This is a genomic window from Pseudomonas sp. YQ_5 (genome assembly GCF_043103305.1).
GTDB lineage: Bacteria > Pseudomonadota > Gammaproteobacteria > Pseudomonadales > Pseudomonadaceae > Aquipseudomonas > Aquipseudomonas putida_Y.
The window spans coordinates 55,451-111,451 of sequence record NZ_JBICJS010000120.1 but is presented as its reverse complement, the minus strand read 5'-3'; the positions used below and the strand labels follow the sequence as shown (position 1 = coordinate 111,451).

General features: G+C 61.8%; 49 protein-coding genes (1 of these 49 running past the window's edge). 18 read left to right on the top strand and 31 right to left on the bottom strand.

The annotated features are described in order from the left end of the window. The 6 genes in view from gspH to gspN are tightly spaced (each overlapping or abutting the next) and all read left to right on the top strand, a layout consistent with a single transcriptional unit that may run on beyond the window. A protein-coding gene (gspH, locus tag ACF8EA_RS25765; protein ID WP_392523699.1) for a type II secretion system minor pseudopilin GspH crosses the window boundary here: on the top strand, window positions 1-296 show its 3' portion. It extends 136 nt beyond the left edge of the window; only the last 296 of its 432 coding nucleotides appear in the window; its start codon lies beyond the left edge, outside the window; it ends in the stop codon at window positions 294-296. Then, the gene (locus ACF8EA_RS25760) at window positions 293-661 is read left to right on the top strand and encodes a type II secretion system protein GspI (protein ID WP_392523697.1); all 369 of its coding nucleotides are present in this window, start codon (window positions 293-295) and stop codon (window positions 659-661) included. The genes gspH and ACF8EA_RS25760 overlap by 4 nt, the downstream gene beginning before the upstream one ends. Next, complete coding sequence (locus tag ACF8EA_RS25755; RefSeq protein ID WP_392523695.1) at window positions 658-1,248, top strand: type II secretion system protein J; 591 nt, start codon at window positions 658-660, stop codon at window positions 1,246-1,248. The genes ACF8EA_RS25760 and ACF8EA_RS25755 overlap by 4 nt, the downstream gene beginning before the upstream one ends. After that, the gene (locus tag ACF8EA_RS25750) at window positions 1,245-2,321 is read left to right on the top strand and encodes a type II secretion system protein GspL (protein WP_392523694.1); all 1,077 of its coding nucleotides are present in this window, start codon (window positions 1,245-1,247) and stop codon (window positions 2,319-2,321) included. Before ACF8EA_RS25755 ends, ACF8EA_RS25750 begins: the two co-directional genes overlap by 4 nt. Continuing rightward, the gene (gspM, locus tag ACF8EA_RS25745; protein WP_392523693.1) at window positions 2,318-2,704 is read left to right on the top strand and encodes a type II secretion system protein GspM; all 387 of its coding nucleotides are present in this window, start codon (window positions 2,318-2,320) and stop codon (window positions 2,702-2,704) included. Before ACF8EA_RS25750 ends, gspM begins: the two co-directional genes overlap by 4 nt. Further along, window positions 2,701-3,363, top strand: a complete 663-nt coding sequence (gspN, locus tag ACF8EA_RS25740; protein WP_392523692.1) for a type II secretion system protein N — start codon at window positions 2,701-2,703, stop codon at window positions 3,361-3,363. The genes gspM and gspN overlap by 4 nt, the downstream gene beginning before the upstream one ends. A gap of 68 nt (window positions 3,364-3,431) precedes the next feature. On the opposite strand, the gene ACF8EA_RS25735 is transcribed toward gspN, so the two are convergent. The 3 genes from ACF8EA_RS25735 to ACF8EA_RS25725 form a co-directional block, all read right to left on the bottom strand. Then, on the bottom strand, window positions 3,432-4,193 hold the full coding sequence (locus tag ACF8EA_RS25735) for a siderophore-interacting protein (protein WP_392523691.1): 762 nt from the start codon (window positions 4,191-4,193) through the stop codon (window positions 3,432-3,434). After that, window positions 4,186-4,731, bottom strand: a complete 546-nt coding sequence (locus ACF8EA_RS25730; RefSeq protein ID WP_135192305.1) for a PadR family transcriptional regulator — start codon at window positions 4,729-4,731, stop codon at window positions 4,186-4,188. Before ACF8EA_RS25730 ends, ACF8EA_RS25735 begins: the two co-directional genes overlap by 8 nt. A gap of 89 nt (window positions 4,732-4,820) precedes the next feature. Further along, window positions 4,821-7,970 carry a transglycosylase domain-containing protein gene (locus tag ACF8EA_RS25725; RefSeq protein ID WP_392523689.1) on the bottom strand — a complete coding sequence of 1,050 codons (3,150 nt, stop codon included), beginning with the start codon at window positions 7,968-7,970 and terminating at the stop codon, window positions 4,821-4,823. A gap of 392 nt (window positions 7,971-8,362) precedes the next feature. Between ACF8EA_RS25725 and ACF8EA_RS25720 the strand changes: the two genes are divergently transcribed. Next, window positions 8,363-9,781 carry an amino acid permease gene (locus tag ACF8EA_RS25720; protein WP_103443562.1) on the top strand — a complete coding sequence of 473 codons (1,419 nt, stop codon included), beginning with the start codon at window positions 8,363-8,365 and terminating at the stop codon, window positions 9,779-9,781. Window positions 9,782-9,817: 36 nt separating this feature from the next. Here the strand turns inward: ACF8EA_RS25720 and ACF8EA_RS25715 are convergent, their stop codons facing one another. Beyond that, window positions 9,818-11,437 (bottom strand): FMN-binding glutamate synthase family protein, encoded by a 1,620-nt coding sequence (locus tag ACF8EA_RS25715; protein WP_392523687.1) that lies wholly within the window; start codon window positions 11,435-11,437, stop codon window positions 9,818-9,820. 247 nt (window positions 11,438-11,684) lie between these two features. Beyond that, window positions 11,685-15,965, bottom strand: a complete 4,281-nt coding sequence (locus tag ACF8EA_RS25710; protein WP_392523686.1) for a DEAD/DEAH box helicase — start codon at window positions 15,963-15,965, stop codon at window positions 11,685-11,687. A gap of 135 nt (window positions 15,966-16,100) precedes the next feature. Between ACF8EA_RS25710 and ACF8EA_RS25705 the strand changes: the two genes are divergently transcribed. Further along, window positions 16,101-16,514, top strand: coding sequence for an NUDIX domain-containing protein (locus ACF8EA_RS25705; protein ID WP_021781952.1), 414 nt, complete (start codon window positions 16,101-16,103; stop codon window positions 16,512-16,514). Here ACF8EA_RS25705 and metR read toward each other — a convergent pair. After that, complete coding sequence (metR, locus tag ACF8EA_RS25700) at window positions 16,498-17,415, bottom strand: transcriptional regulator MetR (RefSeq protein WP_021781953.1); 918 nt, start codon at window positions 17,413-17,415, stop codon at window positions 16,498-16,500. The genes ACF8EA_RS25705 and metR overlap by 17 nt on opposite strands. Before the next feature lie 195 nt (window positions 17,416-17,610). On the opposite strand from metR, the gene ACF8EA_RS25695 reads away from it, so the two are divergent. Continuing rightward, a complete protein-coding gene (locus tag ACF8EA_RS25695; protein WP_103470097.1) occupies window positions 17,611-18,606 on the top strand; it encodes an alpha/beta fold hydrolase in 996 nt (331 codons plus the stop codon). Between the two features lie 79 nt (window positions 18,607-18,685). Here the strand turns inward: ACF8EA_RS25695 and ACF8EA_RS25690 are convergent, their stop codons facing one another. The 6 genes from ACF8EA_RS25690 to ACF8EA_RS25665 all read right to left on the bottom strand — a co-directional run bounded on the left by ACF8EA_RS25690 (window position 18,686) and on the right by ACF8EA_RS25665 (window position 25,196). Beyond that, window positions 18,686-20,014 (bottom strand): sigma-54 dependent transcriptional regulator, encoded by a 1,329-nt coding sequence (locus tag ACF8EA_RS25690; RefSeq protein ID WP_003254975.1) that lies wholly within the window; start codon window positions 20,012-20,014, stop codon window positions 18,686-18,688. Next, entirely contained in the window at window positions 20,011-21,915 is a 1,905-nt protein-coding gene (locus tag ACF8EA_RS25685) for an ATP-binding protein (protein WP_021781955.1), read from the bottom strand. Before ACF8EA_RS25685 ends, ACF8EA_RS25690 begins: the two co-directional genes overlap by 4 nt. A 68-nt stretch (window positions 21,916-21,983) precedes the next feature. Beyond that, window positions 21,984-22,718 (bottom strand): amino acid ABC transporter ATP-binding protein, encoded by a 735-nt coding sequence (locus ACF8EA_RS25680; protein ID WP_012273899.1) that lies wholly within the window; start codon window positions 22,716-22,718, stop codon window positions 21,984-21,986. Beyond that, window positions 22,715-23,386 (bottom strand): amino acid ABC transporter permease, encoded by a 672-nt coding sequence (locus ACF8EA_RS25675; protein ID WP_021781957.1) that lies wholly within the window; start codon window positions 23,384-23,386, stop codon window positions 22,715-22,717. Before ACF8EA_RS25675 ends, ACF8EA_RS25680 begins: the two co-directional genes overlap by 4 nt. Next, complete coding sequence (locus tag ACF8EA_RS25670) at window positions 23,387-24,133, bottom strand: amino acid ABC transporter permease (RefSeq protein WP_021781958.1); 747 nt, start codon at window positions 24,131-24,133, stop codon at window positions 23,387-23,389. A gap of 145 nt (window positions 24,134-24,278) precedes the next feature. Beyond that, window positions 24,279-25,196, bottom strand: coding sequence for a glutamate/aspartate ABC transporter substrate-binding protein (locus ACF8EA_RS25665; protein ID WP_003254967.1), 918 nt, complete (start codon window positions 25,194-25,196; stop codon window positions 24,279-24,281). Between the two features lie 332 nt (window positions 25,197-25,528). On the opposite strand from ACF8EA_RS25665, the gene ACF8EA_RS25660 reads away from it, so the two are divergent. After that, a complete protein-coding gene (locus ACF8EA_RS25660) occupies window positions 25,529-29,851 on the top strand; it encodes an NEL-type E3 ubiquitin ligase domain-containing protein (RefSeq protein ID WP_392523683.1) in 4,323 nt (1,440 codons plus the stop codon). A gap of 27 nt (window positions 29,852-29,878) precedes the next feature. On the opposite strand, the gene glpD is transcribed toward ACF8EA_RS25660, so the two are convergent. The 4 genes from glpD to ACF8EA_RS25640 form a co-directional block, all read right to left on the bottom strand. Beyond that, window positions 29,879-31,417, bottom strand: coding sequence for a glycerol-3-phosphate dehydrogenase (glpD, locus tag ACF8EA_RS25655; protein WP_021781961.1), 1,539 nt, complete (start codon window positions 31,415-31,417; stop codon window positions 29,879-29,881). Window positions 31,418-31,714: 297 nt separating this feature from the next. Next, entirely contained in the window at window positions 31,715-32,470 is a 756-nt protein-coding gene (gene glpR, locus ACF8EA_RS25650; protein ID WP_021781962.1) for a DNA-binding transcriptional repressor GlpR, read from the bottom strand. A gap of 101 nt (window positions 32,471-32,571) precedes the next feature. Further along, the gene (glpK, locus tag ACF8EA_RS25645) at window positions 32,572-34,071 is read right to left on the bottom strand and encodes a glycerol kinase GlpK (protein WP_021781963.1); all 1,500 of its coding nucleotides are present in this window, start codon (window positions 34,069-34,071) and stop codon (window positions 32,572-32,574) included. 51 nt (window positions 34,072-34,122) lie between these two features. Beyond that, window positions 34,123-34,974 carry an MIP/aquaporin family protein gene (locus tag ACF8EA_RS25640; RefSeq protein ID WP_084850135.1) on the bottom strand — a complete coding sequence of 284 codons (852 nt, stop codon included), beginning with the start codon at window positions 34,972-34,974 and terminating at the stop codon, window positions 34,123-34,125. Window positions 34,975-35,275: 301 nt separating this feature from the next. Between ACF8EA_RS25640 and ybaK the strand changes: the two genes are divergently transcribed. Further along, window positions 35,276-35,746, top strand: coding sequence for a Cys-tRNA(Pro) deacylase (gene ybaK / locus ACF8EA_RS25635; protein ID WP_021781965.1), 471 nt, complete (start codon window positions 35,276-35,278; stop codon window positions 35,744-35,746). Window positions 35,747-35,783: 37 nt separating this feature from the next. Here ybaK and ACF8EA_RS25630 read toward each other — a convergent pair whose 3' ends face one another. Both ACF8EA_RS25630 and argF read right to left on the bottom strand, forming a co-directional pair. Next, the gene (locus ACF8EA_RS25630) at window positions 35,784-36,893 is read right to left on the bottom strand and encodes an ABC transporter ATP-binding protein (RefSeq protein ID WP_021781966.1); all 1,110 of its coding nucleotides are present in this window, start codon (window positions 36,891-36,893) and stop codon (window positions 35,784-35,786) included. After that, window positions 36,890-37,810: an ornithine carbamoyltransferase gene (argF, locus tag ACF8EA_RS25625; RefSeq protein WP_021781967.1), complete on the bottom strand. Its 921-nt coding sequence runs from the start codon at window positions 37,808-37,810 to the stop codon at window positions 36,890-36,892. Before argF ends, ACF8EA_RS25630 begins: the two co-directional genes overlap by 4 nt. 372 nt (window positions 37,811-38,182) lie before the next feature. On the opposite strand from argF, the gene ACF8EA_RS25620 reads away from it, so the two are divergent. Together ACF8EA_RS25620 and grxD are read left to right on the top strand one after the other, a co-directional pair. Then, window positions 38,183-40,291, top strand: a complete 2,109-nt coding sequence (locus ACF8EA_RS25620; RefSeq protein WP_392523681.1) for a molybdopterin-dependent oxidoreductase — start codon at window positions 38,183-38,185, stop codon at window positions 40,289-40,291. Window positions 40,292-40,382: 91 nt separating this feature from the next. After that, window positions 40,383-40,718, top strand: coding sequence for a Grx4 family monothiol glutaredoxin (gene grxD / locus ACF8EA_RS25615; RefSeq protein ID WP_021781969.1), 336 nt, complete (start codon window positions 40,383-40,385; stop codon window positions 40,716-40,718). A 57-nt stretch (window positions 40,719-40,775) separates the two neighbouring features. On the opposite strand, the gene bfr is transcribed toward grxD, so the two are convergent. Further along, window positions 40,776-41,249, bottom strand: a complete 474-nt coding sequence (gene bfr, locus ACF8EA_RS25610) for a bacterioferritin (RefSeq protein ID WP_003254948.1) — start codon at window positions 41,247-41,249, stop codon at window positions 40,776-40,778. Window positions 41,250-41,449: 200 nt separating this feature from the next. Then, on the bottom strand, window positions 41,450-41,668 hold the full coding sequence (locus ACF8EA_RS25605; RefSeq protein WP_003254947.1) for a bacterioferritin-associated ferredoxin: 219 nt from the start codon (window positions 41,666-41,668) through the stop codon (window positions 41,450-41,452). 224 nt (window positions 41,669-41,892) lie between these two features. Between ACF8EA_RS25605 and ACF8EA_RS25600 the strand changes: the two genes are divergently transcribed. Further along, window positions 41,893-42,495: a peroxiredoxin gene (locus ACF8EA_RS25600; protein WP_003254945.1), complete on the top strand. Its 603-nt coding sequence runs from the start codon at window positions 41,893-41,895 to the stop codon at window positions 42,493-42,495. A gap of 158 nt (window positions 42,496-42,653) precedes the next feature. Here the strand turns inward: ACF8EA_RS25600 and rnt are convergent, their stop codons facing one another. Further along, window positions 42,654-43,265, bottom strand: a complete 612-nt coding sequence (gene rnt / locus ACF8EA_RS25595) for a ribonuclease T (protein WP_010952252.1) — start codon at window positions 43,263-43,265, stop codon at window positions 42,654-42,656. Window positions 43,266-43,324: 59 nt separating this feature from the next. Further along, window positions 43,325-44,371 carry a dihydroorotase gene (gene pyrC / locus ACF8EA_RS25590; protein ID WP_392523679.1) on the bottom strand — a complete coding sequence of 349 codons (1,047 nt, stop codon included), beginning with the start codon at window positions 44,369-44,371 and terminating at the stop codon, window positions 43,325-43,327. A 130-nt stretch (window positions 44,372-44,501) separates the two neighbouring features. On the opposite strand from pyrC, the gene ACF8EA_RS25585 reads away from it, so the two are divergent. Both ACF8EA_RS25585 and ACF8EA_RS25580 read left to right on the top strand, forming a co-directional pair. Beyond that, window positions 44,502-45,455, top strand: coding sequence for an OmpA family protein (locus tag ACF8EA_RS25585; protein WP_392523677.1), 954 nt, complete (start codon window positions 44,502-44,504; stop codon window positions 45,453-45,455). A 167-nt stretch (window positions 45,456-45,622) separates the two neighbouring features. Continuing rightward, window positions 45,623-46,840 (top strand): argininosuccinate synthase, encoded by a 1,218-nt coding sequence (locus ACF8EA_RS25580; RefSeq protein WP_021781974.1) that lies wholly within the window; start codon window positions 45,623-45,625, stop codon window positions 46,838-46,840. Window positions 46,841-46,907: 67 nt separating this feature from the next. Here the strand turns inward: ACF8EA_RS25580 and ACF8EA_RS25575 are convergent, their stop codons facing one another. Next, window positions 46,908-47,390: a hypothetical protein gene (locus ACF8EA_RS25575; protein WP_325950445.1), complete on the bottom strand. Its 483-nt coding sequence runs from the start codon at window positions 47,388-47,390 to the stop codon at window positions 46,908-46,910. A 368-nt stretch (window positions 47,391-47,758) separates the two neighbouring features. Here ACF8EA_RS25575 and ACF8EA_RS25570 point away from each other — a divergent pair, with 368 nt between their 5' ends. After that, window positions 47,759-48,382 carry a response regulator transcription factor gene (locus tag ACF8EA_RS25570; RefSeq protein WP_021781976.1) on the top strand — a complete coding sequence of 208 codons (624 nt, stop codon included), beginning with the start codon at window positions 47,759-47,761 and terminating at the stop codon, window positions 48,380-48,382. Between the two features lie 70 nt (window positions 48,383-48,452). Here the strand turns inward: ACF8EA_RS25570 and ACF8EA_RS25565 are convergent, their stop codons facing one another. From ACF8EA_RS25565 to metG, 7 genes are all read right to left on the bottom strand, one after another. Next, a complete protein-coding gene (locus ACF8EA_RS25565; RefSeq protein ID WP_003254937.1) occupies window positions 48,453-48,629 on the bottom strand; it encodes a PA3496 family putative envelope integrity protein in 177 nt (58 codons plus the stop codon). Window positions 48,630-48,733: 104 nt separating this feature from the next. Then, entirely contained in the window at window positions 48,734-49,372 is a 639-nt protein-coding gene (gene nth, locus ACF8EA_RS25560) for an endonuclease III (RefSeq protein WP_010952257.1), read from the bottom strand. A gap of 4 nt (window positions 49,373-49,376) precedes the next feature. Further along, a complete protein-coding gene (locus ACF8EA_RS25555; protein WP_021781977.1) occupies window positions 49,377-49,901 on the bottom strand; it encodes an Rnf-Nqr domain containing protein in 525 nt (174 codons plus the stop codon). Further along, window positions 49,894-50,496: an RnfABCDGE type electron transport complex subunit G gene (locus tag ACF8EA_RS25550; protein ID WP_021781978.1), complete on the bottom strand. Its 603-nt coding sequence runs from the start codon at window positions 50,494-50,496 to the stop codon at window positions 49,894-49,896. Before ACF8EA_RS25550 ends, ACF8EA_RS25555 begins: the two co-directional genes overlap by 8 nt. Beyond that, complete coding sequence (locus ACF8EA_RS25545; RefSeq protein WP_392523675.1) at window positions 50,493-51,464, bottom strand: RnfABCDGE type electron transport complex subunit D; 972 nt, start codon at window positions 51,462-51,464, stop codon at window positions 50,493-50,495. Before ACF8EA_RS25545 ends, ACF8EA_RS25550 begins: the two co-directional genes overlap by 4 nt. Further along, window positions 51,461-52,009, bottom strand: coding sequence for an Rnf-Nqr domain containing protein (locus tag ACF8EA_RS25540; RefSeq protein WP_021781980.1), 549 nt, complete (start codon window positions 52,007-52,009; stop codon window positions 51,461-51,463). Before ACF8EA_RS25540 ends, ACF8EA_RS25545 begins: the two co-directional genes overlap by 4 nt. Window positions 52,010-52,114: 105 nt before the next feature. Further along, complete coding sequence (gene metG, locus ACF8EA_RS25535; protein ID WP_392523673.1) at window positions 52,115-54,154, bottom strand: methionine--tRNA ligase; 2,040 nt, start codon at window positions 54,152-54,154, stop codon at window positions 52,115-52,117. A 158-nt stretch (window positions 54,155-54,312) separates the two neighbouring features. On the opposite strand from metG, the gene apbC reads away from it, so the two are divergent. Beyond that, complete coding sequence (gene apbC, locus ACF8EA_RS25530) at window positions 54,313-55,407, top strand: iron-sulfur cluster carrier protein ApbC (RefSeq protein WP_084850138.1); 1,095 nt, start codon at window positions 54,313-54,315, stop codon at window positions 55,405-55,407. A 166-nt stretch (window positions 55,408-55,573) separates the two neighbouring features. Here apbC and ACF8EA_RS25525 read toward each other — a convergent pair whose 3' ends face one another. Further along, entirely contained in the window at window positions 55,574-55,783 is a 210-nt protein-coding gene (locus ACF8EA_RS25525) for a cold-shock protein (protein ID WP_003254922.1), read from the bottom strand. Window positions 55,784-56,001 lie beyond the last annotated feature (218 nt).

The window sequence follows — 56,001 nt, the reverse complement described above, 5'->3', positions numbered from 1 at the left end:
CCGAGACTCGCGGCCAGGCCGCGCTGGCCCGGCATGCGGGGCAACTGCGCGGGCTGCGCTGGAATGGCCAGCGCCCGGAGTTCGTGCGCCGCGAGGCCAATGCCTGGGTGGTCGAAGCGGTCCCGCTCGGCGACTGGCCCAAGGGCCTGCACCCGGACTGGCCGGCCAGCCCGCAACCGCGCGTGCTGTTCACGCCGCATGGCTGGGCGCAGGCCGGTAGCGTGCGCTGGCGCTGGGCCGATGGCAGTCAGCAATGGGCCTGGAGCCGCACCGATGGCATGTGGGTAGTGCCATGAAGCAAGCACAGCGTGGTTTCACTCTGCTGGAGGTGACCGTAGCCCTGGCAATCGCTGCCGTGCTGGCGGTGATCACCAGCCAGGTACTGCGCCAGCGGCTGGCAGTGCAGGACAACTTGCAACAGCACCGCCTTGGCTTGTTGTGCGCGCGTGAGCTGCAAGCACGCTTTGTCGTCGAGCAGTACTGGCCTGCCGAAAACCAGGTAGCCGGCGAGCTTGGCCAAGGTGGCCAACTGTGTCACTGGCAACTGCAACTGCGCCGCACCGGCGTGCGCGACCTGCGCCGTGGCGAGCTACAGCTGTTCGCCGACCGCGAGCAGCGCCTGCCACTGGGCCAGTACACCGTGTTTCTGGAGCGCCCATGAAACGCCACCAGGCAGGCCTGACCCTGATCGAACTGATGGTCGCTCTGGCCCTGACTGCCGTGCTTGGCATCATGCTGGCTGCCTTGGTCAACGGCTGGCTGAAGGTGCGCGAGCGCCTGCAGCACACCAATCAGCAAACCTCGGTGCTGGACTTTTGCCTGGCGCTGGAGCGGCGCTTCGACAGCCCGGTGCTGCGCCGTGTCTACGACCAGCGTCTGCCGTTGGCCAGTCGTTGGCTGGACTGGCAGCCCGCCAGCAACCAGTTGCTGTGGCTTGCCAGCACCGGCCTGCCGGCAGCCGAAGGTGGCTCGCGCCTGCAACGCCAGCGCCTGCGCTTCGAGGCCCGTGAGCAGCGCCTGCTGCTGGAAAGCTCGGCGGATTTGTACGCCGCCGTCGCCCCACGCTGGGTACAGCGCGAACGACTCGACCAGGTCAGCGCCATGAACGTTCTGTACTACCAGGGCGGCCGCTGGCTGGCCTGGCCTTCTGACCAACCGGTGCACCCAGGCCGTGGCGTGCGTCTGGAACTGCTGCGTGATGGAGCCCCCTATGTCTGCACCTTCGCCCTTCCATGGGGGCGCTCATGAAATTTGAATGGCGGCGGCGTACGCCGGCCCAGGCGTGGCTATTGCTGCGCCCGGGTGCTGTCTGGCACTGGGCGCTGGTCCAGGAGGGTATTTTGCAAAGCCAGGGGCAGGGTGAGCCACCGGCCAACCCGCAGGCCCATGTTGCGCTGGTTCTGCCTGCCGAAGCCTGCAGCCATTTTCGCGTGCCGGCCCCGCCCGGGCTCAAGCGCGAAGAATGGCCTTTGTTGCTTGAGGATCGCTTGCTGCAGGCCCCGCATGAGGTGGCTTGTGCCTGCCTGGCCCGTGAACCCGGGTACCTTCGCCTGCTGGTAGTGGCGCGTCAGCAGCTGGATGACTGGCGTGGCCAATGTGCCGAATGGGGCTTGCAGACGGTACGTTGCTGGACGGAGCTACAGCTGCTGCCATCACCTGAGCCAGGATGCGCCTGGCAATGGCAACGTACCCCCGGCATGTCGCTCTACAAAGGCTTGGCCGAAGATGGACAGGAGCACTGGCTGGCCTGGCCTGATGCCTTGGGTGGGGTGCCGCAGCCTCCGTGGGCAGGGCTGCACAAGACGTCGCTGAGCGGCAACTGGCCCACCGTATTTGCGCCGCTCGACACATTACCCGGTCTGTTCGAACGCACCCGCAAAGTCCGCTCGTTGCCGGTGGCGTCCCGCCAGCAGCAGCGGCTGCTGGCGGCTTGCCTGGTGCTGGCCACCGTTTGGGGGGGCCTGTGGTTGAGCCAGCAATGGCGTCAGGCACAACTCTGGCGCAGCCAGGTCATTGCCGTGACCGGCGAGCAGGCCAGCCCTCGGCACGCGGCGCAGGCCCTCAAGCGCCTGCGCGAGAGCGTACTGCAGCAGCAACTGCGTACACGTCAGCTCGACGACCTGCAGGCTCGCTTGCAGGCCTGGCTGCGTTCCAACCCGGATTGGCGCCTGCAAGCGGTGCGCTTCGATGGTCAGCGTTGGCACCTGCGCCTGGAGGGCGAGGGCAATGCGCCGCCATGGCGTGATATGGCGGCTGCCGCTGGCGCCACAGTGCAGGTTCAAGAAGGCCGGGTGATCTTCGACTTGGGAGCCGCCTCATGAACCGGGACTGGTTACAGCGTCATCGCTTCAAGTTCGCCTGGGGACTGATCGCCCTGCTGCTGGCCGTCCTGGCCCTGCGTGAAGGCGTTGCGCAATGGCGCGAGCTTGGCCAGTGGCGCGCGCTGGCCGAACAGGCGGCCAGCCTGCAAGGCGGGCCCGGTGTGAACCTGGAGCGGCTACGTCAGTCGGCCCAGGCCCGTGGGATCGAACTGACCGAAGTCGATACACAAGGCAAGGCCTGGCAACTGCGCGGGCAAGTGGCCGATGAGCGCATGCTGCAAGGCTGGGTGCAGAGCCTGCGTGCAGAAGGCGCATTGCCGTTGCAATGGGGGCTGGAGCAGCAGGGCAAGGCTTTGCGATTCGACCTGGTGGTGCAGCCATGAGCCGCAGTGCAGCAATGGCCTGGGTGCTATTGGTATTCGTGCTCACGCTGTTTATCGAGCTTCCGGCCAAGTGGGTGGTGCGTGCGTCCGGCCTGCCGGTACGTGATGTCAGTGGAAGCCTTTGGCAAGGGCAGGCACAACAATGGGGGCCGGTCGGGCCTTTGCGCTGGACGCTGCAGCCCTGGCGCTTGCAGGCGAATGCGCAAGTGGGGTTCCAGGGCCAGGCCTGGCAGTTGCGCGCAGAAGGCTGGCCCTGGCATTGGCGGCTGGAGGCAGCAGCCAAAGGGGCCCTGGCGACAGTCTCGACGGCTTACCGTCTGGCCGGCCAGTGGCAGGGTGTGTTGAAGATGCAAGGGGCAGGGCGCCAATGCCAAGCCAGTGAAGGCCGCGTGATCGTAACCGACCTTGCGCTGAGCGACCCTTGGTCACTAGGCCTTGGGCACGGCTGGCTGGAAATGGACTGCCGCAGTGGCTGGCACCTGCGCGGGCAGTTGGCGCAGCAAGGGCAACATCAACTGGCCGTGGATGCCGACCTGCCAGGGCGCCGGGCGCAGGTGGTGTTCCAGCTGCAGCCTGAAGCGCAGTTGATGCCATTGTTGCGTGGGGCCCAATGGCTCGGGCCGCAGGCCCTGGCGGGGCAGCGAGACCTTCGTTGGTAAGCAACAACGTGGCGCGGTCCCTGTCGGAGCGGGTTTGCCCGCGAAGACGGCAGATCAGGCAATCACGATCACTCGTCGTCCGCAGTCCCGTTGGCCCGCCAGTAGGCTGCGGCCTTTAGCGCATCATCCGGCACCCCTTTCTCCAGCAACAATGCCTTGGCCTGGCGAGTCAGGGCTTTTTCCAGCGCGACCCAGGTATATAGCCGGCCTTGCGGCAAGCTCAGGTTTCGCACCAGTGCCAACAAGTCTTCCTCTTGGCGACGTACCCAGATCACTTCCACCTGGGCCTTGCTTGGCAGCGGCTGGCGCTCCTGCTCGTCTTCGATCTGGATCACTGCCAGCACCTGGCGGCCGGCTGGCAACTCCTCCAGCCGACGGCCAATTGCCGGGATGGCAGTCTCATCGCCGATCAGCAGGTAGTTGTCGAAAATATCCGGTACCACCAGCGAGGCCCTTGGCCCGGCGATGTCCAGGGTTTGCCCAGGCGTGGCCTGTGCGGCCCAGGTAGAGGCAGGGCCGTCGCCGTGCAGCACGAAGTCGATGTCCAGCTCATTTACCACCAGGTCGATGCGCCGTGGCGTGTACTCGCGCATGGTAGGCCGCGCGCCACCCTCCTTACCCAGATTACGGGCCTCGATGGCCTGTTGTTGCTCCGGCGTTTCGGCGAACAGCAGCTTGATATGGTCGTCGCTGCCCATGCTGGTAAAGCCTTGCAGCTCGGCACCCCCCAAGGTGATGCGGCGCATGCGCGGGGTCAGCTCGGTGATCCGAAGTACCTGCAGACGGCGCTGGCGGATCTCATGGTTTACGCGGTGAACGGTGTCACTCATTGGGCGTCTCCCTGAAAGGTTCAGTTGGCCCGGAGGCAATGGCCTTGGCGGCATGGTTGAGCAGGTCACGGACCCGTTCGATTTCTTCCGCGGTCCAGCGGCCGCTGTGCATGTGCAGTGCATGGCGCAGGTTGCCGACCGCTTCATGAATCTCTGGTGGGCGGTCGTGGCCGCGCAGGGCGCGTTTGCTGACCTCGATGCGCATGCGCACGCCATCCAGGGCTACCGCCTGATCCGCCAAGGCGCTGCGGCCGGCATCGGTGATGGCATACAGGCGTTTGCTGCCCTGCACCTGGCCGCTGATCAGTTCGGCTTCTTCAAGAAAGTTCAGCGTGGGGTAGATCACCCCGGGGCTTGGGCTGTAGCTGCCTTCGAACAGGTTTTCGATCTGGCGGATCAGGTCGTAACCGTGGCCGGGTTGCTCGGCCAGCAAGTCCAGCATCAGCAGCTTGAGGTCACCAGGGGCGAAGACCCGCGGGCCGCGTTCGCCACGGCCGGGGCGCCGCTCGAAGGGGTCATGAGGGTGATGTTCGCGCATAAGGATAGGGCTCTGTCGTTTGCGATATATCGTAAGATATTACTCAAGATATATCTAAAGACAAGCCGTTAAATGCTGATGATTATCATCTACTCAGTCGATGTGTTACCTGTCGGCGGCGGTGTGTGCAGGGCAACCTGTGGCGGTTTGCACTCATTCGGGTTGCCCGGCTGCAGATATGGCATGAGGATCGGTGCCATGCCCTTGAGCACCTGCACCGGCAGCGCCGAGGTAAATTTGAACGCTTCTGCCGTGCGACCCGGCACGAAGGCGGTCAGCGTGCCGAAGTGGTTGTCGCCGAGGAAGAACACGAAGGTAGCGGTGCGGTTCAGCGAGCGCGAACCGATCAGCCGGCCGCCGGCGCCGAAGCTTTCGATTCGGTTGTCACCGGTACCGGTCTTGCCGCCCATCACCAGTGGCGTACCGTCCTGTAGCTTGAAGCTGCCGGAAATACGCCGCGCGGTACCTGCATCGACCACTTGCGACATGGCGCCTTTGAGCGCTCGCGCCACTTCGACCGGCAGAATTCGCACGCCCCGGTCCGGGTCTGAGATCAACTTGGTCTCGTAGGGTGTATTGGCTGCAAAGTGCAGGGTATCGATACGCAGGGTTGGCAGGCGAATGCCGTCGTTCTGGATGATCCCGACCAGTTCCGAGAGGGCAGCGGGGCGATCGCCGGAACTGCCGATGGCGGTGGCCAATGAGGGCACCAGGTGGTCGAATGGATAGCCCACGCGTTTCCAGCGCTGGTGAATATCGAGGAAGGCTTCGATTTCGACCATGGTGCGGATACGGCTGTCGCGGGCGCTCTGGTGGCGGCTCTTGAACAGCCAGCCATATACCTCCTGGCGCTCGAAACGGCTGGCATTGACCATTTCGGTCAGTGTCGAGCTTGGGTGCTTCAGCAGGTAGCCAAGCAGCCAAAGGTCCAGCGGGTGAACCTTGGCGATGTAACCTTGGTCGGGCAGGTCGTACTTGCCTGGGCCGTAAGCAGCGTACATCTCTGACAGACGGCCATCGGTCAGTTTGCCCAACACCTTCTTGTTACCGTTGAGGTGGGCACGCACGAATGCGTTGAACGTTTCCTGGCCTGCTTCGGGGAACAGGTAGCGGTGTACTGCCGCTAACCGCTGTGGGGTCACGCGCATGCTGTCGAGGAACGTGTCCAGGCGTTGTTGCGAGGTTTTACGCTGATACTTCTTCCAGAAGCGCATCAGGTACTTGGTGCCCTCCTTGTCGGCGAAGCGGGCAAGGTACTCCTGACGGCGCGGGTCGGTGTCGTCCTTGAGCAGCGCCACACGGTTGTATGGCTGCTGGTAAGTCACGTAGCGCACAAGGTCGCGCATCAGGCGGATGAACGGCAGGTTGATCGACTCGCGCAGTGCGTCTTTGAGTGTCGGGTTGCGGTTGTTGTCTTCCTTGCGGAAGTTGTTGAACACATGCATCCCGCCGCCAGTGAAGAACGCTTCGCCGGTGTTGGCCGAGTACTTGCGTTCCAGCGCGGCGTCGAGCATGGCGTCCAGGCTCTGGTTCTTGCTGTTCTGTGCCAGCCATTCCAGCGACCATTGCGTGATGCGGTCGAGTTCGGCCACTTCGACCTTCTTCAGATCGGCGGCAGGTTTGCCGGCATACTTGTCGTGCAGCTCGGCGATAATTTCCAGGTAAGTGGTCAGTACCCGCAGCTTGGCGGTTGAGCCCAGTTCCAGCTTGCTGCCTTCATTGATGTCGAAGGGCTGGTTGGTGCTGTCGGTCTGCACCCGTACCCGCGAGCCATCGGCGGTGCGCTCGAACAAGGTGAAGCTGTAGCTCACCTGGTCGGTGGTCTTGGCAGTGAGCAGCCGCTCGCCGATCAGGCCGATCTGTGCGGCAAACTCTGGGTCGGCAAGGTTTTTCAGGTACTGGCTGACCTGCAGTTGCAGGTCGGCCTGCAAGGTACTGGTGGCTGACAGGTCAAGGCGGTCAAGGTCGTACAGCGGGCGGTTGAGCATGGCCGACAGGCGGTTGCGCGCCAGGCTGATGCCCTTGTTGGTGATGATCGGTACGATGGTTGGCTGCGCTACCCAGTCGCGGTACACCGCCTTGCTGGCCAGCGCGGCATCGGCCAGCGGCTGATTGATGACCTTGTTGGCGGCAAGCACGCGAATGTGCGAGTCGGTGAGTTCGGCCAACTCGACCCGGCCCTTGGACAAGTAATACGAGGGGCGGCGCTGGGCAATCATCAGCGACAGTACCTGGCGCAGGGCCAAGCCGCGCGCGGCCATGCTCTCGGGGTCGGTGGCGGTGGCGTTCAGGGCCTGGTTGACCTGGTCGAAGTCGGCGCCGTACCACACCCGCAGGCCCTCGGCCATGCCATGTACCTCACCATGCCCAGGCACGGCCGACAGCGGTACGCTGTTGAGGTAGTCGCGCACGATGCGCTGGCGTGCCTCTGTGGTGTCGGGGCCGCCCTGGTAGGCACGTACGCTGGCAGAAATCATCTGCCGGATCTTCTCCGCGCCCGACACCGTCAGGCCATCGGGTGAGTGGCGATATTTCTCCAGCTGTGTGGCCAGGGTGCTGCCGCCGGCAGACTGGCCGGGCAGGGCCAGGTACTTGGCGACCTGGCTGTAGGCGGCCTTGGCAAAGCGTGGCCAGTCCACGGCCGGGTTGTTACGTGGTTCGTTGGTATCCAACAAGTCGCGGTTCTCGATGAACAGCAAGCTGTTGACCATCACGGGAGGAATCGCCGCAAAGTCCGGGTACAGGTGCTGGGGGTAGTTGTACTGGTACAGCGTGTCGCCGCGGCAGTCGGTGATCGAAAGGCCGGCCTGGATCTTCTCGATATAGGGAGCGAACAGCCCATGTTCGACGTAGTTCATCAGTGCGGGAGAGAACTTCACCTGTTCGCTGATGAGGTAGTCGCGCTTGAGCAGGCGTGGCAGGAATTCACCCAGGGCGCTATAGCCCAGGCGTTTGTCGAACGGCCCATCGCCGGGGTAGATGATGGCGTCGCTGGGACCAGGTTGCAGCGAGTAGGTCAGTGTACCGGCCAGTTTGCTGAACTCGCGCGATTGTAGTTCGGAGGTGCGGAACTCGTCGTACGCGGCAACGGCGATAGCTACCAGTGCCACCAGCAGGGTGAGGAGGATCAGCCACCACCATAGCCGACGCTGACGGGGGGATTCAGGTTGTGGCGTCTCGGCCGGAGGTATCTCGGGTGCTTCCGTTCTGCTGGGTTCCGATTGCCACAGTGCGCCCATAGTCTTCTATCCGGCCAGGTGTTTTCGTCTTGCTTGTCTGAAGCTTAGACGTTGAGTGGATAGGGTGAAAAATTTGTAAGAAGAAGGGAAAAGTGGCGTAGGGCTATGCGGCTTTGGTGTGGGTTTCCTCAACGGACGATGTTGCTATGGTGCCTTGGCGATTTTTTGGGGGGCGCAGCGGCCCCAGAGTTCTAGCCAAATTTCTGCATATATACAGTGAAAACTCCTACAACGGTCTTCCTATACTGCTGGCCCCCTTCGCCCTGCCGGGCGCTCTAGTCCGGCACATGGGCCGGCTCACAAGGCCGGCCTGGCAAGCCAACGCCACGCCTATCGGCATGGTCGCGGCTGCACGGAGGTCAAATCCAATAACAAAATGAGGTTGTATTGCTATGCCAGTCGGCAACCACTCTGCCCACGGCCAGGCCACTGAAGGCGGCCCGCTCAAGCGTGAACTGGGCGAACGGCACATCCGCCTGATGGCGCTGGGCGCCTGTATCGGTGTCGGTCTTTTCCTCGGTTCGGCCAAGGCGATCGAAATGGCCGGCCCGGCCATCATGTTGTCCTACATCATCGGTGGCCTGGCCATCCTGGTGATCATGCGCGCGCTTGGTGAAATGGCCGTGCACAACCCTGTCGCCGGCTCTTTCAGCCGTTATGCCCAGGATTACCTCGGCCCATTGGCGGGCTTCCTGACCGGCTGGAACTACTGGTTCCTGTGGCTGGTGACCTGTGTTGCCGAAATTACTGCAGTGGCCATCTACATGGGCATCTGGTTCCCCGACGTACCGCGCTGGATCTGGGCCCTGGCGGCGCTGGGCAGCATGGGCGCGGTCAACCTGGTGGCGGTGAAGGCTTTTGGTGAGTTCGAGTTCTGGTTCGCGCTGATCAAGATCGTCACCATCATCGCCATGGTTCTTGGCGGCATCGGCATCATTGCCTTCGGCTTTGGCAATGACGGTGTCGCAGTCGGTATCTCCAACCTGTGGAGCAACGGCGGGTTCATGCCCAATGGTGTGACTGGCGTGCTGATGTCGCTGCAGATGGTGATGTTCGCCTACCTGGGCGTGGAAATGATCGGCCTCACCGCAGGTGAAGCACGCAACCCGCAAAAGACCATTCCGCAGGCCATCGGCTCGGTGTTCTGGCGCATCCTGCTGTTCTACGTCGGCGCGTTGTTCGTGATCCTGTCGATTTATCCGTGGAGCGAAATCGGCAGTCAGGGCAGCCCGTTCGTCATGACCTTCGAGCGTCTCGGCATCAAGACCGCCGCCGGCATCATCAACTTCGTGGTCATCACAGCGGCGCTTTCGTCGTGCAACGGCGGCATCTTCAGCACCGGGCGCATGCTCTATAGCCTGGCGCAGAATGGCCAGGCCCCGGCGGCCTTCGCCCGTACCTCGAAGAACGGCGTGCCACGCAATGCGCTGCTGCTGTCGATCGGCGCGTTGCTGTTGGGCGTGCTGGCCAACTACCTGGTGCCTGAAAAGGTCTTCGTCTGGGTAACCTCGATCGCCACCTTCGGTGCGATCTGGACCTGGGTGATGATCTTGCTGGCACAGCTGAAGTTCCGCGCCGGCCTTACCACTGCCGAGCGCAAGGCATTGAAGTACCGCATGTGGCTGTGGCCGCTGAGCTCGTATCTGGCGCTGGCCTTCCTGGTGCTGGTGGTCGGGCTGATGGCGTACTTCGAGGATACGCGTGTGGCCCTGTACATCGGCCCGGCGTTCCTGGTGCTGCTGACGGTGCTGTATTACACGCTCCGCCTGGCGCCGAAAGACGCACAAGGTGCGACGAGTACCGCCTCCTGATCTGACGTGGGGCCGCTTTGCGGCCCCTGCGTTCCGTCAGGCCGCCACTTCGCTGTTCGGCTCGAAACTGTCCGCCCGGGCCAGTTGCCACATCCGCGAATAGAACTGCCCGTTCACCTCGCCGGTCAGCAACTCACCTGGCTTCAAGAACACATGCATCTGCGAGAACAGCTTGATCTCGGTGGCCGAAATGCGCCGCACCAGGTGCTTGGCCTCCAGTTGAGCCGGGTGCTCCAGGCCTGCCGCCGCGAGCATTTCCGCCAAGGCACGCAACGTGTTGTGATGGAAGTTCAGCACCCGCTGGGCTTTGTCGGGCACCACCAGCGCACGCTGGCGCAGCGGATCTTGCGTGGCCACGCCGGTCGGGCACTTGTTGGTGTGGCAGCTTTGCGACTGGATGCAGCCGATGGCGAACATGAAGCCGCGTGCCGAGTTGGCCCAGTCGGCGCCAATGGCCAGCACGCTGGCGATGTCGAAGGCGCTGACAATCTTGCCGCTGGCGCCCAGCTTGATTTTGTCGCGCAGGTTCAGGCCGACCAGGGTGTTGTGCACGAACAGCAGGCCTTCACGTAGTGGCACCCCGATATGGTCGGTGAACTCCACAGGCGCTGCGCCGGTGCCGCCTTCCTTGCCATCGACGACGATGAAGTCGGGCAGGATGCCGGTTTCCAGCATGGCCTTGGCGATGCCCATGAATTCCCACGGGTGACCCAGGCAGAACTTGAAACCCACCGGCTTGCCGCCGGACAGTTCACGCAACTGGGCGATGAACTGCATCATTTCGATCGGTGTCGAGAAGGCGCTGTGGCGCGACGGGGAGATGCAATCCTCGCCCATCAGCACGCCACGGGTTTCGGCAATTTCCTGGGTAACCTTGTGTTTGGGCAATATGCCGCCGTGGCCGGGCTTGGCGCCCTGGCTCATCTTGATCTCGATCATGCGCACCTGAGGGCTGCGCGCCTGGGCGGCGAAGCGTTCGGGATCGAAGCGCCCATCCGGCGTGCGGCACCCGAAGTAGCCGCTGCCCAGTTCCCACACCAGGTCACCGCCGTGCTCGCGATGGTAAGGGCTGATGCTGCCCTCGCCAGTGTCGTGGTGGAAGTTGCCCAGCTTGGCGCCCTGATTGAGCGCACGGATGGCATTGGCACTGAGCGAGCCGAAACTCATGGCCGAAATGTTGAAGATCGAGGCCGAATACGGCTGGCTGCACTGCGGCCCACCAACGATAACGCGGAAGCTGGCCGGGTCGGCCAGCGGTGCCGGGCGCATGGAGTGGCCGATAAACTCGAAACCGGATTCATATACGTCGATCAGGGTGCCGAAAGGTTTGTCCGAGGCTTCGTTCTTCGCCCGGGCATACACCAGCGAGCGTTGGGCGCGGGAGAAGGGCAGGGCATCGCTGTCGGACTCCAGCAGGTACTGGCGGATTTCCGGGCGAATGGCCTCGACCAGATAGCGGATGTTGCCAAGAACCGGGTAGTTGCGGCGTACGGCATGGCGCTGCTGCAGCAGGTCGAACAGGCCGACCAGGCTGAGGATGCCAGTGGTCAGGGTGAACGGCCACAACCATTCGTGGTGGCTGAAGGGGATGCTCGCCAGGGTGAACAGCACACAGGCGGCGAAGAAGGCATAACGACTGAGAAGTGACAGGCTCATACAGGGTCCTTGCGATGGCTCGGTCAGGCTCAGGGCCTGGGGGCAAACCCCGACCATAGCCAAGTTGCCGGGCCCTGCAAAATAAAATCGGGGTAGCGCAAATCATTCTCGACCCGAGCCAAATTGCCTGGGCGCAACGCCAACCGCTGTAGGAGCGGGTTTACCCGCGAAGGGGCGGGCCTGCTGGCCAATCTCCACCCGCCGTTCACCGTTGCCGTCGCTACCGTATTCGCGGGTAAACCCGCTCCTACAGGGCGTCGCGCAGCAGTTTTTGCCGCCAGCTTTCCTGCTCCTGTGCGGACGCCTCGATCAGATACGCGTAACGCCCTGCCATCCGCACCGCCACCGGTATCCCGTCGCGATACAGAAGCCGGTTGCCAATCACTGCCGGCACTTTCGCCCCCGGCAGCAACGAGCCGATCAGGTTCAGCGGGTCACTGGCGCTCACCACCTGCAGCGTTCCGTCCGGTTCACGTCGTCTCACTTGCCGCAGCAATACTACCGCCTCCGGCAAGGCGAACTGTTCACCGGCCAGCCCGGCAATGAAGCGCCCGCCCCTGATTTCGCCACGTGCTTCCAATCGGTGGTAGCAGCGCAGCAGCTCACGCCAGGGCGGCAGTACATCACTCTCGCGCGCCAACAGGCGCCAACAGATCACGCCATAGCGGCGCAGCAGCGTGCGGGCAATGTGCTCCAGGCGCTGGTCGTGCTCCGGTGGCGCAACGCTGCGGCGCAGCAGTGACCAGCGCCCGGCATGTGCCATGCTGCTGGAAAGTGGCGGGTGGCCACGGCGGCTGTTACGTGAGCTGCGCTTGGTTGCAGGCGTGATAAGGCTGCGCAAGCCAGTGAAGCTGTCCGCCCCGACCAGGCCTGAGCCCACTAGCTCCTGCAGTGCAGTTTCCAGTTCACTGGGCAGCAGATGTGCTTCATGTGCCAGTTCATCGAAGAACAGCGCCCCCAGGGTTTTCAGCGCTTCGTGCACACGTTGCGCACGTAGGCCAAGGGCGTCGACAGCAGGTGCGGGCGCCAGACTGCGCCACGTGTTCAACTGCTCCCGCGGCAGCAGCACCAGTGGGGTACTGGTCAACGTGCTGCTCGCCACTGTTGCCGCCAGCCGGCTCCAGGCAAACTGCCCGCTTCGGCAGGCTTCATCGAGCCAGTGCGGACTGTAGTCTTTGATACGCGCCGGCAGCAGTTCCGCCTCCCAGGCTGCTGCGGCGCTGGGGAACCCTTGTAACTGGACCAGCACTTCGGCCACCGCCTGCGGACCACGCAGGCGCTCGTCAGGCGCCAGGTGCTGCCAATCGAACAGAAAGCGCATGAAGTCTTGCAGGCTGACCGGTTCGATCTCGCGGCGCAGGCGTTTGACCGTGTAGCGGTGGATGCGTGCCAGCAAGTGGCGTTCGCACCATTGCAAGTCAGTTGTACCTGGGCTGAAATGCCCGCGCAGCACATAGCCTTCGGCTTCCAGGCGGGCCAGAGCCTGCTCGATATCGGTTACCGGTTTGCCCAATGGCGCAGCGATTTGCGCCAGGGTCTGCGGGCCATGGCCGCTCAGGCGGGCGCGCAGCAGTTCGCTCAGTGCGTTGTCGGGTTCGATGGGCTGGTCGAAGCCAGCGAGCCGTTCGAACGCTGGCTCCATGTGCGCTGTGGGGTACAGTGCCAGCAGCAGGCTCAGGCGTTCGCGGGCCAACCAGAGCTTGTCATCGGGCAGACGCAAGGCACGCCCGGCCTTGGCCAGCTGCCTTAGCAGCAAATCCCAGCAGGGATTGGCATCTACCTCGACCTGACCGATGGCACCCAGGCTCATCAATGCTTCGTGCATTTCGTCGGGATTGGCCGGCTGTGGCCAGGCCTCGGCCGCGACGGCAGCAATGGCATCAGCGTCCAGTGCGCCCAGGTCGTCGCTACTGTGCACGTCGTTCCAGCGCCGGTTGAGTACCGCCTGGGTACGTCGTTCTTCCAGTGGTGCATCGTCCAGAAAGGCATAAGGCCGGGCGTTGAGAATCGCTGATGCCAGCGGCGAGGGGGCGGGCAAGTCCCTGCACAGCAAGCGCACTGCACCGCTTTCCATGCGCCGCAGCAGGGCCAGCCAGCCTTCGCTGTCCATTGCTTCGTGCAGGCAGTCGTCGAGGGTTTGCTCGACCAGCGGGTGGTCGGGAATCTGCCGCTCGCCGACGATGTTCTCCAGGCAGGCGATCTGGTCGGGAAACACAGCGGCAATCAGGTCTTCGCTTTTCATGCGCTGGATTTGTGGTGCCACCTTGCGTCCGCCCACAAAGCGCGGCAGTGCCATGGCCACGCCTGCGTTCCAGCGCCAGCGCACGCCGAACAGCGGTGCATCGAGCAGGGCCTGGATGAGGATCGGCTCGGCGCTGCGGCTGTTCAGGTAACGCCACACTTCGTCCAGCTCGAAACTGTGGCTGGTCGACAGTGACAACACGATGGCGTCCTCGCTGGCGGCAGCCTGCAGCTCGAAGTTGAAGGTGCGGCAGAAGCGTTTGCGCAGGGCCAGGCCCCAGGCGCGGTTGATACGGCTGCCGTAGGGCGAATGAATGATCAGTTGGGTCCCGCCGGACTCATCGAAAAAGCGTTCCATCACCAGCGTATCCTGCGAGGGCAGGGCGCCAAGCACTTCACGGGTGCGGGCCAGGTAGTCGAGTAACTGGCCTGCACTGGCTTCGTCCAGTTCGAAGGTCGCCTGCAACCAGGCCAGTACCTCGACCGTGTCGCCGCCTGCCTGCGCCAGTTGCTGGTCTATTCGCGCCTGCAACCGGGCTACGGCGGCAGACAGCTCGTCACTGCGCCCCGGCGCTTCACCCAGCCAGAACGGAATGGTCGGCGGCAGGCCGTGAGCATCCTCTACCCGCACCCGGCCCGGCTCGACGCGCAGAATGCGATAAGAGGCGTTGCCCAGCTGGAAAATATCGCCGGCAATGCTTTCCACGGCAAAGTCTTCATTGACGCTGCCAATGTTCAGCGCCTGCGGTTCCAGCAACACGGCGTAGTCAGCGTTGTCGGGGATGGTGCCGCCGCTGGTCAGCGCAGTCAGTTGGCTGCCACGTCGGCCACGCAGCGTGCCGGTCACTGCGTCACGGTGCAAGTAGGCACTGCGCACACCCTGGCGGCCGTTGTAGCCCTCGGCGAGCATGCGCAGCAGGGCCTGGTAATGGTGCTGATCGAGCTCGGCGTAAGGTGTAGCCTGGCGCAGGCAATCCAGCAGAGCCTGTTCGTGCCAGGCCTGGTTGCTGGCTTCTGCGACGATCTGCTGGGCCAGTACATCCAGTGGCGCCCGGGGGATGTGCAGTTCGTCCAGTTCGCCCTGTCGAACGCAGTCAAGCAGGGCGACGCATTCGATCAGGTCATCGCGTGAGGTGGGGAACAGGCGCCCCTTTGGCACACCATCGACCTGGTGCCCAGCGCGGCCAACCCGTTGCAGGAAGGCGGCAATCGAGCCCGGCGAGGCGATCTGGCAAACCAGGTCGACATCGCCGATATCAATGCCAAGCTCCAGCGATGCGGTTGCTACCAGCACCTGGAGCTTGCCGCTCTTGAGCCGCTGCTCCGCATCCAGGCGCAGCTCCTTGGACAGGCTGCCGTGGTGCGCGGCAACCGCCTCTTTACCCAGCCGGTCGCTGAGGTGGCGGGTGATACGCTCGGCCAGGCGCCGGGTGTTGACGAATACCAGCGTGGTGCGGTGTTCACGGGCCAGGGTGGCCAAGCGATCGTACACCAGGCCCCAGACGTCGGTAGCCATCACTGCCCCCAGCGGTACTGGCGGCACTTCGATAGCCAGATCGCGCTGGCGCGCATGGCCGACATCGACGATGGCGCAGGCACGCCCGCTCCCGACCAGAAACTGTGCCACACGCTCTACCGGCCGTTGCGTGGCGGACAGGCCGATACGCCGCAGTGGCCTTTTACACAAGGCTTGCAGGCGTTCCAAGGTCAGTGCCAGGTGGGCGCCGCGCTTGTTGCCGGCCAGGGCGTGGATTTCATCGACGATCACGGTGTGCACGTTGGCCAGGCCTTCACGGCCAGAAGCGGAGCCCATCAGCACGTAAAGCGATTCGGGGGTCGTCACCAGAATGTGCGGGGCCAGCTTGCGCATGGCGGCACGTTCCTTTTGCGGCGTGTCGCCCGTGCGCACGGCCGTAGTGATACGTGGGGCGTTCAGGCCTTGGTCGGCGATGGCTTGGCTGATGCCTTCGAGCGGGGCCTGCAGGTTAAGACGGATGTCATTGGACAGGGCCTTCAGAGGTGAAATATAGATCACTAGAGTCTGTGCGGGCAGCTCGCCCTGGTGCTTCATGCCTTCGCGCAGCAGTTCATCGAGCACGGCCAGAAAAGCGCTCAGGGTCTTGCCTGATCCGGTCGGCGCGGCCAGCAGCATGGATTGCCCGGCGTGGATCAATGGCCAGGCCTGGGCCTGGGCATCGGTTACCGTGGCGAAGTAGCGGCGGAACCAGGTGCTGACGGCAGGATGGAACAGCTCGAGCACCGGGTGGTGTTTGGCGGGCAGGTTCATGTGTTGTTTATGGAGGGTGTGTAACGGGTTGGCAAGGGGCCACTCGTCTGTCAGGCCGGCACAGGAATGACCGGCCTTGTCAGGCCAATGACCCCATGGGATCCTCCCGAGTCAATTTTTTCAGCGAGCTCACCCATGCCCAACATCATCCGCATCGCCGCCGCCCTGCTGATCGACCCTCAGGGCCGCACCCTGCTTGTGCGCAAGCGTGGCACCGAGGCGTTCATGCAGCCAGGCGGCAAGATCGATGCCGGTGAAACGCCGGTACAGGCGCTGGTGCGCGAGTTGCACGAGGAACTGGGCCTGCGCATCGACCCGGCTCAGGCCATGCACCTGGGCCAGTTCAGTGCCCCCGCCGCCAACGAGCCCGGCTTCGAAGTGCAAGCCGAACTGTTCCGTGTCGACAGCGCCGCTGCTGTGGTGCCGGCCGCAGAGATCGAGGAGGTGGTCTGGCTGGCTGCAGATCAGGCGCCCGTCATGCAACTGGCCCCCCTGACCCGCGACTTGATCCTGCCGCTGTATCGCCAGGCGCTCAACGCACCGCGCTGACACCGTCGAGGGTGGCGAACGAGGTGTCCTTGGCCGTCAGCAAAAAGTCGCGCATGTATGGGGCATCGAGCATGTCGGTGCGTACGGCGGCATAAAGCGTGGCAAACAGGCCTTTTTCGCCCAGGCGTTTGCCCTTCACATAGCCGCGCGAGCTGTACTCGTGCAGCGCCCAATGTGGCATGCCGCATACGCCACGGCCGCTGGCCACCAGCTGCATCATCATCACCGTCAGCTCCGAGGTGCGCACGGCAGCTGGCTCTATATCGGCCGGCTCCAGGAAGCGGGTGAAGATGTCCAGGCGATCGCGCTCCACCGGGTAGGTGATCAGCGTCTGGTCGAGCAAGTCTTGCGGCACGATGTAAGGCTTGCTGGCCAGCGGGTGCTGGTTGGCCACTGCCAGCATCGCCTCGTAGGTGAACAGCGGCACATAAGTGATGCCTGCCAGGTCCACCGGGTCGGAGGTAACCACCAGGTCAAGGTCGCCGCGGGCCAGGGCCGGCAGCGGGGCGAAGGCAAAGCCGGAGGCCAGGTCCAGTTCCACTTCCGGCCAGGCATCGCGGAACTGGTCGATGGTCGGCATCAGCCACTGGAAGCAGCTGTGGCATTCGATAGCCATGTGCAGGCGCCCGGCAGTGCCGCCGGCCAGGCGTGCGATGTCACGCTCGGCACCGCGTAGCAACGGCAGGGTGGCATCGGCCAGTTGCAGCAGACGCAGCCCGGCGCTGGTGAAGCGGATCGGCTTGGTCTTGCGCACGAAAATCGGGAGGCCCAGGCGCTCTTCCAGCTCCTTGAACTGGTGCGACAATGCCGACTGGGTCAGGTGCAGGCGTTCGGCGGCCTCCACCAGGCTGTCGGCTTCGCGCAGGGCATGAAGGGTTTTCAGGTGACGGATCTCCAGCACAGATGACTCCGGGGTGTGGAATTGAAGAAACAGGGAATGAGTTGAGTTTCCCTCATGATGCGGCATCTGTCGACTGGGCGATCGTCGCACCGTCTGGCGGAAGTCATGAAACTGTCACCGAACTGTGGCAGCGCGCCCGAACAGAATTCATCAGACTCGCGCTCTACTGGGGATCTGCATTCTGGTGTTTCTTTCATGCGGGCTTTTTGGCTTTTTCTTTTCTTCCTGCTGAGCGTACCGGCGAGTTCCGCCGAACAGCGCTGTGACGCCCATGTGCCGGTGCAGCGTGCCGAACTGGGTGCCGTCAGCCTGGTGTACCAGAGCGTCGGTGCGCCACGCGACCCGGCCTTGCTGCTGGTCATGGGCCTGGGCGGGCAGCTGATTCATTGGCCGGACGACGTGGTCGAGGCATTGTGCCGACAAGGTTTTCGGGTGATCCGCTATGACAACCGCGATGTCGGCCTGTCACGCTGGAACCAGGTGCCACCGCACGCCAACCTGACGCTCGAACTGTTGCGTTACAAGCTGGGCCTGCCTGTGTCGGCGCCCTATACGCTGACTGATATGGCCGATGACGGCTTGCGCCTGATGGACGCGTTGGGCGTGCGTCAGTTTCATGTATTGGGGGTGAGCATGGGCGGCATGATTGCCCAGCATCTGGCGGCGATGGCGCCCGAGCGTGTGCGCAGCCTGACGCTGATCATGTCCAGTTCAGGGGCTGCGGGTTTGCCGGCACCGGATCCGGCGTTGGTGCAGTTGCTGGCCCGGCGCAGCGCGCCGAACCGCGCAGTGGCTATCGAGCAGCAGGCCGACCTGCTGGCGGCTTTGGGCAGCCCGGAAGTACACGACGACCGTGACGTGTTGCTGCATCAGGCGGCGCAGGCCTACGACCGGGCGTTCAACCCGGACGGAGCCAAGCGCCAGATCATGGCGATACTGGCCGAGCCGAGTCGCGTGGAGTTGCTCAACCAGTTGCGAGTGCCGACCCTGGTGGTGCACGGTACGGCTGATCCGTTATTGCCGGTGATGCATGGCGTGCACCTGGCGGCGCATATTCAGGGTAGCCAATTGCGCTTGATCCCGGGGCTGGCGCACCGTTTTCAAGAGCCGTTCAAGGCGCCGCTGCTGGGGGCGGTGTTGCCTTATTTGCAGGCGCATAGGCAAGCGGTCACGCACATCGCTGGGCTCTGAATTTGCGCTGGCTGCTTCGCGGGCTTGCCCGCTCTCACAGGTGCTGCACCGATCTCAGGCTTTCCAGTTTGGGTTCAAGTCAGCCGAGGCCGTATTTTTTCACTTTGTCGAACAGCGTGGTCTTGGCCATGCCCAGCTCCTGGCTGGCCTGGCTCAGGTTGCCGCCAGTGCGTTGCAGGGCATCAGTGAGCAGGTTGCGTTCGAATGCTTCCACCGCCTCGGCAAAAAGCAGGCCTTGGTTGGCACCACCGCTGGGGCCTTTCTTGAACGCTGGCAGGCCGAGGGCATAGCGTTCGGCCACGTTACGCAACTCGCGCACGTTGCCCGGCCAGTCATGGGCCATCAGGCGCGACAGGGTCTGGCTGTCCAGTGTCGGTGTTTCGCGGTCGAAGCGCAGGGCCGACTGCTGCAGGAAATGTTCGAACAACTGCAGAATGTCTTCACGGCGCTCACGCAGCGGCGGCAGCTCCAGGGTTACCACGTTCAGCCGGTAATACAGGTCGCTGCGGAACTGGCCGCTCTGGCCCAAGGCATCGAGGTCGGCCTTTGTCGCGGCGATCACCCGGCAATCCACCGGGATGCTCTGGTTCGAGCCCAGTCGCTCCAGAGTGCGCTCCTGCAGTACGCGCAGCAGCTTGATCTGCAGGTTGATCGGCATGCTCTCCACTTCATCGAGGAACAGCGTGCCGCCATTGGCGTGTTCGATCTTGCCGATGCGGCGTTTGCCGGCACCGGTGAAGGCGTTGGCCTCGTGGCCGAATATCTCGCTTTCAAACAGGTTTTCCGGCAGGCCGCCACAGTTCAACGCCACGAACGGGTGGCTCTGGCGGCGGCTGAAGTCGTGCAGGCAGCGTGCGACCAGCTCTTTGCCGGTGCCGGTCTCGCCTTCGATCAGCACGTTGGCTGAGGTGTCGGCGACGTTGGCGATCAGTTCGCGCAAGTGCTCCATGGCCGGTGAGCGACCAATGATGCGTCCCTCCAGGCTGCTCTGTTCGGCCAGCTGGCGGCGCAGGGCCACCACTTCGCGTGACAGCCCGCGCTGTTCCAGCGCGCGGCGTACCACGTCGACCAGGCGCTCGGGGGAGAACGGTTTTTCCATGAAGTCATAGGCGCCGTTACGCATGGCGCCTACGGCCATGTCGATATCGCCATGACCAGTGATCAGCACCACTGGCAGGCTGCGGTCACGGGCCTTGAGGCGATTGAGCAGCTCCAGGCCATCAATACCCGGCAGACGGATATCGCTGACGACAATGCCGGCGAAATCGTCGCCGATGCGTTCCAGCGCCTGTTCGGCGCTGCCTACGCCCTCGCAGGCGATATCCTCCAGGGCCAGCGCCTGCTGGCAGCCGAGCAGCACATGCGGGTCGTCTTCGACGATCAGGACGGTAAGAGGCGCTTGGTTCATGGATGCTCTGCCGATTCGCTAGGGGGTGAAACCAGAGGCAGGGCCAGGACAAAGGCCGTGCCGCCGGTGGCGGGATGCTCGACGTTGAGGCTTCCCTTGGCGGCGGCGGCAAGGCTCGCCGACAGGGTCAGGCCCAGGCCCAGGCCATGCTCGCCCGGTTTGGTGGTAAAGAAGGGTTCGAACAGGTGCTTGCGCGCCTCGGCGTCGATGCCATGGCCATTGTCGCGCACCTGCAAACGGTACTTGTCGCCCTGCAACTCGCCTTCCAGCCACAGCTCAGGCTGCGGTTGCGCGGCCATGGCGTCAAGGGCATTCCCGATCAGGTTGACCAGAATCTGCTCCAGGCGGGTCTGGTCGATGGCCAGTTGCTGGTCCTCGAACTGGTGGTGCAATTTCAGGTGACAGGCACTGATGCGGTTGGCCAACACTTGCAGGGTGGCCTCCACCGCCTTGGCCAGTGAAGCCTGGCCGCTGTCATCGCCGCGCCGGGCAAATGAGCGCAGGCTGGCGGTGATGCGGCCCATGCGGTCGATCAGGTCATTCATGGTGCGCAGGTTGGTACTGGCGGTCTCCAGCGCCCCGCGCTCGAGGAAGCGCACAGTATTGCCAGACAAGGTGCGCAACGCGGCCAGTGGCTGGTTCAGCTCGTGGGCAATGCTGGTGGACATTTGCCCGATGGCGGCCAGCTTGCCCGCCTGCACCAGCTCATCCTGGGCGTGGCGCAAGGTTTGCTCGGCATGCCGGCGCTCGCGAATCTGGCCCTTCAGGCGTTCGTTGCTGGCGCGCAGGTCGGCGGTGCGTTCGGCAATCCGCCGCTCCAGCTGGCTGTTGGCTTCTTCAAGGGCTTCGCGGGCCGCCAGGCGGGTGGCGATCACCTTGCGCCGCTCGTTCCAGGCAATGCCGAGGATCGCCAGCAAGGCAAAGGCCACGCCCACCAGGATGCCCTGCACCATGGATTCGCGACGCAGGTCTTGCAGTGGGGTCAGCAGGGTGAAATGCCAGGGCGTGTCCACCAGGCGCCTGGTTTGCGCCAGGTAGGCCACTTCGTGCGGTTTGCCATGAGCGGTTTCGGTGTTGGCGGGGAAGGTCAGTTTTTCCACACCGTCGGCCAGGGTCTCCCGGGCCAGAGGCTGCAGTTCGTTCAGCGGCCACCAGTAGTACTGCAGGCTTCGCGCCAGGCGCTCCTTGATTTGCGGGGTCAGCGGGCGCACCGACTTAAGGCGCCGGGCCGGGTCACTGGAGAGGATGATGATGCCATTTTCGTCGCTGACGAACGCTTCCAGGCGGGCGCGCTGCCAGCGCTCCTCGAGGGTGTCCAGGCGCACTTTGATCACTGCAACGCCTATGATCTTGCCGTGCTCCTCAAGCCCGTGGGCCAGGTAATAGCCGGCCTCGCCAGTGGTACTGCCGATGCCGTAGAACCGCCCGGGTTCGCCGCGCACGGCAGTCTGGAAGTAGGCGCGGAACGACAGGTCTTCACCCAGGAACGAGTCGGCATCGCGCCAGTTGCTGGTGGCCTGCACCCGGCCATTGGTGTCGAGGACGAAGATGGCCCGACTGCGGCTGCGACGGTTCAGGCCTTCAAGGTATTCGTTGACCGTCTGGCGCGAGCCGCCGTCCGGGTCGGTGAGCAGGTGCGAGACGCTGTCTTCCAGTTCCAGCAGGCTCGGCAAGTAGGTGTACTTGCTGATTTCGCTTTCGACCGTACGTGCGTGCAGCTCCAGCTGGCGTTCGCCGTTTTCGCTGAGGGTGCGGATACCATTGCTCTCGCTGATCAGGTAGCCAGCCATTCCCAGGCCGACCATCAGCAGGATGATCAGTGGCGGTAACAGCAATTGACGGATCAGGCGGGAATTCACGGCAGGCTTGGCAGGGCGAAGTAGCGAGGGGTCGCATTTCATCACAGTGGCCTTGTAACGACCAGCTTCCGCTGCCTGGTGGGTGCCTGGCAGCGGAAGCTGTGGCCGGGTCAGTGCTGCAGGATCTTGCTGAGGAAGTGCTGGGTGCGCTGGTCGCGGGCGCTCTGGTCACCGAAGAACTCTTCCTTGGTGCAGTCTTCGATGATGCTGCCCTTGTCCATGAAGATAACCCGGTTGGCGACTTTGCGGGCAAAGCCCATCTCGTGGGTTACGCACATCATGGTCATGCCTTCGTGGGCCAGTTGCACCATCACGTCCAGCACCTCGCTGACCATTTCAGGGTCCAGTGCCGAGGTGGGCTCGTCGAACAGCATGACGATCGGGTCCATCGCCAGGGCGCGGGCGATTGCCACGCGCTGCTGCTGGCCACCGGAGAGCTGGCCGGGGTGTTTCTTGGCATGGGCACTGAGGCCTACACGGTCGAGCAGGGCCAGGCCCTTCTTGGTGGCTTCCGCCTCGCTGCGGCCCAGCACCTTGCGCTGGGCAATGGTCAGGTTTTCGGTGATGGTCAGGTGCGGGAACAGCTCGAAGTGCTGGAACACCATGCCCACCCGCGAGCGCAGTTTGGGCAGGTTGGTCTTCGGGTCGGCAATCGAGGTGCCATCAACCACGATGTCGCCCTTCTGGAACGGCTCCAGCGCGTTGACGCACTTGATCAGGGTGGACTTGCCCGAGCCCGACGGGCCACAGACCACCACTACCTCACCTTTCTTGACTTCGGTGCTGCAGTCGGTCAGTACCTGGAAGTCGCCGTACCACTTGTTGACGTTCTTGATGGAAATCATACGGTGATCCTTTTTTGCAGGCGCTTGACCAGCCACGAAGCGGAGAAGCTGATGATGAAGTAGACGACGCCGGCGAAGATCAGGAACTCATGGGAGCGCCCGATGATGTCGCCGTTGGAGCGAGCCGAGTTGAGGAAGTCGACCAGGCCCACGGTATACACCAGCGAGGTGTCCTGGAACAAAATGATGCTCTGCTGCAGCAGCAGCGGGGTCATCTTGCGGAAGGCCTGAGGCAGGATGATCAGGCGCATGGTCTGCGCGTAGTTCATGCCCAGCGCTTGTGCGGCGCCCATCTGGCCCTTGGAGATCGACTGCACGCCGGCGCGGACGATTTCGCAGAAGTACGCGGCCTCGAACATCATGAAGGCGACCACGCAGGAGGTGAAGGCACCCACCGGGGTATCTTCGCCGGTGATCCAGCGCAGCACGAACGGTACCGCCAGGTAGAACCAGGTGATCACCAGCAGCAGCGGGATCGAGCGGAAGTAGTTGACGTAGGCACCGGCCAGGTTCGACAGCAGTTTGCTCGACGACAGACGCATCAGGGCCAGGATGGTGCCCAGCACGATACCGCCGATGACTCCCATGACCATCAGCTTGAGGGTCATGACCATACCGTCCCAGAGGGCTGGCAGGGCGGGGATGATTTCGCTGAAATCCATTTCCATTTACTTGCCCCCCACGGAGATCAGGCCAGGCACGGCGACTTTCTTCTCGATCATGCGCATGAGCAACATCAAGCCCATGTTCAGGGTGAAGTAGATCAACGTGGCCAGGGTGAACGCCTCGAACAGGTTGGCGGAAAACTCAGCGGTCTGTTTGGTCTGCGCCAGCAGCTCCATCAGGCCGATGAGCGACGCCACCGAGGAGTTCTTGAACACGTTGAGGAACTCGGAGGTGAGCGGCGGAATGATGATCCGGTAGGCCTGCGGCAGCAGCACATTGTTGTAGATTTGCGGGAGGCTGAAGCCCATGGCGCGGGCGGCAGCTTCCTGGCCTTTGGGCAGTGCCTGAATACCGGTACGCACTTGCTCACAGACGCGTGCGGCGGTGAACAGGCCCAGGCAGATGACCACGCTGATCAGTGCCGAAGTGGTCGGGTTGAGATCCTGCTTGAACCATTCCTGCAAGCCTTCTGGCAGCAGGTCGGGTACCAGGAAGTACCAGATGAACAATTGCACCAGCAGCGGTACGTTGCGGAACAGTTCCACGTAGGCGGTGGCGATACCCGATACCAGGCGGTTCGGCACGGTACGCATGACGCCGAGGAGTGACCCCAGCAGCAGCGCGATGATCCAGGCGGTGATGGCGATGGCGATGGTCCAGCCCAGGCCGGTGATGTACCAGTCCAGATAGGTTTCGCTGCCCACGCCGGTGGACTTGAAGAACACGCCCCAGTCCCAGTTGTAATTCATCGGGATTTCCCCTCAGACGGTTGTTTCACGGGCACCTTCGAGCATCCGGGGGCGCAGGGCGCCCACGGATGAAAGGTTAGACACTAATGAGTGGCCTGCAGAATTGATTCGTGCTTGTGAGCACCAGGCCACTATTTGCTGAGGATCAGGACTTCTTCTCGTCCGCAGCCTTGTCGGTTGGCTCGGCGATCAGTTTTTTCAGCTCTTCGCTCATCTGGAAGTTGAGGTTCAGACCTTTAGGCGGGATCGGCTGCATGAACCACTTGTCGTAGCTCTTGTTGACTTCGCCCGACTTGAAGTAGGCAACGATGGCGTCGTCGACCGCTTTCTTGAACGCAGCGTCTTCCTTGCGCACCATGCAGCCGTAGATTTCGTACGACTGTGGCGTACCGGTGATGACCCAGTCGGATGGCTTGCGCGCCTTGGCCATTTCACCGGCGAGCAGGGCGTCGTCCATCATGAAGGCCACGGCGCGGCCGCTTTCGAGCATGTTGAAGGCTTCACCGTGGTCCTTGGCGGAAATCACGTTCATCTTCATCTGCTTGTCGGCGTTCATCGCCTTGAGGATGCGCTCGGAGGTGGTACCAGCGGTGGTCACCACGTTCTTGCCGGCCAGGTCCGGGAAGTCTTTGTATGCAGGCTGACCGTCCTTGACCTTGGTCAACAGGCGGGTACCGACTTCGAAGATGCCGACCGAGAAGCCGACTTGCTGCTGGCGCTCGACGTTGTTGGTGGTGGAGCCGCACTCCAGGTCGACGGTGCCGTTCTGCACCAGCGGAATACGGGTTTGCGAGGTGACCAGGTTGTAACGGACTTTGATGTCCGTGCCCAGTTGCTTTTTCAGCGCGTCGACGACGGCCAGCTGGATGTCATGCGAGTAACCGACGGGCTCGGGTTTGCCGGCCAGGTAGGAAAATGGAATGGAGGAGTCGCGGTGCCCCAGGGTGATGGTGCCCGATTCCTTGATCTTCTTCAGGGTGCCGGTGAGCTCCTCGGCCATGGCCGGCGAAGCGATGACTGCAGCCGCGATGGCTGCGCCCAGCAATTGACGAACGATACGCATCAAATTTTCCTCGACGTGTTTGTTTTTTTTATGGAGCCGTTGGCGGACTCTTCGTTCAACGAATACAGCAAGAAGCGGGTGCATTCGGCTACCAAGTGTAGAGCATGACTCGTGCCAAGCCCTGCTGTCGACCTTAAACCGCTTGTATTGCTCGCGCTTGACAGTCTCTACATCTCTCCGGGGTTCGCCAGGCCGAATAAATAGCGTTTGCTCGTTCGGTTATCCGAACGCGTGGGCTGCCGCACATTCAGGTATCGCGTGTGGTAACTATGCAGTGCGCGGCAAGGGCGCAGACGTAGTGTGCTCTGCTCTTTGCCTGGAGAGTTCCACAGATGTCACCGCACCGGCCCCCGAACGATTCCATCGATAGCCTGATTGCCCAAAACTTGCCTGGATGGCTAGTCGACCATGCGCAACCGGAAAGGCTCGATGCGTTACGTAATGCCCTGCGTCGGCAGGCGCACTGCAATGCTCGGCTTGGCCCGATCCTCCAGGCCATCCCTTCCTTGCAGGCCTACGCGGCAGAGTTGCTCAAAACGAAGCTGCGCAAGAGCGGCATCAGCAACCCGGACGTGACGGGCTGGAAGGTACGGGTCTCGCAGCGGCTGGTGCTACCCAGCGCTTCGCCTGCGCTGCTGCGGCCCACCTATGTTCGCCGCTCCAGGCGGTCATTGCTGGAGGCGGCGCTGCATAACTATCATCGCAGGGAGACGCGCCCCGGGCTGATGCGCAAAGGTGAACTGGTCGATGGCAACGGTAACCGGCTGCCGATGAGCTTCCACGCGTTTGCCTCCGCATGTCGCGAGGTCGACGCAGGTGGCAAGTACCAGGCGTTGCTCACGCACCACCTACAGCCTGAAGATGGCCCGGAGGATGAGCCGGGCCAGGCCGTTTTCCGCTTGCACGGGCTGTTCGAAGCGAGTTTCAAGGCCCATTTCGAGGTGGCGATGCGGGTCGCTGCGTTGAAGCAGGACATTGACGAGCGCACATATTTTTTTCTATTGCCGCTTGTTGCCGAAAAGCCGGTGGTGCCTGCGCTGGTTGGCACTGTGGTTCCCCGACAGTTGTACCTATTGGGCCGCCCGGTTCAAGGCGTGCTGACGCTGGAAGTGCGTCCGTCAGCTGATGGCGCAGTGGAGTCGGTGGTGCTCTGGATACCCGATGACCCTCATCAGCCCGTCTCCCGTCATGCCAGCTGGGATGCACTCGACAAGTACCTCGGTAAGCGCTTCCGTGCGCCGGACTATCGGCGCTTTTTCGCGCGCTTCATTACTGAGCGTGAGCGCATCAATTTCTATCGGGTATTGAACGAACGGGTCGCGCAGGCATCGGCAGCCGGGGTGGAACTCGACGCCCGTTCTGCACCGGTCACTGACGCACCGTTCGTACACCTGCGCCGGCAACACCTTGCCAAGATCAGGGATGACGCCAAGGTGCTCGCCGTACCCACTGATGTCGAAGATGACGAAGACCGCGAAGCGCGCATGCAGGGTTACAAAGAGCTGGGTATGAATTTGCTGAACGTGGCGGGCGCCTTCGTGCCTGTGCTTGGCGAAGTGCTGCTGGTGGCAAACGCGGTTCAGATTGCTGACGAAGTGTATGAAGGGTATGAAGATTGGCGCATGGGTGATCGCGAAGGGGCGTTGAACCACCTGTTCAATGTTGCCGAGAACGTCGTGCTTGGCGGGATGATCGCAGCCGGCAGCCAAGTGGCCGTGCGTGCCCTTGAGCGGCTGGCCTTCGTGGATGACTTGGTACCGGTATGCGACTCCGTAGGCAAGGTCAAGCTCATGGCCACGGATCTACCCGGTTACGATGCCCAACCTTTGCGTGGTGCTGGCGCACAGGAATGGTTATGGCACCTCGATAGTGGCCGCTATCGGGTGTTGGAGGATCCGCAGGATGGTCGCTCCAGGATCCTGCACCCTGGTCGTCCCAGTGCCTATCGGCCTGTGATCGAGCAGAATGGCGCCGGCGGCTGGCGCCATGAACTGGAAGCTCCCCAATACTGGGAAGGGCGGGCCAATCTGGTGCGACGCCTGAGTACGCCTCTGGCAGAACTACCGGAAGCGACATGCGACTACCTGCTCCAGGTAACGGGGCTGAGTGAAGCGCAGGTTCGCCGTTTGCACGTTGAACACATGGGCGCACCTGCACGGATGCTCGATGCCCTGGAGCTTTATCAGGCACATGCATTACACCCGGACTTCAGCGCGCCGCAACTGGCGCAGTACGTTGCTGCCCGGCAAGTGCAGCCCAATGGCATCGAGCGGATATTGCAGCGCACTTTCCCGGGCCTGTCGGCTCGTTGTACGCGTGAGCTGCTTCAGCAATGCAGCGGTGCGCAGCTCGATACGCTCAGCACCGCGCAGCGGATCCCTTTGGCAGTGGCCGAGCGCGCACGATGGTCACTGCGCGAAAGCCGTCTGGACAGGGCCTGTGCCGGCTTGCGCCTGCCGCGTTGCGTCAATCCCGATACCGAACGCCTGGCTTTGGGCTTGCTCGAGCGTCAGCTGAAATGGCCGGACACCCTGCGCATCGAACTGCGCGAAGGTAGCCCGAGTGGCCGGTATCTGGCCGGTATCGGCGCTGAGTCTGCGCAGGATGTACGGTGTATCGTGCGCCGCGGTGATGGCTACCGCTATGCCGGTCAAGGCACATCCGGCCCCTACCTGGCGGCGCTGCTGTCTGCGCTGGACGAGACGCAGACAGCCGATCTCGGCGATGCCGCTGTCAGTCCAGGTGCCCTGGGCTCGTTGTTGATCGAGGCCGCTGCCGGTGATCGTACCCAAGCGGCTGAGCTCTGTGGCATGCCCCGTCTGGGCGTTGGCCTGAGGCCCCCGACCCGTTTTGGGGACGGGCGTATCGGGTATGCCTTGAGTGGGCGAGGGGAGAGCAGTCGGCGTGCCATAGGGCGTGGTATCCACCAAGTGTTTCCGACAATGACAGACGGGGAGCTACAAGCCTATCTGCTTGACCTAATGGAGCGGCGAGTAGGGTTGTGGGAGCACTACAGCCAGCTCACGGGACAGTTGGCACGCCTGCGTCAGAGCCTGCGCCAATGGCGCAGGGATGCCAGTAACCCACTGGACGCGCTGCGCCGCCGTCGGGTCGCTACTGCCGTTCGGCGAAGCTGGCGGCGCAAGATAACCGACGAGGCCGGGGACTACGCGCTTATCATCAGCGGAGAGCGTATCGGTAGTCTGCCCGAATTACCGGAGGGGGTGAGCTTTGATCATGTGCGACGGCTGATCCTCAGTGACCTGCGCCTTGGTGAAATCAATGGGGACTTCCTTCGACGTTTTCCCAACCTGATTGAGCTCGACCTGTCCGGCAATCGCCTGACTGCGATCCCTCACGGCATTGAACATATGCCCCGCCTGCGGCAGCTAAACCTGCGCCGCAACAGCGTGATCATGGATGAGGCCGGTGAGTTGCGTCTTGCCGGGATGAGCGCGCTGCGGTACCTCGACCTCAGCCACAACCCGCTGGGAAGGGCGCCGGTACTGACGCGCCTGGGCAATTTGCGTGAAGTCAACTTGCGCTCTGCTGGCCTTGAGGCGTTGCCTGAGCGGATTTCATTTCGTGCCCACATAGACTTGCGTAACAACAACATCCGCACACTGCGCCGAGAGGTGCAGCAGCTGCGCCTGCAGGTGCACCAGTTGTCCTTGCACGATAATCCACTTGGCGAAGCTGACGCATTGCTGCTCGATGAGGCTCGAAGTGTGACCCCGGGGCAGTGGGGGTCAGCGTCCGCACGCCATCGCGCCATTGACAGTGACCTTTTCAATACCTGGGCCAACAGTACAGCCGGCGCTGAACGTGATCGCCAGCAGGCCATATGGACAGCCCTGCTTGAGGAACCGCAATCAGATGGAATGTTCCGCTTTCTGGCAGACTTCGTCCATGGTGAGGACTTTGAACAGCACCCTGGGCATTACCGCAGCCGAATCTGGCGAATTCTTGAAACGTGTGAGCAGCACGAGCAGTTGCGTCATCAGTTGTTTCTAGAGGCATCTGGTCCACGCAGTTGTGAAGACCGCCTGCTGCTGTTGCTGGAGCAGATGGAGCTTGGGGTTCTGGTGCTGCGCGCCGTCGAAGACGCGCATGGCAGTCGGATGGAAGCCCGTTTGCTAAGCCTGGCGCGTGGTTTGTTTCGCCTGGACGAGGTCGACCGTCACGCGACTTTACACGTTCAACGCATGCATGCCGAGCACGCCCCTCATATCGATGAAATCGAGACACGGCTTTTTTACCGACAGCGGCTTGCGCGTCCCTTGGGCTTGCCGATCGAGCTCGACGAAATGCATTACCCAGGTTTTGCAAACGTAACCACCAGCGATGTGCTGCGGGTCCAGGACGCGGTTTTGCAAACTGAGACGACGGATGCCCTGATAGCCTCGTTGGCACAGCGGCCTTTCTGGGAGCAATACGCGCGAGAGTTTCATGCGCAGCGATTTGAAGAACTGGTACAGCCACTGCACCAGCGCATGGAAGCCCTGCAGGCTCAGGTAGATGAGCAAGTGATCAACGAAAGCGAGTTTCTGCAACGCTGTGAAGCACTGAAAACTGATTACGATCGCAGCGAGCGGGCATTGCTGGTGCGGTTGGCGCGTGAAGCCTATGAGCGCTGGGCGAATACGCCCCCTTGACGAATCAAGAGGGCTTCACCGTCGGTATCAGGCTGCGCGGCTATTTGTGCGCACCTTGCGTGCTTGCTGCAGATACGCCCCCAGGGCCATCTGCTCCTGCGCGGTCAGCGACAGGCCCAGCTTGGTGCGACGCCAGATAATGTCAGCGGTTTGCTCTGCCCATTCCTCCTCCAGCAGGTAGTCCACCTCGCGGGTGAACAGCCCGGCGCCGATAGCCTGCCCGAGGTCTTCGGGGCCGTGAACGCCATCAAGCAGCCGCCACACGCGGCTGCCGTAGGTGAGCACCCAGCGTTTGGCCAGGTCAACAGGCAACCAGCCGCAACGTGCCAGTACGGCATCGATCAGCGCCTGTACCGTTGTCATGCCCTCTGCGCCCGGCAGTGGCGCACTGGCAGTCCAGGCGCCGCGCATCTGGGTGAAGAAGGGCTTGAGTTCGGCCATGGCCGATTCGGCCAGCTTGCGGTAGGTGGTGAGCTTGCCGCCGAACACAGACAGTAACGGTGCCTGGCCTTCGTCCGCCGAAAGGGCGAGTGTGTAGTCCCGGGTCACTGCCGAAGGGTTATCCGATTCATCGTTGCACAGCGGTCGAACGCCGGAGTAGGTATGCAGGATGTCGGCTGGGCTCAGTTGATGGTTGAAGTGCTCGTTGACCACCTTCAACAAGTAGTGTGTTTCCTGCTCGGTAATGGCGACCGCGGCCGGGTCGCCGCTGTATTCCCGATCAGTGGTGCCGATCAGTGTAAAGCGGTCCAGGTACGGGATGCAGAAGACGATACGCTGGTCTTCGTTCTGCAGAATGTAGGCATGTTCACCTTCATACAGGCGCGGCACGATAAGGTGGCTGCCCTGGATCAGGCGGATGCCGTAAGGCGCCTCGAGCTTGAGGTCGTCCTTGATGAAGCTGGCCACCCACGGGCCGGCGGCGTTGACCAGTGCGCGGGCATGGATCGTCTGGAGGGTGCCATCGGCGTGCTGCAGTTCTACCTGCCACAAGCCCTTTACACGTTCGGCGCGCAAGCAGCGGGTGCGGGTGTGGATATGTGCGCCTAGCTCACGTGCCGCCATGGCGTTGAGTACCACCAGGCGGGCGTCATCGACAGCGCAGTCGGCGTATTCGAAGCCGCGGGTGATTGCTGGCTTAAGCGGGTATCCCGGGCCGAAGCGCAGGCTACGCGAGGCGCCCAGACGCTTGCGCTTGCCCAGGTGGTCGTAGAGGAACAGGCCGGCGCGGATCATCCAGGCAGGGCGCAGGTGCGGGCGGTGCGGAAGCACGAAGCGCATAGGTTTGACGATGTGCGGCGCCTTGGCCAGCAGCACTTCGCGTTCAGCCAATGCCTCGCGTACGAGGCGAAATTCGTAGTGCTCCAGGTAGCGCAAGCCACCGTGAATCAGTTTGCTGCTGGCTGACGACGTGTGTTGGGCCAGGTCGTCCTTTTCGCAAAGGAAGACCTTCAAGCCGCGACCAGCGGCGTCGGCAGCGATGCCCACGCCATTGATGCCACCGCCGATCACGGCAAGGTCATAACAGTCGGCTGTTGGGGGCTGGGACGAAACTGGCTGGGACACGGGCAAGGCCTCCTGGGGCTGTTCACATCGAATATGAACATTGATGTTCGTTTGCGAAAATATTAGCGCAACAGAAAGCCGGTCGCCAGTCAGTCTCTATAGAAAAAACTGATCAAATGACAATGAAGTGAACATTTACGAAAATTTAGGGGGCGGCCAGGGTTCTGGGCGCGCGCGCTGTCTCAGGCATAACTGGCCCGAAAACGATGCAGGCGCGAGCCTCGCTCGCGATGCGCCGCGCGGGCCGCATTTGATCTCACGGCCGCCACATATCTGGCGGCATGCACCCGCCAGCCCTCAAACCACCTCAAGCCTGATCTTGTTCTGGTTCAACAATTGGGTAAGGGTTGGGGTCGGTGTCTGGTCGGTCACCAGGCAGTCGACCAGGTCGATCGAGCCCAGACGCACCATGGCATTGCGCCCGAATTTGCTGGAATCGGCCGCGAGGATCACTTGTCGGGCATTGGCAATGATGGCTTGCGACACCCGCACTTCCTGATAGTCGAAATCGAGCAGGCTGCCATCCTCGTCGATACCGCTGATGCCCACCAGGGCGAAGTCGACCTTGAACTGGTTGATGAAATCGACACTGGCCTGGCCGACTACACCACCATCTCGGCGCACCGTGCCACCCGCCACCAGCACTTCGAAATCGTCCTTGGCGGCCAGGATCGCAGCCACGTGCAAGTTGTTGGTGATGACTTTCAGGTGGCTGTGGTTGAGCAGTGCCCGGGCAATCGATTCGGTGGTGGTGCCGATGTTGATGAACAGCGAGGCATGGTCGGGAATCTGTCGGGCCACGGCGTCGGCAATGCGCTGTTTTTCGTCGCGCATCTGGTCGGCACGCATGGCGTAGGCGGTATTTTCGATGCTTGAATCGTAAGCCGCACCGCCGTGGTAGCGGCGTAGCAGGTTGAGCTCGGCAAGCTGGTTGATGTCGCGCCGGATAGTCTGGGGAGTGACAACGAATAGCTGCGCCATTTCCTCGATACTGACATAGCCGCGTTCGCGCACCAGTTCGAGGATTTGTTGTTGGCGGGGGGGCAGATTCATGGGCGGTCCTTTGGGGCTGCCGGACAAATTCTGCAATGATGCCGTAGGAAAGGGATGACGGCCAGTGGACGATGGGGGCCGTATGGCGGCCCCCACAGGTATCATGCCTCGTGATCTTCCCAGTCACGGGTACGCTTGACTGCTTTCTTCCAGCCGGCATACAGCTTTTCTTTCTGCGTTTCGTCCAACTGCGGGCTGAACTCGCGCTCGATGATCGCCTTGTCGCGCAGCTCGTCCAGGCCACTCCAGAAGCCACAGGCCAGGCCAGCCAGATAGGCGGCGCCCAGTGCCGTGGTTTCGCGCATTTGCGGCCGCTCCACGCAGGTGCCGAGGATGTCGGCCTGGAACTGCATGAGGAAGTTGTTGGCCACTGCACCACCGTCCACACGCAGTTCGGACAAGCGCTGGCCACAGTCCTGCTGCATGGCGTCGAGGACATCGCGGGTCTGGTAGGCGATGGACTCCAGTGCGGCGCGGATGATGTGGTCTACCTTCACGCCACGTGTCAGGCCGAACAACGCACCGCGGGCATACGGGTCCCAGTATGGGGCGCCCAGGCCGGTAAAGGCTGGTACCAGGTACACGCCGTTGCTGTCCTTGACCTTGCTGGCGAAGTACTCGGTATCCAGGGCGTCGTTGACGATCTTCAGTTCGTCACGCAGCCATTGCACGGTAGAGCCACCATTGAATACCGCGCCTTCCAGTGCATAGGCCACCTCACCACGCGGGCCGCAGGCAATGGTAGTGAGCAGGCCGTGGGACGACTTCACCGCCTGGTCACCCGTGTTCATCAACAGGAAGCAGCCAGTGCCGTAGGTATTCTTGGCCTGGCCCGGCTCCACGCACATCTGGCCGAACAGTGCCGATTGCTGGTCGCCGGCGATACCGGCGATGGCTATGCCGCTCTTGGTGTGGCCATACACTTCAGAAGAGGGGCGCACCTCAGGCAACATTTGCCGTGGGATGCCCAGGATTTCCAGCAGCTTGTCGTCCCACTGCAGGCTGTGGATGTTGAACATCAGCGTGCGCGAGGCGTTGGTGTAGTCGGTGACGTGAACCTTGCCACCGGTAAATTTCCAGATCAGCCAGGTGTCGATGGTGCCGAACAGCAGTTCGCCACGCTCGGCGCGCTCACGGGCGCCGTCGACATTGTCGAGGATCCACTTCAGCTTGGTGCCGGAGAAATACGGGTCGGTGACCAGGCCGGTGGTTTCACGAATGTAGCCTTCATGGCCGTCACGCTTGAGCTGGGCACAGATCTCGGTGCTGCGGCGGCATTGCCAGACAATGGCGTTGTACACCGGGCGCCCGGTTTCCTTGTCCCACACCACAGTGGTTTCGCGCTGGTTGGTAATGCCCAGTGCGGCGACCTGAGCGTGGCTGATGCCTGCCTGGGCCAGGGCCTCGACCATGGTCGCGCTTTGTGTGGCGAAAATCTCCATCGGGTCATGTTCGACCCAACCCGCCTGTGGGTAGTGCTGTGCGAACTCGCGCTGGGAGGTACCCACAACATTGGCGTCACGGTCGAAAATGATCGCCCGCGAACTGGTGGTGCCCTGGTCCAGGGCGATGATGTAGTTCTTATCCTGGGTGTCTGTCATGGTCGTAGGCCTTGCAAGAATAGAGGGTCAGGGCTGCGCGTGGTGGCGGCATCAATTGGCTTGAGTATCGCCCTGGCGAATGTCATTTGTCTCTGGGGTCGCGGCGGGCGCTACTGGCAGGTTGCGTGCAATAAGGCCGCGATAGCTCGCTGCACCCAGGCAGGCGCCAACGATCGGTGCAAATACCGGAACCAGGAAATAAGGAATATCCCGCCCGCCAGTGAAGGCGATTTCGCCCCAACCGGCGAGGAATGTCATGAGTTTTGGCCCGAAATCGCGGGCCGGGTTCATCGCAAAGCCAGTCAAAGGGCCCATGGCGCTACCAATCACCGCAATCAGCAGGCCGATCAGCAGCGGGGCCATGGCACCGCGCGGAAGGCCGTTGTTGTCGTCGGTCAGGGCCATGATCACGCTCATCAGAATGGCAGTGATCACCACTTCGACCAGAAATGCCTGGCTGGTGGACAGGGACGGGTGCGGGTAGGTGGAGAACACAGAGGCCAGCTCCAGGCTGCCTTCGCTACCGCGCAGCATGGCGTGGGCCTGTTCGAAATCGAAGAACAGACTGCTGTACAGCGTGTAGACCAGTGCCGCGCCACAGAATGCGCCGCATACCTGGGCCAGCATGTAGAAGGGCAGCTTGCGCTTGTCGAACCCTGCGAACAGTGCAAGGGCGATACTTACGGCTGGGTTCAGGTGCGCACCGGAAATACCGGCGGTGAGGTAGATGGCCATGCTGACGCCCACGCCCCAGATGATACTGATCTCCCAAAGCCCGAAGCTGGCGCCGGCAACCTTGAGCGCGGCGACGCAGCCGGTACCGAAGAAGATGAGCAGGGCGGTGCCGAGAAACTCGGCCAGGCACTGGCTGGACAGCGTGGGTTGGTGCAGAGCAGTCGTCATGTATGACCTCGTTTTTTTTGTTGTGAGGCGCGTAGCGCTCGACAGCAAAACCCGGTGTCTATCCCCATTGACCCCGGATGATGTAGGAAATGCACCTTAAAAGTGCACCGCTTATTCAGAAACGAAAAAATATAGACAAGAAACGCTGATGTCAAAGGTCGAAAGTGAACGGTCAGTCACGATATGGCCGCTAGAATAAGATGCGGATCCCGTACTAGAGGCGCGCGATCGCGGTGCGCTGGCTGGGATGTAGGAATTGTCCTAAAGTAGCCGCCGAGTCGTCCCTGACTGGAGCCCTTGCATGACCCCCGCCCTAGACCTGTTGAAAAAGCACCGTGCCGAGCATCGTGTGCACAGTTATGAACATGACCCGAAGTCGGCGTCGTATGGCCTGGAGGCGGCAGAAAAGCTCGGGCTCGACCCGCAACAGGTGTTCAAGACGTTGCTGGCAAGCAGCGAGAAAGGAGAATTGCTGGTAGCGGTTGTGCCTGTGGTGGGGACCTTGGACCTCAAGGCCCTGGCCCATGCTGCCGGGGTAAAGAAGTGCGAGATGGCCGACCCGGCGGCGGCGCAGCGGGCGACCGGTTACCTGGTGGGCGGGATCAGCCCACTAGGGCAGAAGAAGCGTCTGCGGACCTTTATCGATGACTCGGCGCAGAATTTTGCAACTATCCATGTCAGCGCCGGTCGGCGTGGCCTGGAAGTGGAGTTGGCAGCGGCGGTGCTGGCGGAGTATACGCAGGGCTCGTTCGCCGGGATTGGTCGAGGCTGAGAACAGGGGGCCGCCAAGCGGCCCCCTGGCGGTGAAGTCAAGTCGCCGAACTGTAACGACGCACGCCATTCTCTTGGCGTGGCAACTGTGCCGCAACGCTACCCGGTACAGGGAATAGCACGAGGTGATCGGCCTTCACTGCAATCTCCACATTCTCACCGACCTCGTGGTCGTTATGGCTAGGGAAGATCGCTTCCAGCTGGCTACCGGTGGGCAACTGCAAGCGATAGAGCGTCGATGCCCCGAGGAAGCTCTTGCCCACGATGTTCGCCAGTAGCGCGCTGCCTGGTGCATGCACGATATCATCCGGGCGCAGCAGTACATCCACCGAGCTGCCCGGTGCCATGATGTAGGCGCGGTTACCGCGCAGCTCACCCACTTCGGTATTGACCGCCTCGTGGCTGCTCATTTGCCCACGGATGAAGTATCCCTGGCCGATGAAACTCGCCACGAATGGCGTCTGCGGTTCGTGGTAAAGGTTGTAGGGCGTGTCCCACTGTTCCAGGCGGCCTTCCTTGAAGACACCGACCTGGTCACTGACCGCAAAGGCTTCTTCCTGGTCGTGAGTGACCAGAATGGCGCTGGTACCGCGGCTTTTGAGAATGTCGCGAACCTCATGGCTCAGGCGACGGCGCAGCTCTACGTCGAGGTTCGAGAACGGCTCGTCAAGCAGCAACAGTTGCGGCTCGGGCGCCAGCGCCCGGGCCAGGGCGACACGTTGCTGCTGACCACCAGACAACTCATGCGGGTAACGACCGCCCAGCCCGCCGAGTTTGACCAGTTCCAGCATCTCTTCGATGACGGCGGCCTGGCGTGGGTGTTTGGCGATACCAAAGGCAATGTTCTGCGCCACGGTAAGATGCGGGAACAGCGCGTAGTCCTGAAACACCATGCCGATGCGGCGCTTTTCCGGGGCCAGGGTGAAGCCAGCCCGGGAAATGACCTCACCGCCCAGGTGGATTTCACCTTCGTGCACCGGCTCGAAACCGGCGATGGCGCGCAGGGTGGTGGTCTTGCCGCAACCGGATGAACCCAGCAGGCAACCGATGTCGCCTGCGTTCAGGTGCAGGTTGAGGTTCTGGACGATGCGCTGGTCGCCATAGCCGCAGGCGAGGTTGCGCAGGTTGAGCAGTAGGGGTTGACTCATGCGTGGTGGTAAGCCGGTTCTACAAGGAATTCGAGAAGCGCCTTCTGTGCATGCAGGCGGTTTTCAGCCTCGTCCCAGGCGACCGAACGTGGGTCGTCGAGCAGGTCCTGGCTGATTTCCTCGCCACGGTGGGCGGGCAGGCAGTGCATGAAGAGGACATCGGGTGCAGCCAGGTCGAGCAGTTCGCGGGTGACCTGGTAAGGTGCGAAATGCGCCAGGCGCCGTGCAGTTTCCTCCTCCTGACCCATGGAAGTCCAGACATCGGTGACCACCAGGTGAGCATCACGCACAGCTTCCTTGGCATCCCGGATGATCTGCACGCGGTCGCCGCCCAGTTCCATGAAACGTTGATCCGGCTCATAGCCTTCGGGGCAGGCGATGCGCAGCTGGAAATCGAACTGCGTGGCGGCTTCGATATAGGAGTTGCACATGTTGAAGCCATCGCCGATCCAGGTCACGGTCTTGCCCTGAATCGAGCCGCGGTGTTCAACAAAGGTCTGCATGTCGGCCAGCAGTTGGCACGGGTGCGATTCGTCGGACAGGCCGTTGATCACTGGCACGCGCGACTTGGCGGCGAACTCGGTCAGGGTGCTGTGGGCGTGGGTGCGGATCATCACCACATCAACCATGCTCGATAGCACGATGGCGCTGTCACCAATCGGCTCGCCGCGGCCCAGTTGGGTGTCGCGAGGCGACAGGAAGATGGCCTGGCCGCCGAGCTGGATCATGCCGGCCTCGAAGGACACACGGGTACGGGTCGAGGACTTCTCGAAGATCATGCCCAGTACACGGTTCTTCAGGGGTTCGAACAGCACGCCTCGCTTACGCAGGTCCTTCAGCTCGATGCCGCGGCGGATCACCCCGAGCAATTCGTCGGTGGTGAAGTCCAGCAGGGAGAGAAAGTGCCTAGCGCTCATGATTGACTACCTTATCTGCAACGGTATGCAGGTCGACCGTATGGTTTTTTTGACAACGGGAATGACCTGCGGCGTAAGCCGCACGGGGCGGACGAAATAGGGAAAGGCGCAATACTATAAGTAAATGTCGCCTGAAGCCAAGGGGGGAAAAGCGGCCTGATCGCAAAGGGTGTTGCAAACGGTGTCTTTGCCCGATGGCCGTGCTGTTCTTTATTTGCTACACAAGGTTGTACACGGCTTGCTGGCAATTTGGCAAATGGCTGTCGTAAATCGTGCGCCTGATGTCGGTGGATTCACGCGGCGAAGCGCACTGGCCGCGGGGAGGGGCCGGGCGCATAGTCACTGTTCGACAACAACAAGGCAGAGGCGGCCATGACCAAGACCCTGCACCACCGTGCCTGTCACCTGTGCGAAGCGATCTGCGGGCTCAACATCGAAGTCAGCCATGAGGAGGACGGGCGGGCCCTGATCAGCTCGATCAAGGGCGACCCACTGGACCCTTTCAGCCGTGGCCATGTCTGCCCCAAGGCCGTGGCGTTGCAGGACATTCAGAACGATCCGGATCGCCTGCGCCAGCCACACAGGCGAGTAGGCGACCATTGGCAGGCCATTGGCTGGGATGAGGCCTTTGCACTGGCGGCCGAAAAATTGTGGGCGGTCCAGCAGGCCCATGGGCGCAATGCCGTGGCGGTCTACCAAGGCAACCCGAGTGTGCACAATTACGGCTTGATGACCCATAGCAACTACTTTCTGGGCCTGCTCAAGACCCGTAACCGTTTCTCTGCCACTTCAGTGGATCAGTTGCCCCAACACCTGGTCAGCCATCTGATGTACGGGCATGGGCTGCTGCTGCCGATTCCGGACATCGACCACACGGGATTCATGCTGATTCTTGGCGGCAACCCACTGGCCTCCAATGGCAGCATCATGACCGTTCCGGACGTGGAGAAGCGCCTGAAGGCCCTTCGGGCGCGTGGTGGGCGCCTGGTGGTGGTTGACCCGCGACGTAGCGAAACGGCGGCAATGGCTGACAGCCATTTGTTCATACGCCCCGGTGCTGATGCCGCCCTGTTGTGCGGCTTGCTCAACACATTGTTCGAAGAAGGCCTGGCGCGGGGCTCGCACTTGCCGGTCAACGGCCTGCAGCAGGTGCGTGAGGCCATTGCGCCGTTCAGTGCCGAGGCCGTGAGTGCCCAGTGTGGTATCGCTGCAGCGGACATTCGCCAGCTGGCACGCGACTTCGCCGCTGCTGGGCAGGCCGTGTGTTACGGCCGCATGGGCGTCTCGACCCAAGCATTTGGTACCCTTTGCCACTGGCTGGTGCAACTTGTGAACCTGGTGACCGGCAACCTCGACCGCACAGGCGGCGCGTTGTGCACGGAGCCTGCCGTCGACCTGGTGGCGACCACCTCGGGCGGGCATTTCAACGCCTGGCAAAGCCGTGTGTCGGGCTTGCCCGAGTACGGCGGCGAGCTGCCGGTGGCGGCCCTGGCCGAGGAAATGCTTACATCGGGTGAAGGGCAGGTGCGCGCCCTGGTGACAGTTGCCGGCAACCCTGTGTTGTCCACGCCTAACGGTCGCCAGCTGGATGCAGCGCTGGAGGGTTTGGACTTCATGCTCAGTATCGATCTCTACATCAACGAAACCACCCGCCATGCCGACCTGATCCTGCCCTCCACCTCAGCGCTGGAAAATGACCATTACGACAGCACCTTCAACCTGCTGGCAGTGCGCAACGTCACGCGCTTCAACCGGGCGATCCTGGCCAAGCCGGAGGGCGCACTGCATGACTGGGAAATCTTCGTCGGCCTGGCCCAGGCGTTTGCCAAGCGTGCCGAGTTGGAGTTGAAACCGACCTGGTCGCCTGCGCAGATGATTGATCAAGCCCTGCGCAAAGGGCGCTATGGTGAAGCAACGCCTTGGCAGCTCTCCTTGGCAGCACTGGACGATAACCCGCATGGGCTTGACCTGGGGCCTTTACGCAGCAACCTCGCGGGGCGGCTGACGACTGCCAGCAAGGCTGTCGAAGCAGCCCCTCAGGTTTTGCTTGACGACCTGCAGCGCCTGGCGCAAATGACGCCACCAGTGCCGGGCGAACTGCTGCTGATCGGGCGTCGCCATGTGCGCAGCAACAACTCGTGGATGCACAACTTCCATCGCCTGGTAAAAGGCAAGCCACGGCATCAGCTGTTGATGCACCCGCAAGACTTGCAGCAGCGGCAACTGCAGGATGGCCAGCGCGTGCGCATCCGTTCGCGTACTGGCTCACTGGAGGTCGAGGTGCAGGCCTGCGAAGACATGATGCCCGGTGTGGTCAGCTTGCCCCACGGCTTTGGTCATGGTCGTCAGGGCGTGCACATGCAGATCGCCCAGGCGCAACCCGGCGTGAGTGCCAATGACCTGACCGACGAACGCTTTCGGGACCAGGTTTCCGGAAACGCTGCGCTCAATGGCGTACCCGTGCAGGTCGAGGCCGCTTGAGGAACGGCAAGGCCGAGCACGGCGCTCGGCTTTCCGATACAATGCGACACCGTGCCGACGACTGTGTCGGATAGTTCAGCCGAGGTGCTACATGGATATCATCGAAACGATCAAAGAGCAGATTGCCAACAACACCATTCTGCTTTACATGAAAGGCTCGCCGAATGCCCCGCAGTGCGGCTTCTCTGCGCGTGCATCGCAGGCCGTGATGGGTTGTGGCGAAAAGTTCGCCTACGTCGACATCCTGCAGAACCCGGAAATTCGCGCCAACCTGCCAAAATACGCCAACTGGCCGACCTTCCCGCAACTGTGGGTAGCCGGTGAGCTGGTTGGCGGCAGCGACATCATGCTGGAAATGTTCGAGAACGGTGAGCTGCAAACCCTGATCAAGGAAGCGGCTGCCAAGGCCAAGGCTTCTGAAGCCTGATCTACCGGCAAGCATAAAAAAACCCGCTGATCGCGGGTTTTTTTATGGGGCGAGTAGTTACTCTTCGCCCATCTGCGACTGCAGGTAGTTCTCGATACCGATCTTGTCGATCAGCCCCAGTTGGGTTTCCAGCCAGTCGATGTGCTCTTCCTCGGACTCGAGGATATCTTCGAGCACGTCACGCGAGCCGAAGTCGCCAGCAGTTTCACAATGGGCGATGGCTGCCTTCAGGTCGACCAGGCCTTGCTGTTCAATCTTCAGGTCACACTCGAGCATTTCCTTGGTGTGCTCGCCGATCAGCAGTTTGCCCAGGTCCTGAACGTTAGGAATACCTTCGAGGAACAAAATACGCTTGATCAGTTTGTCAGCGTGCTTCATTTCATCGATGGATTCTTTGTACTCGTGCTTGCCGAGTTTGTTCAGCCCCCAATCTTCGTACATGCGCGCGTGCAGGAAGTACTGGTTGATCGCGACCAGCTCGTTTCCGAGGATCTTGTTGAGATGCTGGATGACGCTTACGTCGCCTTTCATGTCGGGGTTCCTGCCCTGTAGAAGTGTGTCAATCCAGTGAAGTTTGAGCCCGATACTTAGGTGTGTCAAACCTAAGTTCTTGAATAATAAGTGAAAATTAATAGGAATAAGAATGTTTGTGAACCGCGTTGTAACGCTAACTTGTTGAATTTCAGGCATAAAAAAACCGGACGCCAGGTCCGGTTCTTGAAATTCTGGGTTCAGGCAGCGGTAAATTCGACGGGGTAGGGCAGGGCTGCCTGGCTGACCTGAAGTTCGGTCAGGGTCTCGCGGACCACCTGCTTGGCCACGCAGGCGCATTTGCCGCACTGGCTGGCGACATTGGTCGCGGCTCGCACTTCTTTGTAACTGCAGCATCCTTCATAGATCGCATCGCGGATCTGTCCGTCGGTAACGCCGACACAAAGACACACATACATAAGGGCTGACCATCGCTGGTTGGGTCGATGGGTTGGAGCTTAATGTTAATGAGAATGCTTGTCAAAGATCTTTCTGAGAGGGGTGTGCTTGAGCGACCGGCGGTCGCTTTGTCGACGGAGTCGGCCTGTCATGAGAAGCCGTGTATGATGGTCGGCCTTTGTTGGATGTCGGGCAAGCCCGTCTGGCCCGGCAAACGGTTTTTCACCCTCATCAGGAGATTACAATGAGCGTACTCGTTGGTAAGAAAGCCCCCGATTTCACCGTTCCGGCCGTGCTGGGCAATGGCGAGATCGTCGATAGCTTCAACCTGGCCTCGGCCATCAAGGGCAAGTACGGCCTGGTGTTCTTCTACCCGCTGGACTTCACCTTCGTCTGCCCGTCCGAGCTGATCGCCCTGGACAACCGCATCCCTGACTTCCAGGCGCGCAACGTGGAAGTGATCGGCGTGTCGATCGACTCGCACTTCACCCACAACGCCTGGCGTAATACCCCGGTCAACAACGGCGGTATCGGCCAGGTGAAGTACACCCTGGCTGCCGACATGACCCACGAAATCTGCAAAGCCTACGACGTCGAGTCCGAAGGCGGCGTGGCCTTCCGTGGCGCCTTCCTGATCGATACCAATGGTGTTGTCCGTTCGCAGATCGTCAACGACCTGCCACTGGGCCGTAACATGGACGAGCTGCTGCGTCTGGTCGACGCTCTGCAGTTCCACGAAGAGCACGGCGAAGTCTGCCCTGCCAACTGGAAAAAAGGCGACAAGGGCATGAACGCTTCGCCTGAAGGCGTTGCTGCCTACCTGAGCGAGAACGCTGGCAAGCTGTAATTGCTGCGTGCACAAAAAAACCGGCCTTCGTGGCCGGTTTTTTTTGCCTTCCTGTGCCGGCCTCTTCGCGGGAGCGCCCGCCCCCACAGATTCTCTGCATGCCTGAAGGCAAAGGTTAACCTGTGGGAGCGGGCGTGCCCGCGAATGCTTTTGGCAGATCAGTCGTTGAAATCGCGCCAGCCGCCCATTTCTTTCCAGCGGTTGACGATGCCGCAGAACAGCTCAGCCGTTTTCTCGGTGTCGTAACGTGCCGAGTGCGCCTCACGCCCGTCGAAGTCGATGTCGGCGCTCTGACAGGCCCGCGCCAGCACGGTCTGGCCATACGCCAGGCCCGCCAGGGTGGCGGTGTCGAAGCTGGAGAACGGGTGGAACGGGTTGCGCTTCAGGTCATTGCGCGCCACTGCTGCATTGAGGAAACCCAGGTCGAAGCTGCTGTTGTGGCCGACCAGAATCGCCCGCTTGCAGCCGTTGGCCTTGAGGGCCTTGCGCACGCCGCGGAATATGTCGGTCATCGCGCTTTCCTCGCTGACTGCCATGCGTAGCGGATGGTCCAGCTTGATCCCGGTGAACTCAAGCGCGGCCGGCTCGATGTTGGCGCCCTCGAACGGCTCTACTCGGTGGAAGTAGGTATGCTCGGGGAACAGGAAACCTTTCTCGTCCATGCCGATGGTGACGGCGGCAATTTCCAGCAATGCATCGGTAGCGCTGTTGAAACCACCGGTTTCAACATCCACCACGACCGGCAGATAGCCGCGGAAGCGCTCGGCCATCGGGTGGCGAGGACCGCTGCTGCCTTGGGTGTCCAGGTCGTCTTCGTAAAGGTCTTCGCTCACGCGTTTTTCTCCAGCAGGCGCCAGCGCAGTTTTTCGCCAGCGCGCAGCGGGACTACGGTTTGCTCGCCAAATGGCAGGCTTTCCGGAGCGGTCCATTCTTCGCGGACCAGGGTAATGGTGTCGGTGTTCGCCGGCAGGCCATAGAAGGCCGGGCCGTGCAGGCTGGCGAAGCCTTCCAGCTTGTCCAGCGCGTTACGCTGTTCGAACGCTTCGGCGTACATCTCGATGGCCGCATAGGCGGTGTAGCAACCCGCGCAACCGCAGGCTGCTTCCTTGGCGTGACGGGCATGAGGTGCCGAGTCGGTGCCGAGGAAGAACTTCGGGTTGCCGCTGGTGGCGGCGTCCAGCAAGGCCACCTGGTGGGTATTGCGCTTGAGGATCGGCAGGCAGTAGAAGTGCGGACGAATGCCGCCAACCAGCATGTGGTTGCGGTTGTACAGCAGGTGCTGGGCGGTGATGGTCGCACCCACGTTGGCCGGGGCCTCGGTGACGAACTGCGCGGCGTCGCTGGTGGTGATGTGTTCGAACACCACTTTCAGCGTCGGGAAGCGCTCGACCACACGGCGCAAGTGCTCGTCGATGAAGCGCTTCTCGCGGTCGAACACGTCGATCTCGCTGCGGGTCACTTCGCCATGCACCAGCAGCGGCATGCCCACTTCCGCCAGTGCCTCTATGGCCGGGAAGATGTTGTCGATGCTGGTCACGCCGGAATCGGAGTTGGTGGTGGCGCCGGCCGGGTACAGCTTGGCGGCGTATACGAAACCGCTGGCCTTGGCCGCGCGGACGTCCTCAGGGCTGATGTTGTCGGTGAGGTACAGCACCATCAGCGGCTCGAAGCGGCTGCCGGCCGGGCGGGCAGCCAGAATGCGCTCACGGTAGGCGCCGGCCTCGGTGGCATTGCGCACCGGCGGCACGAGGTTGGGCATGACGATGGCACGGGCGAAGGTACGCGCCACGTCGCCAACGGTTTGGGGCAGGACGGCACCATCGCGCAGATGGATGTGCCAGTCGTCGGGGCGCAGGAGGGTCAGGCGATCGGACATTGGGGATTCCAGGCGGGTCGAACTCAAGCCCCAATCCTACCGGAAAACCCTGGGGCGAGCACGGCTATCAAGTTTTCCGCGCGGCGTCCGATAGCCTGCTGGTAAGCCGTCAGAAATTGTGGAGCCGCCCGTGCGCCAGCGTTACCTAGCCCTGTTGACCCTGTTCGCCAGCCTGCCGGCCGGCGCACTGACTTTCCAGACGCGCATGGAGAACATTGCCTGGCAGGTCGAGGGTGACCAGTTCGAGTGTCGTCTGAGCCAACCGATCGAAGGTTTCGGCAGCGGTACGTTCGTGCGCCGGGCAGGCGAGCAGCCGGTGTTCCAGCTGCGTTCGGACAGCAACGTACTGGGTGCCGGCACCGCCAGCCTGCTGGCCGCGGCAGCGCCTTGGCAACCTGGGCGTGGCGATATCAACCTGGGCCATGTGCGCATGGCCCGCAGCGGTGTGCTGTTCAGCTCCTCCCAAGGGCAGGCCAGCCGGCTGATCAACGGTTTGCTCGACGGGCGTAGCACCGTCGTGCGCAACTACACCGGTGAGGCGGGCAGGCCGATGGAGGTGCGGGTGCTGCCGGTCAGCTTCGCCAAAGCCTACAATGACTATCAGGTCTGTGCCGGCAAGCTGTTGCCGATGAACTATGACCAGGTGCGCCAGACTCAAGTGGGCTTCCCTGGGGGCGGTTACGAGCTGGATGCAGCAGCCAAGGCGCGGCTGGAGGTGATTGTCGACTACCTGAAGGCCGACCCTACGGTTAACCATATCGAGCTCAACGGCCACTCCGACAACAGTGGCAACCGCCTGACCAACCGCGACCTGTCGCGCCGCCGCGCATTGGCCGTGGCCGATTACTTCAAGGCTCACGGTGTGCCGCAAGAGCAGATTACTGTGCGCTTCCATGGTGAGCGTTATCCGCTGGCGAAGAACAACAGTGCATCGAACCGGGCGCGTAATCGGCGGGTGAATATCGAGCTGGATCGGGTGGCGGAGGTTGAAAAGGCGGTGGAAAAACCGGTTGAGCCCGTGTCGCCGGCTGCTCCCGCTCCAGCCGTTCCGGCTGCTGCCGCGTCGGGGGCGAAGGCGCCCTGAGACCGGATGGGGCGCCAACCCTTGCGTCAAATTTCCGTGTTGATCTGGCAAGTCGCCCTTCCGACAATTTCTGTCGCTTTGTCGTCAGAAGCTGTCGCCCCACTGTAAATTTATCCGCAACGCCGGTAGAATCGGTCCCTTTCCGTACAACCCCGTGGAGTGATGGCATGGCGGACGTAAAAAAGGTCGTACTGGCGTATTCCGGCGGCCTTGATACTTCGGTGATTCTCAAGTGGCTGCAGGATACCTACAACTGCGAAGTGGTGACCTTCACCGCTGACCTGGGTCAGGGCGAAGAGGTCGAACCGGCTCGTGCCAAGGCCCAGGCAATGGGCGTTAAAGAGATCTACATCGACGACCTGCGCGAAGAGTTCGTGCGTGACTTCGTGTTCCCGATGTTCCGCGCCAACACCGTCTACGAAGGCGAGTACCTGCTGGGTACTTCCATCGCCCGTCCGCTGATCGCCAAGCGCCTGATCGAAATCGCCAACGAAACCGGCGCCGACGCCATTTCCCATGGCGCCACCGGCAAGGGTAACGACCAGGTGCGCTTCGAGCTGGGTGCCTATGCCCTGAAGCCAGGCGTCAAGGTCATCGCCCCATGGCGCGAGTGGGACCTGCTGTCCCGCGAAAAGCTGATGGACTACGCCGAGAAGCACGGCATCCCGATCGAGCGCCACGGCAAGAAGAAGTCGCCGTACTCGATGGACGCCAACCTGCTGCACATCTCCTATGAAGGCGGTGTCCTGGAAGATACCTGGACCGAGCACGAAGAAGACATGTGGCGCTGGAGTGTCTCGCCTGAGAACGCCCCGGACCAGGCTACCTATATCGAGCTGACCTACCGCAATGGTGACATCGTTGCCATCGACGGCGTCGAGAAATCCCCGGCTACCGTTCTGGCCGACCTGAATCGTATCGGTGGTGCCAACGGCATCGGCCGCCTGGACATCGTCGAAAACCGGTACGTCGGCATGAAGTCGCGCGGTTGCTACGAAACGCCTGGCGGTACCATCATGCTCAAGGCCCACCGTGCCATCGAGTCGATCACCCTGGACCGCGAAGTCGCTCACCTGAAAGATGAGCTGATGCCCAAGTATGCCAGCCTGATCTACACCGGCTACTGGTGGAGCCCGGAGCGTCTGATGCTGCAGCAGATGATCGATGCTTCGCAGGTGAACGTGAATGGTGTGGTGCGCCTGAAGCTGTACAAGGGCAATGTGACCGTGGTTGGCCGCAAGTCGGACGATTCGCTGTTCGATGCCAACATCGCCACCTTTGAAGAAGATGGTGGTGCCTACAACCAGGAAGACGCTGCTGGCTTCATCAAGCTCAACGCGCTGCGTATGCGCATTGCCGCCAACAAGGGCCGTTCGCTGCTCTGATTGCTGGTGTGTGTGAAAACCCCGGCTCAGTCCGGGGTTTTTTTATGCCTGCGCAAAGGCGAGTCGTTCAACTTCGAGGGTTCACATCATCGCCCTCAAGTGCGCTGATCGAAAGCTGCGCACATTGACGTCTATCCAGATTACAAAAGCGCCAGACTCGCGCCGGCTCGGGGGGGTGGGCAAGAGCGTGCAAGAGTTGTTGTTCCATCATGCGACAGGCGTCGGGGCCGGAGAACATGAATGTAACAGGCTCGCCCTGTACCGCCTCACGGGCATCATTGGCAATAGCGGGTGTGGCCGCACTGTTCAGTGCTGGCGTGTTGTCGTGTACAGGGTTGTTGGGGAGCGGGCTGTAGAACGACTTGTAATTGAAGTTGAGCGTCAGAAAAAACAGTGCCGTCAGAAAGAATGGAAAACCTACCAGGAACCAGGTGTAGAGCTTTTGGCTGGACTCGCCGAGAAATGGCAGTGTGGCAAGGGCGGAGGCTTCGATAATCCCCGCGAAGATGGCAATGATCGTCAGCGGGGCGACAGGTTGTGCTTGGGTCATAGGGGCCGTCTCCAGCGGTTTTGTCCATCTTTACCTTACTGCTGTACTCAACTAAAGGCTGGATTCTTTCCCGGGGGAGGAATGATCGTCAGAGAACCTCGTTGTGTTGATTTTTCAACGCGTTCGAGTCGGAAGTTCTCCTCTGCTGAAGATCAGTATTCAACTGGTGCGTTTATGTTAGTGGGTGGTACCGTTTCTTTCGGTAATAAGTAATTTGTTTGTTACAACCATAGTCTTAATGTGTAGGAAGTTTCTGTAAGCTCTGTAGGTTTTGTCTGTCCATGGCTTTCACTGGTAAATCGCCGCGCCAGCAAGCGTCCTGTCGGTTATCGTGGCGTGCCAAAGCAACAACAATGTATGGATATCGCATGAATAAAGTGCTTATCGTGGATGATCATCCGGTCATACGCCTGGCCGTACGCATGCTGATGGAGCGGCATGGGTATGACGTTGTGGCGGAGACTGATAATGGGGTGGCTGCGCTGCAGCTGACACGGCAACACCTGCCGGATATTGTGGTGCTGGATATCGGTATCCCGAAACTGGATGGCCTGGAGGTGATCGCCCGCATGGCGACATTCAGCCCGGGTAGCAAGGTGCTGGTGCTGACGTCGCAGGCTCCCGGTAACTTTTCGATGCGCTGCATGCAGGCGGGGGCGGCGGGTTACGTGTGCAAGCAGCAGGAGCTTACCGAGCTGCTCAGCGCTATCAAGGCTGTGTTGTCGGGTTACAGCTACTTCCCCAACCAGGCCTTGCATGCGTCACGTGGCAGGGGCGCGAGCAGTGAGACGGATATGGTGAATCGCCTTTCTGCGCGAGAGATGACCGTGCTGCAACAACTGGCGCGAGGGCGTTCGAACAAGGAGATTGCCGACAGCATGTACCTCAGCAACAAGACGGTCAGTACCTACAAGTCGCGGCTCTTGCTCAAGCTCAACGCACGGTCACTGGTTGACCTGATCGAGCTGGCGCAACGGCAAGGTCTGAACTGACCGCCAGGCCTTGAAGCCTCCAGCCAGGAGGCTTTGCCAAGGCTAACGATCCATGACTAAAGGGCCAGAACTAAAGGTCGTAATCGAAATCGGCCAGCTGCTTCTGCAGGCGCCGTTCTTCTAGCATGTTGTCGATGGTGCGGCGTTTGCTCAGGTTGGTCTTTGCGGTTTCAACCTGTGGTTCCGCGTCATCGTCTGCGGCAACAAAATCATCATCGATCGACAGGTCGTCTTTATCGGTACTCATGAGTCGCTCCAAGCCAAGGGGCCATTGGCCGTCCTTATAACCAGAAAGCAGACGCTGGTAAAAAAGATTTTTTCAATCGACCTGATTGGTTTCTGCCTATCGGCTCAATCGTCGGAGGTTTTGTGCTTGTACTCGCACAAATCTTCGATCCTGCAGCTGCCGCACCGTGGCTTGCGCGCCTGGCACACATAGCGCCCGTGCAGGATCAGCCAGTGGTGGGCATCGAGCAGGTAATCCTTTGGTACGAACTTGAGCAGTTTCTTTTCCACTTCCAGCACCGTTTTACCTGGCGCGATACCCGTGCGGTTACTCACCCGGAAGATATGGGTGTCCACTGCCATCGCCGGTTGGCGAAACGCGGTGTTAAGCACCACGTTGGCGGTTTTACGGCCGACGCCGGGCAGCGCTTCCAACGCTTCGCGGGTTTGCGGTACCTGGCTGTCGTGGCGCTCGATCAGCAGCCGGCACGCTTCTATGACATTCTTGGCCTTGCTGTTGTAGAGGCCGATGGTCTTGATGTATTCGCTAAGGCCTTCAACGCCCAGGGCATAGATGGCCTCGGGGGTGTTGGCGACGGGGAACAGGCGGGCAGTGGCCTTGTTGACGCCGACGTCGGTGGATTGCGCGGACAGTGTCACGGCGACCAGCAGTTCAAACGGGGTCGTGTAGGCCAGTTCGGTCTTTGGGTCGGGGTTGTCTTCGTGCAGCCTGCGAAAAATCTCCAGGCGTTTGGCGGCATTCATGAAATCAGGGCTTTCCTTGACGATGTGGATGGGCAGAGCCCGGACGCAGGCGATTGTACAAGGCCAACAGCAATCCCAGCAGCAGTAGCGCACCGGGGGCGAGGCTGGCCAGGTGCAGCTCGGTATGGTCAGCCAGCCATTGGCGGCTGGCGCCCAGCAGCAGGCAACTGGCAAAGACAGCGCCGAGGTGCTTTGCGAGCACGTGCCAGCGGCGTTGGTCAGGAAGCAGATGGTCACTGGCCAGGCATTGCAGGCACAACAATGCGGGATAGTGACCCAGTGCAATCGCCAGTGGTAGCAGCCAGGCCCGCATGGCCAACTGCAGGCAGCTGGCCAGAGCTGCCAGTAGCAGCAGGCTGGCCAGTACATATGCCCAGCTGGCGACGCGTTTACGCAGGGGGGCCAGCAACAGTTGGTGCAGGCATCCCATCACCACTGCGCACAGGCCGATGGCCGCGCCTTCACCCAGCGTTCGGGTGGCGCCCAACAGGGGCGCGAGGCTCATGGCCAGCAGGCAAAACCTATTCATGCGCGGCGCCCTCCAGCCATACACTACGCTGCTCATCGAAATAATTCAGTGCGTCCTGCAACGCGGCGATCACTGCCCGCGAGGTCACGGTTGCGCCGGCCAACTGGTCAAAATCACCCTGGTCCCGCTTTAGCGCCCAGTGATCGCCCTGATGGCGGTTGTCGAACTGTTTCAGCCACTGCAGCTGTGGGTCAGCCAGGTGAGCGCCCAGCCCGGGACTTTCCTGTTGTTCGACGACCTGGCTGCCGATCAGCCGGCCGTCTGTGGCGATCGCGACGCTCAGCACGATTGGCCCGACATATCCCTGCGCCTGTGTGACCAGAACTATGGCGCTTGGCTTGCCTGCCATAGTGGCACGGTAAGCCGCCAGGATACGGCTGTTGGGCCGCTGTGCGGCGGGCCTTGGCAGTGGGCTTTCCAGGGGCTGGTTGTCATAGCTGCCTTCGGGCAGCACGGCCAGCCGCTGGCGGCTTTGCATTTGTTTTTCGGCGCTGGCGATGGCCGGGCTGGTCCACTGCCGCCAGGCCAGGGTGACTGACACTGCCAATACTCCAGTCAGTAGCAGCAGGCCCACATCCCGAGCTCCATGCTTCATCGGGCTGCCTGCTGACGTTGCACAGCCACGCGCTCGAGTGCCGGTGCCAAAAGGTTCATCAGCAGGACGGCGAACGCGGTGCCATCCGGGTAGCTGCCCCAGGTACGAATCAGGTAGATGAGCAGCCCTGTTCCCAGGCCGAAGCACAACTTGGCCCAGTCGTTTCTGGGGCCGGACACCGGCTCGGTCGCAATGAAGAATGCTGCCAGCATGGTCGAGCCGGAAAACAGGTGCAGCAAAGGCGAGCCATTGGAGTCCGACCCCGAACCATTCCAGCCCAACAGGCTGAATATCAATAGCCCAGCCAGCAAACCTGCCGGTGCATGCCAACTGATCACCTTGCGCTGCAACAAAAACAGGCCGCCAAGCAGGAATGCCAGGTTGACCCATTCGCTGCCTGCCCCACCAATGCTGCCAAAGCCCGGATGGCTGGCAAACAGCTCGTCAATGGTCAGGCTGCGGTTGTGGCGTAGGCCGTCGAGCAATGTCGGACGGGCCCAGGCATCAATCTGATCGCCCCCAGCGAACACCTGCTGCAGGCTGTCGAGCAGGCCCGGGGCCTGTGCCGGCCAATGGTTCATCTGCAATGGGAAGCTGAGCAGCACGAAGGCGTAACCCACCATGGCCGGATTGAACAGATTTCGCCCGACCCCACCATAGGCCTGCTTGCCGATGCCGATCGCAACACATGCCGCGATGACCGGCAGCCACCATGGCGCCAGGGTGGGCAGGGCGGCCGCCAGTAGCACGACGGTTACCAGTGCGCTGCCGTCGTTTAGCGCCTGGCTCAGTGATTGATTGCGCAGTGCCAGCAGCAATGCTTCGCACAGCAGCGCGGCACTGGCACACAGCAACAGGTTCAGCACCATGCCCCAGCCATGCAGCCACATTAGCGCCAGCAGTCCAGGCGTGCAGGCGAGCAACACCAGGCCCATGCTGGTGCGCAGGCGCGGATCGGGGCTGCTCATTGGCCAAACATCCCGTTGAAGCCGGAAAACGCCATGGCCATTACCCCGGCACCGATCAATTGGATGGGCAGGCCGCGCAGCGCGTCGGGGATATCGGCGTGGACGCTGCGCTGGTGCAGGTCGGCGAACACCATCAGCGTCAGCCAGAAGCCGCCAGCCGTCAGCAAGCCTTGGAGTAGCGCGGTTGGCCAGCTGACGTCGTCGCTTGCCTGTTGTAGAGCCACCCCAAGCGCTGCGGCATTGCTCAACAGCAGCGCTGGCAACCCCACTACGGGCCAGGCTGGGCGCCACTTGGCCAGTAGCCAGGGCAGGCCCCAGGCGAGCAAAGCCAGCCAAGGCAATAGCAGGAACAGGGCAAGATCGTGGATGTGCAACGGGGCAAGTACGGCGTACGCCAGCAGTTGCGCGCCGATTACGCCCAGGGCAATGCACAGGGCGCAGGCCAGGCCGTGCACCTGTAGTTGCAACCCGGAGAGTGGCTGTCTGAGCAGGCACAGGTGATTGATCAGTGCGGCGCTGATCAGGACCAGGATGTAGTCATTCATGAGATGACGATAGCCGGGAATCAGGGCGATTGTCCGGATTTGACATGAAGGGGCCTGCGTATTGTGGGAGCGGGCAGGCCGCTCCCACAATGGCCCGCAGGGGAGTTACTTGATGCGCTGGCCTGGCTTGGCGCCGCTGTCCGGGCTCAGCAGGTAGATTTCTTCACCGCCAGGGCCGGCAGCCATGACCATGCCCTCGGACACGCCAAAGCGCATCTTCCGTGGTTTGAGGTTGGCTACCATCATGGTCAGGCGGCCTTCCAGCTTGGACGGGTCTGGGTAGGCCGACTTGATGCCGGAGAACACGTTGCGGCGCTCGTCACCAATGTCCAGGGTCAGTTGCAGCAGCTTGTCGGCACCCGCTACGGCTTCAGCCTTGACGATCAGCGCCACGCGCAGGTCGACGGCCGCGAAGGTATCGAACTCGATCTCTGCCGACAGCGGGTCCTTGGTCAGTTCGCCATTGCCCGCCGGGGCATTGGCTTCGGCAGCCAGCAGGTCTTCCTTGCTGGCAGCGATCATGGCTTCGACCTTGGCCGGCTCGATACGGCTCATCAGGGCCTTGAACGGGTTAAGCGGGTGGTTTTCCAGACGTGTCAGGTGGTCGTTCCAGGTCAGCGGGGCCACGTTGAGGAATGCCTCGGCGTCAGCAGCCAGCACCGGAAGTACCGGTTTGAGGAAAATCACCAGCTGGCGGAACAGGTTGATGCCTTGGGCGCAGATGGCCTGGACTTCATCCTGCTTGCCTTCCTGCTTGGCCAGCGACCACGGTGCCTTGTCGGCGATCCAGGCGTTGGCGCGGTCGGCCAGTGCCATGATTTCGCGCATGGCGCGGCCAAAATCACGGGCCTCATAGGCTTCGGCGATGGAGGGCGCGGCAGCCAGGAAGGCTTCGGTCAGCTCAGGCGCGGCATCACCGCTTACCATCACGCCTTCGTTGCCCTTGTGGATGAAACCGGCGCAACGGCTGGCAATGTTGACGACCTTGCCGACCAGGTCGGAGTTGACCTTCTGCACGAAGTCTTCCAGGTTCAGGTCCAGGTCGTCGACGCCACGGCCCAGCTTGGCCGCATAGTAGTAACGCAGGTATTCCGGCTGCAGGTGGTCCAGATAGGTGCGGGCCTTGATGAAGGTGCCGCGCGACTTGGACATCTTGGCGCCGTTGACCGTCAGGTAGCCGTGCACGTTGACCGCGGTCGGCTTGCGGAAGCCGGCGCCTTCGAGCATGGCTGGCCAGAACAGGGCGTGGAAGTTGACGATATCCTTGCCGATGAAGTGGTACAGCTCGGCCTTGGAGCCCTCGTTCCAGAAGGCGTCGAAGTCCAGTTCCGGGCGGCGTGCGCAGAGGTTCTTGAAGCTGGCCATGTAGCCGATCGGCGCATCCAGCCATACGTAGAAGTACTTGTCAGGCTCACCCGGGATCTCGAAGCCGAAGTACGGCGCGTCGCGGGAGATATCCCACTCCTGCAGGCCGGAATCCAGCCATTCCGCCAGCTTGTTGGCTACCGCGTCCTGCAGGGTGCCGCTTCGGGTCCATTGCTGCAGCATGGCCTGGAAGTCTGGCAGCTTGAAGAAGAAGTGCTGGGAATCACGCAGTACCGGGGTGGCACCGGAGATCGCTGACTTGGGGTTCTTCAGCTCGGTAGGTGCGTAAGTGGCGCCGCATTTTTCGCAGTTGTCGCCGTACTGGTCTTCGGCCGCGCACTTCGGGCAGGTGCCCTTGATGAAGCGGTCGGCGAGGAACATGCCTTTTTCCGGGTCGAAGTACTGGGTCACCGAACGGGTGGCGATGTGCCCGGCTTCACGCAGGCGCGAGTAGATCAGGCTCGACAGCTCGCGGTTCTCTTCACTGTGGGTGGAGTGGAAGTTGTCGAAGTCCACCAGGAAGTCGGCGAAATCGCTGCTGTGCTCGGCCTGGACGTTGGCGATCAGCTGTTCCGGGGTGATGCCTTCCTTTTCGGCGCGCAGCATGATGGCCGAACCGTGGGCGTCATCGGCGCAGACATAGATGCACTGGTTGCCGCGCAGCTTCTGGAAGCGCACCCACATGTCCGTCTGGATGTACTCCAGCATATGGCCGAGATGGATCGATCCATTGGCATAGGGCAGGGCGCTGGTGACGAGAATCTGGCGTGGCTCGGACATGGTGGCTCGGCTACTTATCTGGCTACGGGGTAAAAATGAGGATGATCGGCCACTATAAAGGGCTGGCGAAGATATTTCACCCCGCAAGCGTATCTGCTGACGATTGACGGGTTAGGATAGGCGGCTGTTTTACATTCAGTTTGCCAATGGGAGTCTCCATGAGTGCCGTCACCCGTGCCGCCGTTGAAGGCGTGCTTCGCCAGTACACCGACCCCTACCTGAACCAGGACCCGGTCAGCGCCGGCTGCGTGCGCGCCATCGATATCCAGGGCGGGCAGGTCAGCGTGCAGTTGCAGTTGGGTTATGCCGCTGGGCTGTTCAAGAACGGCTGGGCCCAGGTGCTGCAGACCGCCATCGGCGGCCTTGAGGGTGTCACTGGTGCCCAAGTTTCGATCGACTGCGTGGTGGCTGCGCACAAGGCCCAGGCCCAAGTGCCAGCCATGGCCAACGTCAAGAACATCATCGCCGTGGCCTCGGGCAAGGGCGGTGTGGGCAAGTCGACCACCGCAGCCAACCTGGCCTTGGCCTTCGCGCGCGAGGGTGCCCGGGTAGGTATCCTCGATGCCGATATCTACGGCCCCAGTCAGGGTGTGATGTTCGGCATTGCCGAGGGTACCCGTCCACAGATTCGCGAGCAGAAGTGGTTCGTGCCGATCAAGGCCCACGGCGTGGAAGTGATGTCGATGGCCTTCCTCACCGACGACAACACGCCAATGGTATGGCGTGGTCCGATGGTGTCGGGCGCGCTGCTGCAACTGGTCACCCAGACCGCTTGGGATGACCTGGATTACCTGGTGATCGATATGCCACCGGGTACCGGTGACATCCAGCTGACCCTGGCACAAAAGGTGCCGGTGGTCGGTTCGGTGATCGTCACCACGCCGCAGGACCTGGCGCTGCTGGATGCCAAGAAGGGCGTGGAAATGTTCCGTAAGGTCAACATTCCGGTGCTGGGCGTGGTCGAGAACATGGCTGTGCATATCTGCTCGAATTGCGGCCATGCCGAACACCTGTTCGGTGAAGGTGGCGGCGAGAAGCTGGCCAGCCAGTATGGCGTCGACCTGCTGGCGTCGCTGCCGTTGTCGATGCTGATCCGTGAGCAGGCCGACAGCGGCAAGCCGACTGCGATTGCCGAGCCGGAAAGCCAGATTGCCATGGTTTACCAGGAACTGGCCCGCCAGGTGGGCGCGCGGATCGTGCTGCAGGAAGCAGCGGCACCGGCAATGCCGAGCATTACCATCAGCGAAGACTGACCTGTCATACCGGGTTTGCCCGCACACAGCGACTGCGCCGCACTTGAAATCTGTGCAGTCCCTGGGGAGCGGGTGAGCCTGCGAAGAGGCCAGCGCCTATTTCGAGCAGGCATGAAAAAACCCGCCAGAAGGCGGGTTTTTTTGAAAGCTAGGAAGCTAGATCGACTTAGGCGATCTGAACTTCTTCAGCCTGCATGCCTTTCTGGCCGCGGGTAGCGACGAAAGTAACAGCCTGGCCTTCTTTCAGGGTTTTGAAGCCGTCAGCTTGGATGGCTTTGAAGTGCACGAACAGGTCGTCGCCCGACTGAGGGGTGATGAAGCCGTAGCCTTTCTCGTCGTTGAACCACTTAACAACACCGGATTGACGGTTGGACATTTTTCTGTCTCCTTGGACAATTTGATAACGGTCAGGAAAAACCCTGCCCGGGACTGAGCGCAAAGAGAGCAGAAAATTCAGCGATGGGCCGATCAGGATCGTGCATCAAACTAGAGATTCTCGGTGTCACGTGCAGCACAGTGGCAACACCTTACCCCACTTTCCGCAACCTGCCAATGGTCAGAAGCCGCTTTAGGCAAATTCGGATCGGCGGCTGC

What these genes read in the sequence shown, in the direction of transcription:
- ACF8EA_RS25760 (WP_392523697.1), top strand. Translation starts at nt 293, where the DNA reads ATGAAGCAAGCACAGCGTGGTTTCACTCTGCTGGAGGTGACCGTAGCC.
- ACF8EA_RS25755 (WP_392523695.1), top strand. Translation starts at nt 658, where the DNA reads ATGAAACGCCACCAGGCAGGCCTGACCCTGATCGAACTGATGGTCGCT.
- ACF8EA_RS25750 (WP_392523694.1), top strand. Translation starts at nt 1,245, where the DNA reads ATGAAATTTGAATGGCGGCGGCGTACGCCGGCCCAGGCGTGGCTATTG.
- gspM (WP_392523693.1), top strand. Translation starts at nt 2,318, where the DNA reads ATGAACCGGGACTGGTTACAGCGTCATCGCTTCAAGTTCGCCTGGGGA.
- gspN (WP_392523692.1), top strand. Translation starts at nt 2,701, where the DNA reads ATGAGCCGCAGTGCAGCAATGGCCTGGGTGCTATTGGTATTCGTGCTC.
- ACF8EA_RS25735 (WP_392523691.1), bottom strand. Translation starts at nt 4,193, where the DNA reads ATGAGTGACACCGTTCACCGCGTAAACCATGAGATCCGCCAGCGCCGT.
- ACF8EA_RS25730 (WP_135192305.1), bottom strand. Translation starts at nt 4,731, where the DNA reads ATGCGCGAACATCACCCTCATGACCCCTTCGAGCGGCGCCCCGGCCGT.
- ACF8EA_RS25725 (WP_392523689.1), bottom strand. Translation starts at nt 7,970, where the DNA reads ATGGGCGCACTGTGGCAATCGGAACCCAGCAGAACGGAAGCACCCGAG.
- ACF8EA_RS25720 (WP_103443562.1), top strand. Translation starts at nt 8,363, where the DNA reads ATGCCAGTCGGCAACCACTCTGCCCACGGCCAGGCCACTGAAGGCGGC.
- ACF8EA_RS25715 (WP_392523687.1), bottom strand. Translation starts at nt 11,437, where the DNA reads ATGAGCCTGTCACTTCTCAGTCGTTATGCCTTCTTCGCCGCCTGTGTG.
- ACF8EA_RS25710 (WP_392523686.1), bottom strand. Translation starts at nt 15,965, where the DNA reads ATGAACCTGCCCGCCAAACACCACCCGGTGCTCGAGCTGTTCCATCCT.
- ACF8EA_RS25705 (WP_021781952.1), top strand. Translation starts at nt 16,101, where the DNA reads ATGCCCAACATCATCCGCATCGCCGCCGCCCTGCTGATCGACCCTCAG.
- ACF8EA_RS25695 (WP_103470097.1), top strand. Translation starts at nt 17,611, where the DNA reads ATGCGGGCTTTTTGGCTTTTTCTTTTCTTCCTGCTGAGCGTACCGGCG.
- ACF8EA_RS25690 (WP_003254975.1), bottom strand. Translation starts at nt 20,014, where the DNA reads ATGAACCAAGCGCCTCTTACCGTCCTGATCGTCGAAGACGACCCGCAT.
- ACF8EA_RS25685 (WP_021781955.1), bottom strand. Translation starts at nt 21,915, where the DNA reads ATGAAATGCGACCCCTCGCTACTTCGCCCTGCCAAGCCTGCCGTGAAT.
- ACF8EA_RS25680 (WP_012273899.1), bottom strand. Translation starts at nt 22,718, where the DNA reads ATGATTTCCATCAAGAACGTCAACAAGTGGTACGGCGACTTCCAGGTA.
- ACF8EA_RS25675 (WP_021781957.1), bottom strand. Translation starts at nt 23,386, where the DNA reads ATGGAAATGGATTTCAGCGAAATCATCCCCGCCCTGCCAGCCCTCTGG.
- ACF8EA_RS25670 (WP_021781958.1), bottom strand. Translation starts at nt 24,133, where the DNA reads ATGAATTACAACTGGGACTGGGGCGTGTTCTTCAAGTCCACCGGCGTG.
- ACF8EA_RS25665 (WP_003254967.1), bottom strand. Translation starts at nt 25,196, where the DNA reads ATGCGTATCGTTCGTCAATTGCTGGGCGCAGCCATCGCGGCTGCAGTC.
- ACF8EA_RS25660 (WP_392523683.1), top strand. Translation starts at nt 25,529, where the DNA reads ATGTCACCGCACCGGCCCCCGAACGATTCCATCGATAGCCTGATTGCC.
- glpR (WP_021781962.1), bottom strand. Translation starts at nt 32,470, where the DNA reads ATGAATCTGCCCCCCCGCCAACAACAAATCCTCGAACTGGTGCGCGAA.
- glpK (WP_021781963.1), bottom strand. Translation starts at nt 34,071, where the DNA reads ATGACAGACACCCAGGATAAGAACTACATCATCGCCCTGGACCAGGGC.
- ACF8EA_RS25640 (WP_084850135.1), bottom strand. Translation starts at nt 34,974, where the DNA reads ATGACGACTGCTCTGCACCAACCCACGCTGTCCAGCCAGTGCCTGGCC.
- ybaK (WP_021781965.1), top strand. Translation starts at nt 35,276, where the DNA reads ATGACCCCCGCCCTAGACCTGTTGAAAAAGCACCGTGCCGAGCATCGT.
- ACF8EA_RS25630 (WP_021781966.1), bottom strand. Translation starts at nt 36,893, where the DNA reads ATGAGTCAACCCCTACTGCTCAACCTGCGCAACCTCGCCTGCGGCTAT.
- argF (WP_021781967.1), bottom strand. Translation starts at nt 37,810, where the DNA reads ATGAGCGCTAGGCACTTTCTCTCCCTGCTGGACTTCACCACCGACGAA.
- ACF8EA_RS25620 (WP_392523681.1), top strand. Translation starts at nt 38,183, where the DNA reads ATGACCAAGACCCTGCACCACCGTGCCTGTCACCTGTGCGAAGCGATC.
- grxD (WP_021781969.1), top strand. Translation starts at nt 40,383, where the DNA reads ATGGATATCATCGAAACGATCAAAGAGCAGATTGCCAACAACACCATT.
- bfr (WP_003254948.1), bottom strand. Translation starts at nt 41,249, where the DNA reads ATGAAAGGCGACGTAAGCGTCATCCAGCATCTCAACAAGATCCTCGGA.
- ACF8EA_RS25605 (WP_003254947.1), bottom strand. Translation starts at nt 41,668, where the DNA reads ATGTATGTGTGTCTTTGTGTCGGCGTTACCGACGGACAGATCCGCGAT.
- ACF8EA_RS25600 (WP_003254945.1), top strand. Translation starts at nt 41,893, where the DNA reads ATGAGCGTACTCGTTGGTAAGAAAGCCCCCGATTTCACCGTTCCGGCC.
- rnt (WP_010952252.1), bottom strand. Translation starts at nt 43,265, where the DNA reads ATGGCCGAGCGCTTCCGCGGCTATCTGCCGGTCGTGGTGGATGTTGAA.
- pyrC (WP_392523679.1), bottom strand. Translation starts at nt 44,371, where the DNA reads ATGTCCGATCGCCTGACCCTCCTGCGCCCCGACGACTGGCACATCCAT.
- ACF8EA_RS25580 (WP_021781974.1), top strand. Translation starts at nt 45,623, where the DNA reads ATGGCGGACGTAAAAAAGGTCGTACTGGCGTATTCCGGCGGCCTTGAT.
- ACF8EA_RS25575 (WP_325950445.1), bottom strand. Translation starts at nt 47,390, where the DNA reads ATGACCCAAGCACAACCTGTCGCCCCGCTGACGATCATTGCCATCTTC.
- ACF8EA_RS25570 (WP_021781976.1), top strand. Translation starts at nt 47,759, where the DNA reads ATGAATAAAGTGCTTATCGTGGATGATCATCCGGTCATACGCCTGGCC.
- ACF8EA_RS25565 (WP_003254937.1), bottom strand. Translation starts at nt 48,629, where the DNA reads ATGAGTACCGATAAAGACGACCTGTCGATCGATGATGATTTTGTTGCC.
- nth (WP_010952257.1), bottom strand. Translation starts at nt 49,372, where the DNA reads ATGAATGCCGCCAAACGCCTGGAGATTTTTCGCAGGCTGCACGAAGAC.
- ACF8EA_RS25555 (WP_021781977.1), bottom strand. Translation starts at nt 49,901, where the DNA reads ATGAATAGGTTTTGCCTGCTGGCCATGAGCCTCGCGCCCCTGTTGGGC.
- ACF8EA_RS25550 (WP_021781978.1), bottom strand. Translation starts at nt 50,496, where the DNA reads ATGAAGCATGGAGCTCGGGATGTGGGCCTGCTGCTACTGACTGGAGTA.
- ACF8EA_RS25545 (WP_392523675.1), bottom strand. Translation starts at nt 51,464, where the DNA reads ATGAGCAGCCCCGATCCGCGCCTGCGCACCAGCATGGGCCTGGTGTTG.
- ACF8EA_RS25540 (WP_021781980.1), bottom strand. Translation starts at nt 52,009, where the DNA reads ATGAATGACTACATCCTGGTCCTGATCAGCGCCGCACTGATCAATCAC.
- metG (WP_392523673.1), bottom strand. Translation starts at nt 54,154, where the DNA reads ATGTCCGAGCCACGCCAGATTCTCGTCACCAGCGCCCTGCCCTATGCC.
- apbC (WP_084850138.1), top strand. Translation starts at nt 54,313, where the DNA reads ATGAGTGCCGTCACCCGTGCCGCCGTTGAAGGCGTGCTTCGCCAGTAC.
- ACF8EA_RS25525 (WP_003254922.1), bottom strand. Translation starts at nt 55,783, where the DNA reads ATGTCCAACCGTCAATCCGGTGTTGTTAAGTGGTTCAACGACGAGAAA.